Genomic DNA, 57671 nt, shown 5'->3' on the forward strand with positions numbered 1-57671 from the left:
CCAGCCGAACATCATTGTCGATCATGAATAACTGATCAGTTGCTTCAAACATCTCTTGGGCAGCAACACGTAGAACGACTGGCTTGCCATTTCTGCTGCCAGCAACTGAGGCAGTGATCGGATATGAAGACAAGTGCACAGGATTGCGTCTAAGTGGCCTGCGCCCGTCTTTGAACAGAAGACCAAGATTGTCCTGAGCCGTACCGTGGCAAAGCCATGTAGGGGGTTCGAGCGGCTGTAGGCCCAGGTCGGTGTCTATGGAATGGCCCTGCGCAGCTCTAATTTGCAGTGCATCCTTCAGAGATCGTGAAACGACGTTTGTCGTCAGTCTCCACGATGTTCTCCATTTGTTGCCGCGATATCGTCCGGCCCACGCGTTCGAGCAGGCGTCGCAAGTCCTCGATTAATATCCAGCCGCTTGCGTCGCGCCGATCTTTTCAGGGCCGTGCCCGAAGTACCATGCAAAGGAATTTGCAATCTCGACCCATCGCTAATCCGTTTTTAATAGGCGATATAGATCATGATGGTTTAAGTGATGCTGAAAATAAACGTTTTAGTTTTGCGTACGAAACTGTAGGCCAGTAATGATCGGCTATCTAATTAGCGCATTGAATACTGATACGAATATTCTAAAAAGGGGTCTGAGAATATGGCAAAGAACATTCTGATATTCTCGGACGGAACTGGTCAAGTTGGCGGCCTGCATCCAGATCAACGCTTGTCTAATATCTATAAAATGTATCGGGCAATGCGTCCTGGCCCCTCTTCTCCAATCCGTCCGGAGGAACAGGTCTGCTATTACGATCCGGGCCTTGGTGCAGGAGAAGTGGGTGGGCTGACGCTCAAGCGCATTCGGAACACTCTTTCCGCTGCCGTGGGCACAGGGATCGATGAGAATGTTATCGACTGCTACGAGAAGATCATTTCATATTACGAGCCTGGCGACCGAATACTTCTTTTCGGCTTTTCGAGAGGCGCATACACAGTGCGTGCAGTCACGAATGTGATGAACCTCTGTGGTGTTCCAACACAAATGCCGGACGGATCTGCCGTTCCGCTGCACGGACCGAGACTTCGCAAGATTGCAAGCGACGCGGTCAACTTCGTCTATAACCATGGCAACGGTTTCCCCAGGGGGCTCCAACCCTACTACGAGAGGCGCGAAGAACTCGGGCGGCGGTTTCGAAAAAAATACCGAAGCTTCGTGCCCGGGGCACAGGTAGATGTGCAAGGCAATGTCCAGCCGACATTCGTCGGTGTATTTGATACAGTGGCTGCTCTTGGAAGTGCTATCGTGGGCGTCATTACTGCAGTGGTTGTCGCGGTTCTTTTGACCGCGACCATTGTCATGATGATGCTGGACCTTCCTTGGTATGCTTGGATATGGTCTGCAATTCCGTTGGTCCCAGTTTCATATTGGTATGGCCGACTCCGCTGGTCCCAATGGAAATATTTCTCCCCCAATGAAAATAGGCCCCTCAGAATCTCTCGAATACGGGACTGGCCGGAAATTTGGAAATATGGTCATCGTGCCATGTGGAACCGCCAAAACTACGATAGATGGCTGGATTCCGATGTACAGTTTGCGCGCCATGCTCTGTCTATTGATGAACATCGCCGCGATTTTCCGCGTGTCAAATGGGCAATGCCGGCAGAGGAGAAGAAAACTGAGGGGCGAGATCCAGTTTGGTTGAAACAGGTTTGGTTTGCAGGTTGCCACAGCGATGTCGGAGGAAGTTATCTCGAGCCAGAATCGCGGCTGAGCGATATTGCCTTAGAATGGATGCTCGATGAGCTACGCGAGTGCGTCCCTGAGATTCAGGTGAACGCGGACATGCTCTACCTTTCTCCTGATCATAAGGGCATGCAGCACGAAGAGACCTTCATGTTCAAGATTGGCCCAGTAAAGGGCTTTGTTGCACAAATCGGGTGAAGGACGTTTTTCCCCTTCCCCCAGACGGACTTAGCTTACAGGCTCAGTGATGGGTATGCCAAGAGCGGTGTAGCGGTTGAGGACGGCGATACGGACTTGGATTTCCGCGACCTGCCTTTCGAAGTCCCTGGCCATTAGCGATTGGCCGAGTAGTTTTATACAATGCATCTTCGTTTCGACGCGGCTTCGGCGATGGTATCCACTCCAGCGTCGCCACAGAGTGCGACCCAAGTATCGCTGCGCACTGACCGCGTCATTTCGGGCAATAGCTCCGGCGCTCGTCGGTTTCCAGGGCTTGGCATTCTTGCGTGGCGGGATCACTGCATGGGCCTCTCTGGCGGCAATCGCCTCGTGGCATTTACGCGTGTCATACGCCCCATCTGCGGTGACGCTGCCGATGTCTTGATCGGGCGGGATTTGGTTCAGAAGTTCGGGCAGAATGGGAGCGTCTCCGACGTTGCTGCTGGTGACCTCAACCGTCCGAACCTCCAGTGTTTCCTCATCGATTCCAATATGAATCTTGCGCCAGATGCGTCGTTTGGAGACACCATGCTTACGGGCATTCCATTCGCCCTCTCCTTCGGCTTTGATACCGGTGCTGTCGATGAGCAGGTTCAGCGGTCCTTTGGACCCGCGATACGGCAAGCTCACGTTCAGTGTTTTCTGACGTCGACATAAGGTGCTGAAATCCGGCGCGGCCCAATCCAGCCCGACCAGTCGCAGCAGGCTCTGGACGAACCCAGTTGTCTGTCGAAGCGGCAGGCCAAACAGGACTTTCAGCGTCAAGCAGGTCTGAATGGCGGCGTCACTGAATTGTTGCTGCCGACCGCGCTTGCCGCTTGGCGGCGGCGTCCAAACCATCTCTGGATCAAACCAGATCGACAACGATCCACGTTGCTTCAAGCTGTCATTGTAGGATGACCAATTCGTGGTCTTATATTTGGTAGGGGTCCAACTGCTCATGCCTTCCAGTTATCACGCTGGATTCATACAGTGAATCCCATCCGAGGATTTGTGCAACAAAGCCCCGGAGCAAGCTACGCTTCTCCAAAGCGTGTTTTGATTCAATGTCCGCTTTCCATGATGCATCCAATCCACAGCGCCGCTGCAGCGGAGGTCAGCTTTCCGCCCCTCATTTCGAGGAATACGAGCGGTCCTAAAGACCCTGACCTTGACTAAGCCTACAGTCAAAGCACACCTTTAAGTTGTTTTATTTTTAAAGCTTCATGCAAGAGTGGAATATCGTGCAATAGTACTCGCTTGTAGTGCAGACTTATGGGGTGGATGCAGCATTATCCGCATCCCTACACCTATTTAAAAGTCGAGGTTTTCAACGTTCAGAGCGTTCTGTTGGATGAACTCTCGACGCGGTTCGACCACATCACCCATCAGTTTGGTAAACAGGTCATCCGCTTCGGCCATGTCCTCGACGCGGACCCGCAGCAAGGTGCGGGCATCCGGGTCGAGCGTTGTTTCCCACAGCTGGTCGGGGTTCATCTCTCCCAAACCTTTGTAGCGCTGCAATGACAGGCCTTTTTCACCTTCGGCAAGGATCGCATCAAGCAGATCCATCGGCCCGTAGATCATCTGCGACCGGTCTTTTCGGACCAGTTTTGCGGGCAGGTTATAGACGTCTTGCAGGTGCTGGGTAAATCCACCCGAACGCTTTGCCTCGCCGGAGCGGAGCAATCTGCCGTCGAGGGTTCTTACTTCCTCCACGCCGCGCAGGATACGGGCCAGGCGGACGCCGTGATCTTGGGTAATGCGGCCTTGCCAGCCGCGTTCCCATTCCAGCGCGATCAGGTTCAAGCGTTCAGCAACCTTGTCGGCCACACCTTGCAGGTCAGCATCGACCGCGCCGGGCACGAAAGCACCCGCAATCGCGGCTTGTTCCAGAATGTGGCGGGGATAATGCGTTGGAAATGCCTCGAGCACCCGACGCATTTGGCGGGCCAGATCGACAACGCGTGCCAGATCCTGACCTGTGATTTCCTCGCCATTGCCCTGCCGCAGCATCGCGCCGTCAATGCCTTGCTGGATCAGGTAATCCTCCATCGCGGCCTGGTCTTTCAGGTACACTTCGGACTTGCCGCGCGACACTTTGTAAAGGGGCGGTTGGGCAATATAAAGATGACCGTTTTCAATAAGTTGCGGCATCTGGCGATAGAAGAACGTCAGCAACAATGTCCGGATATGCGCCCCGTCGACGTCAGCATCGGTCATGATGACGATCTTATGATAGCGCAGCTTGGCAATGTTGAATTCGTCGCGGCCAATGCCTGTGCCCAGGGCCATAACAAGGTTGCCGATTTCCTGAGAGCCAAGCATCCGGTCAAACCGTGCACGTTCGACGTTCAGAATCTTACCCTTCAGCGGCAGAATCGCCTGGGTTTGACGGTCACGTCCGGTTTGCGCAGATCCACCAGCGGAATCACCCTCCACCAGGAACAATTCGGTCTTTGACGGGTCTTTCTCGGAGCAATCCTTGAGCTTGCCTGCCAAAAAATTCACGTCCATCGCGGTTTTACGGCGGGTCAGATCGCGGGCTTTGCGCGCAGCTTCGCGGGCATGGGCGGCCTCGATGATCTTGCTGACCACCATTTTCGCGACTTGGGGGTTCTCTTCGAACCACTCTGACAGTTTCTCGTTCACCAGACCTTCAACGGCGGGGCGAACTTCGGAGCTGACCAGCTTGTCTTTGGTTTGCGAACTGAATTTTGGATCGGGCACTTTGACAGACAAAACACATGTCAGCCCCTCGCGGGCATCATCGCCGGTAAAGGTGATTTTTTCCTTTTTGGCGATGCCCGAGGCTTGCGCGTAGTTGTTGATCGTGCGGGTCAACGCACCGCGGAAACCGGCCATATGCGTTCCGCCGTCGCGCTGCGGGATGTTGTTGGTAAAGGGCAGGACATTTTCGTGATAGCTGTCGTTCCACCACATGGCGACTTCAACGCCGATGTCGTCTTTCTCTCCGGTGATGAAGATCGGTTCCGGCATGACGGGCGACTTGGAGCGGTCGAGGTATTTAACGAACTCCTTAACACCACCTTCATAAAACAGTTCGCTGCGCAGGGGCTCGGCGGGGCGTTCGTCCGTCAGGATGATCCGCACACCCGAGTTCAGAAACGCCAGTTCGCGCAAGCGCTTTTCCAGCGTCTCAAAGCTGTATTCGAGGTTCGAGAATGTATTGGTCGAGGCCATGAAACGGACTTCGGTACCGGTGCGATCTGTCGGGCCGACAACCGACAGGTGTTCTTTGGTAAAGCCGCCTTCGAAGCGGGCAACGTGTTCCTTGCCTTCGCGCCAGATACGCAGTTCCAGCCAATCGGACAGGGCGTTCACAACCGAAACGCCAACGCCGTGCAGACCACCGGAAACCTTGTAAGAATTGCTGTCGAATTTACCGCCAGCGTGCAACTGGGTCATGATAACCTCGGCTGCGGAAACGCCTTCTTCCTGGTGAATCCCCACGGGAATGCCACGCCCGTTGTCGCTGACCGAAACGGAGCTGTCTTCGTGAATTGTCACGTTCACAGCGTCGGCGTGACCAGCCAAGGCTTCATCGATACCGTTATCAACCACCTCATAGACCATATGGTGCAGACCAGACCCATCATCAGTGTCGCCGATGTACATACCGGGACGCTTGCGTACAGCTTCTAACCCTTTGAGAACTTTGATAGAATCAGCGCCGTATTCCTCAGTGATCTGCTCTTTGTCGGACATTTTGGGAAACCTTCTTTTGTTACCCATTTTATAGGCGTTTTCGCCGCTACTGTCACGTCTTTGGCACAAGATTTTGTGTCAGAGGAAGGGGATCAACAGCCCCACCAGAATAAGCAGGCTTCCGGCCACGATATTGATCCGTTTTAGGGTCGCAGGATTGGTCATCAGGGTGCGCATCTTGCCCACAAAGGCCGCGATCACGAGGTTGCCAATCAGCGGGATGGCAACCGACACAAGGATGATTGCCACGACGTCCGGCCAAGTGACTGTGCGCAGGTCAAAGAAGCCGGGCAAGACGCCCATATAGAACAGAACCGCCTTTGGATTTCCCAAGATCGCCAGCAATCCGGCTGCAAACCCTGACCATGCGCCGGGTTTGGTCAGGCGGCTGTCGCGGTCAATCTTGTCACCCGCATGCCGAATCAGCAACGCGCCCATGACCAGAAACACCCCGCAGGCGATCCATCGCATGCCCAGCATGAAAACGTCAAAAACAGACAAGATCCAGCTGATGCCCAGCACGGCAACCAATGGCCAGACCATGTCGCCGACGGAAACACCCAAGGCAAGCGGCCAGGCGGATTTGAACCCGCCGGACAAGGCGCGGGCCATGATGGCAAGCCAGACCGGGCCGGGCGTCAGGAAAAGGATGACCAAGGCCCCGCAATACAGCAGCAGGTCAGGCAAAGCGATTGTCATGGCAGCATCCTTACTTCCGAAACGCCGTCTGTCTCAGTGACCTCGAGGGTTTGAGCCCGCGCGTTGAGGGTGTCAAATAATTCTGCCCCCGTTCCGGTCATCCACGCCTGTGCGCCAAGGGCCGTGATTTCATCATAAAGCGCGGCACGCCGGCTTGCATCCAGATGGGCGGCGACTTCATCCAGCAAAAGCAAAGGCGGTGCCCCGAAATCAGCGGCCAATGCCCGGGCATTGGCAAGGATCAGCGACACAAGCAGCGCCTTTTGCTCGCCTGTGGAGCAGTCCCGTGCGGCCACATCTTTGGCAGCATAGACCGCTTCGAGATCGGCGCGGTGCGGGCCGATCAATGTCCGCCCTGCCGCCAGATCGCGCATCCGGTTGTCGGCAAGTGCTGCGCGTAAATCCTGCGCAGATGCGGGCATGTCGCACACAAGCTTTAGGGTGGCTGTCGGAAATGCTGTCTCGGCCTGATCCTGTGCTTCGGTAATGGCCTCAAGTGCTGCCAGCCGGTTGGCGTGGATGGCGGCCCCGGCTTCGGCCAGTTGCTGTTCTAGGGCAATGTACCAAGACGGCTCGCGGACCATGTCCTTGAGCAAGCGATTGCGTTCGCGCATCGCTTTTTCATAGGCGAGGGACTGTTCCGCGTGATCGGGCAGAAAGCTGAGCGTCATCCGGTCAAGGAAACGTCGGCGGCCATCGGCTCCTTCGATCCACAAACGGTCCATTGACGGAATGAGCCAGAGCACGCGCGCGATACGCCCAAGCCCGGTCTGAGGGGTCGCCTTGCCGTCGATGCGGACTTGCCGTGCGGCACCGTTTTCGGACCAGGTTTCGATTTCGTGCACCTGACCGAGCGAATGCACGATTGCGGTCAGCTTCCAGCCAAGCGCCTCGGGCCGGCGCGTCATGTCCATGGCGCTGGCACGACGCAGGCCACGGCCGGGCGAAAGGAGCGAGACAGCCTCGAGGATGTTGGTTTTCCCCGCACCATTGGGGCCGTGTATCGCAACGGAGCGCGCATCAGTTTCGATCACAGCCCGCTTGTGTGACCTGAAATGCGACAGCGTCAGATTAGAGATAAAAAGCTGTGTCATCGTTCAGCGCCGTTTTCTTTCAAAGAAAACGGGCCGGAATTTTTGAAAAATTCCGGCGCGTTACACACGCATTGGCATTACGACATAGACGGCAGACATGTCATTGCCTTCCCGCATCAATGTCGGATCACCGGATGAGTTGAACAGGAACACAGCGTTTTCGCGGTCTACCTGGCTTGCGATCTCAAGCAGGTATTTTGCGTTAAAACCGATTTCCAGACGTTCATCCGCATAGGCCACAACCAGTTCTTCCTCGGCTGCACCGCTGTCGGGCGCATTCACGGAAAGAATCAAGCGGTCTTCGTCCAGTTGCAGTTTAACGGCACGGGACCGTTCAGAGCTGACGGTCGCCACACGGTCAACGGCGCGAGCAAAATCGCTGGCGTCGACTTCCATTCTGCGGGTGTTTCCTTGGGGAATCACGCGGGTGTAATCTGGGAAGGTGCCGTCGATTACTTTCGAGGTCAGGGTAATATCGGGTGTTGCAAACCGGATCTTGGTTTCGGAGACCGACACGGCGATCTCCATCTCGTCATCATCCAGCAGCTTGCGCAATTCGCCAACGGTCTTGCGCGGCACAATCACGCCTGGCATGTCAGCCGCACCATCGGGCATCGGTGCATCAATGCGGGCCAGGCGGTGGCCATCGGTGGCAACACAGCGCAAAACCTTGCTGCCGTCGCTTTCCGAAATATGCATGTAAACACCGTTCAGATAGTACCGTGTTTCTTCGGTCGAGATCGCGAATTTCGACTTATCGAACAGGCGGCGCAGCACGGGTGCGGGGGCCTTGAAGTTCGATTGATATTCAGACGTCGCCATGACGGGGAAATCTTCGCGCGGCAATGTCGCCAGCGAGAAGTTGGAGCGGCCCGCTTCGACTGTCAGTCGGCCAGCGGCGCTGTCGGATGTCAGCGTAATCAGCGCGCCATCGGGCAGTTTGCGAACGATTTCGTGCAATGTTGTGGCGGAAACGGTGGTAGCACCTGCGCGCTCTACCTGAGCGGGGGCCTTGTCCACGACTTCGATGTCCAGATCGGTGGCGCGGAACGAGGCATCGCTGCCTTCCGCTTCGATCAGCACGTTGGCAAGGATCGGAATGGTATTCCGGCGCTCGACGACTGATTGAGCCTGTGACACTGCTTTAAGCAGAGCGGCGCGTTCGATGCTGAATTTCATATCCATCTCCATTCCGGCAGTCCGGGAGGGCAAACTACCCGATACCGGTGTATTCACAAGAGTTTTATTGACTTTTCAGCGCGAAACGAAGGCCCGTCAAGGCCTTCGCACCTGTTCTGTCATAGATATGGGTATTATGCTTCCAACGCGCGGCGCAGCAATTCCAGATCTTCGGCAATCTGGCCATCACTTTGCTTGAGCTCTTCGATGCGTTTCACGCCGTGCATGACGGTTGTGTGATCACGTCCGCCAAAACGGCGACCGATTTCAGGCAGGGAACGGCTGGTCAGTTTTTTGGACAGATACATCGCCACCTGACGGGGGCGCGCATAGCTGCGCAGGCGCTTTGGGCCAACCATGTCACTGAGACGGATGTTATAATGTTCGGATACCTTGCGCTGGATCTCTTCGATGCTGATCTTGCGCTCCGAGGCACGCAGGACATCGGCCAGACAATCCTGGGTCAGGTCCATGTTGATTTCACGACCCACAAGCGACGCAAATGCGAACAGACGGGTCAACGCCCCTTCTAGTACGCGCACGTTTGTCGTGATCCGGTGCGCCAGAAATTCGAGAACGCCAGCTTCGACTTCCAGACCCGGATAGTTTTTCTGCTGGGTTTCAACCTTGCTTTGCAGGATGCCCAAACGCAATTCATAGTCGGTCGGGTGCAGGTCAACGACCAAACCACATTGCAGGCGTGATTTCACGCGGTCCTCGAGATCCTTGATCTCGCCGGGGGCGCGGTCGGCGGAAATGATGATCTGTTTGTTTTGATCGACCAGCGCGTTGAAGGTGTGAAAGAACTCTTCCTGAGTGCTGTCCTTGCCCGCAATGAACTGGACATCATCAACCATCAGCACATCAACAGACCGGAAGATTTCCTTGAAATCCATCATTTTGCGGTCCCGCAGGGCCTGAACGAAACGGTACATGAACTGTTCTGCCGACAGATACAGCACGTTCAGCTCTGGCTTGCGGATGTGCAGCTCTTGGGCGATCGCGTGCATCAGGTGGGTTTTACCAAGGCCAACGCCACCATACAGGAACAACGGGTTGAATGTGACGGGGCCACCTTCGGCCACACGGCGGGCAGCGGCATGGGCCAATTCGTTCGGCTTACCGACCACGAAATTGTCAAAGCTGAAACGCGCATCCAAAGGGGCAGTGTTCAACGGATTGCTGTTAGCAGCTTGAACGGGTGCAGGTCTGGCAGGGATTTTGGCGGCTTCGAGTGCTGCGGGCCTTTCAGCGCCGCCAACGGTGAATTTCAGGCGCGTGATTCCATCATTCTCGTTCTGCATCTCGTGCAAGATCAGATCAGCAAAATTCTGGCTGACGTAATTGCCGAAGAAATTCGTCGGAACGAACAGCGTGCTGACGCCGTCTTCGGTGGCCCCCAGCGAAAGCGGGTCGATCCATGTGGTAAAGTTATTCTGCCCGACCGTTTTCAATAAACGGTTTCTGATATTTGCCCACTGCGCCTGCATCATTTAACCAACTGTCCCCATCGTCTGCTTCAACCCGTTTCGGTTGAATACAAATGTTACTCTTGTCAGAAGGCATAAGACCATTGTTCCGGTCCCATCAGAAAACCGGTCAAACGTCCCTCGGACATATTTTATAAGGTTCATTCCGACATGGATGCTTGAGGCAGAATAAGCCTAGCATTGCTGTCGAACGCACCGTTCGAAGTATCAAAGACAGGGCAAATGTGCCGTTAGCTACATCTGCAGAATGATTGGAAACCCCTAGCAAGGTGTCCAAAATATCCCCGTCTGGATCAGAGCATTCTAGCAAATGCAAAGGTCCGTTCGGGCCCATCCCCCCAAGCGAAGTGAATCGCGCTCAACACTTCTAGCAATGTAAAAGGCGCCGTTTCAACACATCTTCAAACTTGACTCAGGGATTGGTGGAAAAGAATCTAATCTCGTAAAAAGTGTTTCCCGGAAAATAAAAAAGGCACCGCCAAGCGATGCCTTATTCTTTCAACAGCTTAGGTGAAACGTTCCCGATTCAGCCCAGTGCTTTTACGCGCGATGCAAGGCGCGACATCTTCCGGGAAGCGGTGTTTTTATGGAACACACCTTTTGTAACGCCACGCATCAGTTCTGGCTGTGCAGCGCGAAGCGCCGCAACCGAAGCTTCCTTGTCGCCAGATTCGATGGCTTCTTCAACTTTGCGCAGGAACGTGCGGATGCGCGAACGACGTGCTTTGTTGATCTGGAAACGTGCTTCGTTTTGACGGGCGCGTTTTTTTGCCTGTGGTGTATTTGCCATGAGGATCATCCTTCATCTTGGGTCTGTTCAAATTGCGAATACGCGACACAAACCCAAAGACCGGAGCCAATATCCGATAAGGTGATTCTAGCCTGAGCGGGCTGCACGCGCATGTATTGGGGTTGCCTATAGTCCAACCCGATGCGCTTTGCAAACCCGCAAAGGCGTTTTTACTTGTCGCGGAACTGTGCTTCGCGTTTTTCGAGGAAAGCAGACATGCCTTCCTTCTGATCTTCGGTCGCAAACAGCGAATGGAAGACGCGGCGTTCAAACAACAGACCTTCGCGAAGCGGTACTTCAAAGGCGCGGTTCACCGCTTCTTTGACAACCATCGTGGTGATCATGGATTTCTCGGCGATCTTGCCAGCGGCGGCCAGGGCTTCTTCCATCAGCTTTTTGACGGGCACAACGCGCGATACCAGACCTGCGCGCTCTGCTTCGGCGGCGTCCATGAAACGGCCGGTCAGGTTCATATCCATCGCTTTGGATTTACCAATCGCACGGGTCAGACGCTGGGTGCCGCCGATACCGGCAACAACGCCCAGGTTAATCTCGGGCTGGCCGAATTTCGCGGTTTCGGAACAGATGATAAAGTCACACATCATCGCCAATTCGCAGCCACCGCCAAGCGCATAGCCCGACACTGCGGCGATAATCGGTTTGCGAACACGCATGATCTGGTCTGTTTCCGGGGTGAAAAGATCGCCCGCGAACACATCAACAAAGCTTTTGTCGCGCATCATGGCAATATCGGCGCCTGCTGCGAACGCTTTTTCAGATCCTGTGATGACGATACAGCGGACTTTTTCATTGTCCTGCGCTGCTTTCATCGCATCGGCGAGCTCTTTCATCAGCTCGTCATTCAGGGCATTCAATGCATCCGGTCGGTTCAACGTAACCAGTGCTACGTGATTATCTACATCGACCGTGATTGTTTCATACGCCATCAAGAATGCTCTCGCTTGTTACACTTTGAAACATGTGAATATCACGGGCGCGTGGCGTTTCAAGTTATCTTTGGCATTGCGCACAGTAGAACGATGATCTTCCCGACTGAACGTTTCGACCGATATCTTCGCTGCATCCTTCTGTGCGGCAAGGTTCCCCCTCGCGGCCATAGACGTCAAAGCTGTGCTGGAAATAACCCAATTCGCCATCCGCTTGTTTGAAGTCGCGCAAGGTTGATCCGCCTGCGGTGATTGCCTCGTCCAACACTTGCCGGATGATCGGCACCAGCCCTGCGACTCGCGCCGCCGAAATGCGCCCGGCCTTGCGTGCGGGATGAATGCGCGCCCGGTAAAGCGTTTCACATACATAGATATTTCCAAGGCCCGCCACGATGCGTTGATCCAAAAGCGCGGATTTGATCGGCATGTTGCGCCCCTTTAGGGCCGCCACCAGATGCGCCTCGTGAAAATCATTGCCCAAGGGTTCTGGCCCGATCGAGGACAGCAATTTATGGACGCCTGCGGTTTGCGTATTCAGCAGGTCCATCGCGCCAAAACGGCGCGGATCGTTAAAGGTGACCCGCGCCCCGTTCGCCATGTGGAACACCACATGATCGTGCTTTTCAGGTGACGGATGGTCATGCACGAATTGCCCCAACGGATCACCCGAAATCAGCATCCGCCCCGACATGCCCAGATGAATCAGCAATGATTCCCCCGATGACAGATCAGCCAGAATGTATTTCGACCGCCTGCGCAGCCGTTCCACCTTTTGACCTGTCAGCCGTGCAGCCATGTCTGGTGGAAAGGGCCAGCGCAGATCGGGCCGGTTCACATCGGCGCGCGCAATGACCTGTCCCTCCATCACGGGGGATAGGCCGCGGCGCACTGTTTCGACTTCTGGCAGTTCAGGCATGTTGTTTCCCCTGTGACAAAAGGGGCGCATTGTACCCGCCCCCCTACGCCCTATAACAAAGGTGCAGATCAAAGGACCACAAGACCCCATGACAAACGATAGCGACAAAACCACCCACTTCGGATTTGAAACCGTGGCCGAAGGCGACAAAGCCGGGCGCGTGCAGGGTGTCTTTAACTCTGTCGCCAGTAAATACGACATCATGAACGATGTCATGAGCGTCGGCATCCACCGCATCTGGAAAGAAGCGATGATGGATTGGCTGGCCCCGCGCGCTGGTCAAAAGCTGCTGGATGTGGCCGGCGGCACCGGTGATGTGTCGTTCAAGTTTCTTGAACGCGCCGGATCGGGCCATGCCACAGTGCTGGATCTGACCGAACCCATGCTGGTCGAGGGGCGCAAACGTGCCGAAGCGGCGGCGATGGTCGACAGCCTTGATTGGGTCGTGGGCGACGCAATGGCGCTGCCGTTCGAGGATAACACATTCGACGTCTACACAATCAGCTTTGGCATCCGCAACGTCACCCGCCCCCAAGAGGCCCTGAACGAAGCCTACCGTGTGCTGCGCCCCGGTGGCCGTCTGATGGTGCTGGAATTCAGCCAGCTGCCGAACCCGATGATGCAAAAAGCCTATGATCTCTACAGCTTCAACGTGATTCCCCGGATGGGAAAACTGATCGCGAACGACCGTGACAGCTATCAGTACCTTGTTGAATCTATTCGAAATTTCCCCGATCAGGAAACGTTCCTTGGCATGGTCAAGGCCGCCGGTTTCGAGCAGGCTAAATACCGCAACCTGACGATGGGCGTCGCGGCACTTCATTCAGGCTGGAAAATCTAAAATGCGCGGACCACATAATATCTGGCGGCTTGTCCGCACCGGTGCCACTCTTGAACGTACAGGTGCCATGAATGTCGTGCTGGATGCATTCGACGCGACCCCGGCGCTGCGCTTCGTGGCCAAGGCGCTTGGTAAACCGTTCAAATTTCTGGGCTATGCGGGTGATCCGTCAATGCCGCCCGCGACCCGCGCATTAACCGCCCTTGGCCCGGCCTACATCAAATTCGGTCAGGTTCTGTCGACCCGCCCCGATGTGGTGGGCGATGAACTGGCCGTTCAATTGCGCGTGCTCCAAGACAAACTGCCACCATTTTCAATCGAGCAGGCCAAAGCCGAAGTCGAAAAAGAACTCGGCCTGCCGGTCGATGCGATCTTTTCCACTTTCAGCGAACCCGTGGCTGCGGCCTCGATCGCGCAGGTACACCGTGCCACCATCGCCGAAACCGGCGAAGATGTGGCCGTCAAGGTCCTGCGCCCCGGCATCGAGAAAGCATTCCGCAAGGATGTCGACGCCTTCTATCTTGCCGCGCGCATGGTTGAACTGTTTTCCCCCGGGTCACGTCGCCTGCGCCCGACCGAGGTGATTGAGCATTTCGATGGCGTCGTGCGCGGAGAACTGGACCTGCGGCTTGAATCCTCTGCCGCGTCCGAGTTTGCCGCCAACACCAAGAATGACGAAGGCTTCCAACTGCCCGCGATCAAATGGGAATTTTCTGCGCGCCGTGTGATGACCCTGGAATGGGCTGACGGTGTACCGATGGGCGACAACGCTGCGATTGATGGCGCAGGTCACGACCGCGTCGCCATCGGGGACCGTGTGTTGCAACTGTTCCTGAACCACGCGCTGCGCGACGGTTATTTCCATGCGGATATGCATCAGGGCAACCTCAAGGTAGCACCGAACGGCAACATTATCGCCTATGACTTCGGCATCATGGGCCACATCGACGAATACACCCGCCGCGTCTACGCGGAAATCCTGTTCGGGTTCATCCGCAAAGACTACAAACGCGTGGCCGAGGTGCATTTCGAAGCAGGCTATGTGCCAGCCGACAAAGATGTCGATGAATTTGCCCGTGCCCTGCGCGCTGTCGGAGAGCCGATCTTCGGCATGGATGCCACACGTATCTCAATGGCCCGACTGCTCACCTATCTGTTCGAGGTAACAGAACGCTTCGGCATGGAAACCCGCACCGAACTGATCTTGCTACAACGTACAATGGTGGTGGTCGAAGGCGTGGCGCGCTCTCTCAACCCGCATATCAACATCTGGCAAGTCTCGAGCCCGATTGTGACCGATTATATTTCCAAATCCATCGGTCCCAAAGCCGTCGTGCGCGACCTTACCAATACCGCCCGCGTTCTGGCCCGTTTCGGCCCGCGCTTGCCCGCCTTGGTCGAAGCAGCGCTTATCCGGCAACAACAAGAAGCCGAACCGCCGCGAAAAGGCTTCAAACGCTGGATCGCCCTTGCCGCACTTCTGGGCGCTCTCGGCGCGATGGCTCTTGCGGCCTTTGCCGACCGGTTCTCTTAACCGGCTTCTCTGGCTCGGAAATATCCTGCGGGGGTCCGGGGGTGCAAAACCCCCGGCGCTTTGCAAAAAACACAGCCATTGACAGGGGGGATGCCCGACGTGCAGTTATCCACTATGACGGATAACCCTGACGCTATTCTTACCCAATTGCCCTCGCGCCTCAAATCGGCCCGTACTGCACAAGGCCTCAGCCTTGATGCCGTGGCCAAGCTTTCGGGCGTGTCCCGGTCGATGGTCAGCCAGATTGAGCGTGGCGAAAGCAGCCCGACAATCGCAACATTGTGGAACCTGACACGGGCCTTGCAGGTCGATTTTGCGGGACTTCTGGACAGCACTCAAACTCCGGCCCAGATCGAAATCTTGCGCGCCGCCGAAGTGCCCACGATCCATAATCTGGGAACGGGATGCCACATCCGCATCCTTTCTCCGCCCGAAGAGGCCGGTAAGCACGAAGTTTACGAACTTTTGATCGATGCGGGCGGGAAACTGGACAGCCAGCCCCATACCCGCGGTGCCCGCGAACATCTGACAGTTATCCAGGGCACAGCAGGCCTGCAAAGCGGCGACGCCGAAAGCACGATCAACACTGGCGACACGGCGCGGTATCCTGCCGACGTTCCCCATGCGATTACGGCAATAGGCGGGGCCGTTCGGGCATTTCTGGTCGTTCAGAATGCTTGATTCCAAAATACAGGAATAAATCCGTCATATAGGATTTCCCCTGTTCCGGAAAATAATCCGCTATGATAGAAGTTCTGAAAAGGAGCTTCATCATGACCCAGACTTATCTCGACCACGTCACAGCCACACTTGCGCAAATCGAGGCGGAAGGCATGATGAAGCGCGAGCGCATGATCACCTCGCCCCAGTCGGGCATTATTGATGTCGCCGGGCGGCATGTCATCAACCTTTGTGCCAATAATTACCTAGGGTTGGCCGATCACCCCGACCTGATCAAAGCAGCCCAGGATGCCATGGGCCCCCGAGGGTTCGGCATGGCGTCGGTCCGGTTCATCTGTGGCACCCAGGATATCCACCGCGAACTTGAACAGAAGCTGGCCAAGTTTCTGGGCAAGGATGATTCGATCCTGTTCGCGGCGTGTTTCGATGCCAATGGCGGCTTGTTCGAACCGCTTTTCGGGCCCGAAGACGCAATCGTCTCGGATAGTTTGAACCACGCGTCGATCATTGACGGCATCCGCCTGTGCAAGGCCAAGCGCTATCGCTATGCCAATTCCGACATGAACGACCTTGAGGGACAGCTAAAGCTTGCCCGTGAAGAAGGGGCGCGGTTCATCATGATTGCGACGGATGGCGTGTTCAGCATGGACGGCTATCTGGCTAATCTGCCGGACATTACCCGCCTCGCAGAAAAATACGAAGCCCTCGTTATGGTCGACGACTGCCATTCCACCGGCTTTATGGGGCTGAAAGGGGCAGGGACGCCGGCACATTTCGGTGTGGATGTGGATATTCTGACGGGGACGCTGGGCAAGGCGCTTGGCGGTGCGATCGGTGGCTATATCGCGGGGCCGCAGCCTGTGATTGATCTGCTGCGCCAGCGCGCGCGCCCCTATCTGTTTTCGAACTCCCTGCCGCCGTCTATCGTGATGGCAGGTATCAAGGCGCTTGAGCTGGTCGAGAAGGGCGATGATCTGCGCGCGAGATTGTTTGAGAACGCTGCCTATTGGCGCAAGGGGTTGACCGATCTGGGCTTTGATCTGTTGCCTGGTGAACATCCCATCATCCCGGTGATGTTGGGCGAGGCCCAATTGGCGCAGGATATGGCGACCAAACTGTTCGAGGAAGGCGTCTATGTCAGCGGGTTCTTCTTTCCGGTTGTCCCGCGGGGTCAGGCGCGGATCAGAACGCAGATGAACGCTGCGTTGACGAAGGATGAACTGGACCGCGCGCTTGTCGCCTTCGAGGTCGCGGGCAAGGCCTGCGGGGTTTTGTCATGAGCAACCAGATGAAAGCGCTGTGTAAATCGGAGCCGCGCGAAGGTTTGTGGATGACCCGCGCACCGGTTCCCGAAATCGGGCCGGATGATGTGCTGATCAAGGTCAACAAGACCGGTATTTGTGGCACCGACATTCACATTTGGAACTGGGATGAATGGGCGCAGAAAACCGTGCCTGTGCCGTTGATCACAGGCCATGAATTCGCCGGAGAGATTGTGGAGTTGGGGCGCAATGTCACTGATCTGACCATTGGGCAAAGATGTTCCGGCGAGGGGCATTTGATTGGCAAGACATCCCGCCAGTCACGGTCGGGGAAGTTTCATCTTGATCCGGCAACGCGGGGCATTGGCGTGAACGAACAGGGTGCCTTTGCGCAATACCTGCGTCTGCCCGCGTTCAATGTGGTGCCGCTGCCGGACGAGATTTCCGATGACATCGGGGCGATCCTTGATCCGCTTGGCAATGCTGTTCACACAGCGCTTAGTTTTGATCTGGTGGGCGAGGACGTGTTGATTACCGGTGCAGGGCCGATCGGTATCATGGCCGCAGCGGTCGCGCGGCATGTCGGTGCGCGCCATGTTGCGATCACGGATGTTAATCCTGCGCGTCTGGAACTGGCAGCGCAGGTTGCGGATGTGACGCCAGTCAACGTCGCCAAAGAAGATCTGAATGATGTGATCGCAAAGCTGAAGATGAAGCAGGGCTTTGACGTCGGCATGGAAATGTCAGGCAACCAGATGGCGCTGGACCAAATGGTCGAAGCGATGACCATGGGGGGCCGCATTGCCATGCTGGGGATTCCCCCCGGCAAGTCGCCGGTGGATTGGAGCCGGATCGTGTTCAAGGCGATCACCATTAAAGGCGTCTATGGCCGCGAGATTTTCGAGACATGGTACAAGATGATTGCCATGCTCGAAAACGGGTTGGATGTTTCCAAGATCATCACCCACCGCTTTGGTGCGGATGAGTTCGAGGCCGGGTTTGCAGCGATGAAATCGGGCTTGTCCGGCAAGGTGGTTCTGGACTGGACCGGGGTTTAGGGGGCCAGCCCCCGTCCCGGCGATGCCGCGACTCCCCCGGGATTAAGTCCATTTGGAATTAGCTTGCGGGGCGGAGCGGCACCCTGCCTTTTTCGGATATCACATGGACGTCCTGACCTTCGAAAACTGCCGCTTGGAGCGGCTTGAAATAGCCCGCGCCAGCGTCAAGGTTGATGCGGTATCCGTGGTGTTCGGGATAGTCGACGGCGGTATGCCCGTGCACGACGGGGCGGCCGAAATCGTGATATTCGGTCAGCCAGTCGCCGCGGATCCAGATCAGATCGTCTTCGACTTGATCCTGGATCGGAATGCCGTAGCGCAGGCCTGCGTGGGCGAAAATCAGGTGATCGGTGATGTGAATATTCGGCAGGTTATCCAGAAAATCGCGGTGTGATTGCGGCACCGCCTGTAGCGCTGCTTGATGGATTGGGTCGACGGGCGCGTAATCTTCGCCGACAACGCCATATGAAATCAGGGTTTTATCCCCGCCCAAGCGTGGGTTCATCCAGAACAGATCTGCGCGGGTGGCTGGATCGAAGACGGTTTGGTCGTCCAGAAAACGGGTGAAATACCGGTCATGATTGCCGCGGATGGCGGTCCAGTTACGGCCTTGGGTGATCCCTGTCATCAGCAGATCAACGACGCCTTTGCTGTCGGGGCCGCGATCGACGTAATCCCCCAGAAACACGATTTCGGCGTCTTTGCCACCGTCTGCTTCGATCAACTCCAGCACGCGGTGCAGGTCGTCGAGTTGGCCGTGAATATCACCGACGGCATAGATGGGCGTGGACATGAACATATTTCCTTGTTGCTTGGTCTTATGATGCCTGATCTGCGGGAAAAGGGGAAGCCGGGCTGGCGTTGGTGCTGTCTGATTTGACGGCTGCGGTTTGGAGGCTGTCGGGCCGAACGAAAAAAGCGCCCCTTGAAGGGGGCGCTTTGGAGAAATCATGCTGGAGGCGTTTAGGAAACGTCGAACTCAAGCTCTTTGACCTGGGTGAACAGGCCTGTGTCTTGCAATTGCTTGATCACGGCTGGAGATACAGCGTCATCGATGTAGAGCAGCGCAATCGCCTCGCCTTTGGCAGCCGAGCGGCCCAAGGTAAAGTTCGCGATGTTCACACCGTTGGCACCCAGGGTCTGGCCCAATGTGCCGATGATGCCGGGGACATCTTCGTTGGTGGTGTACAGCATGTGCGCGCCGATTTCGGCGTCGATGTTGATGCCTTTGATCTGGATGAAACGTGGCTTCCCGTCCGAGAACACGGTGCCCGCGATGGAGCGTTCGCGCTTTTCGGTCACGACCGTCACCTTGACATAGCCGTCGAACACGCCGGATTTGTCCTGGTTTGTGGTGCTGATCTGGATGCCTTTTTCACGGGCAACCACAGGTGCGCTGACCATGTTCACATCGGGGTTCGCGCGTTTCATGATGCCTGCAACAACCGCGCAGTTCAGCGCGTTCAGGTTCATTTCAGATACCTGACCGTCGTACAGGATGTTGATCGCCTTGATCGGCTCGTCCGTCATCTGGCCGATAAACGCGCCAAGGTGGCCGGACAAAGTGATCCATGGGCCCATGACTTTGGCTTCTTCAGCTGTAACCGATGGCATGTTCAAGGCGTTGGAAACAGCGCCTGTCAGTAGGTAATCGGACATCTGTTCGGCGACTTGCAGGGCCACGTTTTCCTGAGCTTCGGTCGTGGCGGCACCAAGGTGTGGGGTGCAGACCACGTTTGGCAGACCGAACAAAACGTTTTCGGTTGCGGGTTCTACTTTGAACACGTCAAAGGCAGCACCAGCGACATGGCCGGATTTCAACGCTTCGGCCAGGGCTTCTTCGTCTACCAGACCACCGCGGGCACAGTTGATGATGCGCACGCCTTTTTTGGTCTTGGCCAGGGCTTCCTTGGACAGGATGTTGGCGGTTTGATCGGTATAGGGGACGTGCAGCGTGATGAAATCAGCGCGGGCCAGCAATTCGTCAAGCTCGACCTTTTCGACGCCCATTTTCTTGGCTTTTTCTTCGCCAAGGAAGGGATCATAGGCGACGACTTTCATCTTCAGCCCGCGCGCACGGTCGCACACGATGCCACCGATGTTGCCCGCACCAATGACGCCAAGGGTTTTGCCTGTCAGCTCGACGCCCATGAACTTGGACTTTTCCCATTTACCGGCGTGGGTCGATGCAGAGGCTTCGGGGATTTGACGGGCCACGGCGAACATCATCGCGATGGCGTGTTCGGCGGTGGTGATCATGTTGCCGAAAGGCGTGTTCATGACGATCACACCTTTTTTCGATGCGGCGTCTTTGTCGATGTTGTCTGTACCGATACCGGCGCGGGCGATAACCTTGAGGTTCTTCGCATTTGCAAGGATCGCTTCGGTCACTTTGGTCGCCGAGCGGATGGCAAGGCCATCGTAGTCGCCGATGATGGCGGCCAGTTTTTCTTTGTCCTTGCCCAGATCAGGCTGGAAATCGACCTCGATGCCACGGTCTTTGAAGATTTGAACGGCGGCTTCGGACAGGCTGTCGGAAATGAGAACTTTGGGGGCCATGTTTGGCGCTCCTTTTTTAAATAGAAGGGGGGTGTGGGTTGGCACCCACCCTACGCGCGGCGCAGGGCGGGGAACCCGGAATTATGCGTTGATTTCGGACTCAAACGCCCAAGCAAGCCACGGCAGCATTGCCTCGATATCCGAGGTTTCAACCGTGCCGCCGCACCAGATGCGCAGGCCCGGAGGGGCATCGCGGTAGGCACCAACGTCCAGTGCTACATCTTCGTCGGCCAGGCGTTTTGCAACGGCTTTGGCGAAGGCAGCGCCATCAGCGATACGGTCATCTGTGAACTTGAGGCAGACAGATGTGTTGGACCGTGTCGCGGGATCGGTGGCAAGGAAATCGATCCAGTCGTGGTCTTGCACAAACTCGGCAATCGCGGCGGTGTTGGCATCGGCGCGACCGATAAGGCCTTGCAGGCCGCCAACAGATTTCGCCCAGTCCAGCGCCAGCAAGTAATCTTCGACACACAGCATGGAAGGCGTGTTGATGGTTTCACCCTTGAAAATGCCGTCGATCAGCTTGCCACCTTTGGTGAGGCGGAAAATCTTGGGCAGGGGCCATGCAGGCGTGTAGTTTTCGAGCCGTTCAACCGCGCGCGGGCTGAGGATCAGCATGCCATGCGCCGCTTCGCCGCCGAGCACTTTTTGCCAGCTGAAGGTGGTCACATCCAGCTTGTCCCAGGGCAGGTCCATCGCGAAGGCGGCAGAGGTCGCGTCGCACAGGGTCAGGCCCTTGCGATCGGCGGGGATCACATCACCGGTCGGAACGCGCACACCGGATGTGGTGCCGTTCCAGGTAAAGCATACGTCGTTGTCATAGTTGAGCGACGCCATATCCACGATCTGGCCGTAGTCGGCAGTGTGGACGGCATGTTCGATTTTCAGCTGTTTGACGGCATCAGTGACCCAGCCAGCGCCGAATGATTCCCAGGCGACCATTTCAGCGGGGCGTTCGCCCAGCATGGTCCACATGGCCATCTCGTAAGCGCCGGTATCGGAGGCGGGCACGATGCCGATTTTGTAATCCGCAGGCACGCCGAGAATCTCGCGCGTTGTCTCGATCGCGGCAAGCAGCTTGGCTTTGCCCGGTGCAGCACGGTGGCTGCGGCCCAATGGCGCGCTTGCAAGCTTGGTCAGATCATATGCGGGGGGTTTGGCGCAGGGGCCGGAGGAAAAACGCGGATTCGTTGGTCGCGTGGTAGGTACTGTAATAGCCATTTAGCTACCCTTTCAGATAAGCGCCCTTCGTTGGGGAAGGGTGTCCCATCGCTGCATCTAGAGGTGCGGACGGTCTGGCACAAGCCGGAAAATATCGCTAGAACGCCGCTTGATTGGCTTTTTACGACAGCTCTGACGCGGATCGGAAACTCGACGATGCATAGTGTGACTTTGTTAACCTCTCCTCAAAGACCAAAGCTGGAGGCTGCGTTGGTCGATAGCCTGCGCAATGCCTGGGGCGGCGGGGACGCGATCTGGCTGGCCCCCGACGAGGCCGCGACATTCAATATGATGCGAATGCCGGGGAACCGCTGGGATATCTGGGCCGAATGTCAGGGTATGGGTGTTGATTTGATCATTGTGCCAGCGAGTGGGCGGCGCAAAAAAATGCTGTTGGCCGATATGGACAGCACGATGATCCAGCAGGAATGTATCGACGAATTGGCAGATGAGGCGGGCGTGGGCGCGCGGGTCAAGGATATCACAGCGCGTGCCATGAACGGCGAGCTGGATTTCGAGGGGGCATTGCGTGAGCGGGTTGGCCTGCTTGCCGGTCTGGAAGAAGCCGTGATCGGCCGCGTTCTGGAGCAGCGGATCACTTATATGCCGGGCGGGCGGGCCCTTTTGGCGACGATGAAGGCGAACGGCGCTTATGCGGCGCTTGTTTCGGGCGGTTTCACGGCGTTCACGTCATCGGTGGCCAAGGCGTTGGGGTTTGACGAGAACCGGGCGAATACGCTGCTGGTCAGTGAAGGCAAACTGACGGGTGAGGTTGCTGAGCCAATTCTGGGCAAGCAAGCCAAGGTCGACGCGTTGGACGACATCACGAAACGGCTTGGCCTGGCAGAAGCGGATGTGCTGGCTGTTGGCGATGGTGCCAATGATCTGGGCATGTTGCACCGCGCGGGTATGGGTGTTGCGTTGCATGCCAAACCGGTGGTGGCCGCGGAATGTGATGTCCGGGTCAACTTTGGTGACCTGACGGCGCTGCTGTATGTGCAGGGCTATGCCAAGAACGAGTTTGTCGTTTAGGCGGAGAGGTGCATGGGGCGCTGCCCCATACCCCGGGATTCTTAACCATTTGGAAATGGGGCACCGCGTGTTTTAAGCGAAGGTTGCGGCGGGTTTAATGCTGCCAGTAATAATGCCGCGGCGGTTTTCGATTGGTGCATTGCGGTATTTCAGCGCCTCTGGGTGGTTGGGGTCGAGGGCCCCAAGTTTCACCAGAATTGAGGCGATGGCGCAGTTCGAGGCCCGCACAGTGCCGCAGGACGCTTTGAGGGCAACGCCAAGTTTTTGTTCGGGCAGGATCGCGATGAAGAACCCTTCTGCGCCTGTTTTTATTGCCACTTTGCCGTTCATCGCCCGCATGAGATCTGTGCAAGCGCGGGTTTCACCGGCGACGAGTTCGGGGTGCAAGCGCATCGCCTGATGCAGTCTTGCCTCGGCCGAGCCATCGGGGGCTGCTGCGAAATGCGCCATCGCGCGGGCCATGCCGTGCAATGTGGTCGCGAAATTCGGCACGGAGCAACCGTCGATCCCGTATCCGAAGGAGGTCAGGTCTGTGACACCTTCGAATGCCTCGAGGCAGGCCTTTTGTACGGGGTGGTCGGGTTTTTCATAATCCGCATCGCCGCCGAGATGTTTGTTCAACGTCAGGAAGCCTGCATGTTTGCCCGAGCATTCATGATGAATTTGGCAGGGCTTTTCATCGGCGCGGATCAGGGCGTCGCGTGCATCCATGTCGCCTGGAACGGCGGAGCCGCAACGAAAATCGCTGTCGCCAAGGCCCATGGTATCAAGCCATTTCCCGATGATCCCCGTGTGAAGGCTGGCGGCCTGATGTGAGGCGCAAGCAAGCGCAAGATGTTGGGGCCCCAGGCCCATCGCATCCGCAGCGCCAGAGCGCACCAGAGGCAGAGCCTGTATCATTTTGGCGGATGACCGCGGGAGGATGACGGCCTCGGGATTTCCCCAGGCGTGGACGATCTGGCCCTTTTCATCGCACACAACCGCATGGCCCGAATGCACGCTTTCAAGGAAGGTGCCGCGCCAGATTTCTGCAAAGGGGGCCGGTTGTGTCATCTTTCATCCTTTTGTTGGGCGAATTCCTGCCAATCAGGGTTTCGCAGGTCGCCTGTTTGGCGTTAATATGCTTGTTGTCGAGAGAAATACAGTTCCTTTAAAGAGCGCCTCCCGAAAGGCTGCCGGTGGAGTTGATGGAAATGTTGAGGATAATGGCGGCTGGAGGCCTAGGTAGATGATGAAGTTAAGAACAATTGGTTTGGCCGCAGCCCTTGCGGGGTTCGCTGCGGGTGGCGCGATGGCGCAATCGCAAAGCACTAATCGTGTTGCTGCGGAAACCGATTGGAGCGTTTTCGTCGAAGACAATCCGACCGAATGCTGGGGTGTTTCAACGCCCAAGGAAATGGTGAATTCGCGGGACGGGCGCGTTGTTGCTGTGAACCGTGGCCAGACATTGCTGATGGTTTTTTACCGCCCCAGTGCGGGGGCCAAGGGTCAGGTTGCATTCACAGGCGGTTATCCCTTTGCATCTGGATCGACCGTAAACATGGATATCAGCGGCACCACGTTTGAATTGTTCACCGAAGGTGAATGGGCGTGGCCTGCAACCCCCGAGGATGACAACAAGATCATCACTGCGATGAAGCGGGGGGCGAGCGCCATCATGACGGCCCGTTCCGGTCGCGGCACACAGACCAAAGACACATTTTCATTGCTGGGCTTTACCGCAGCTGTTGAAGACGCGGCAAAGCGCTGCGGCGGCTAGGCTTTGGGCGATATCTTAGAGGGCCTCGCCAGTGGCGGGGCTTTTTTCATTTAGATCTGGGCGCGAATGCCTATATAGACCGCTGAAACACCCACATCCCGGAGAATCCCAATGTCTGCGACCGCGCCGATCACTCAAGATGTCATGACCATTCCGCGCAAATTGCCGGAGGGGCCGATCAACCTTGTCGGTTTGACGCGTGACGCGATGCGGGATGTCTTGATCGCCCATGGCACGCCGGAAAAGCAGGCCAAGATGCGGGTCGGCCAGATTTGGCAGTGGATTTATCAATGGGGCACGCGTGATTTTGCGGATATGACCAACCTGTCCAAGACATTTCGCGCGGAACTGGCTGAGAAATTCGTGATTGCCGTGCCTGAGGTTGTGACCAAGCAGGTGTCAGAAGACGGCACACGCAAATATCTGGTGCGCATTGCTGGCGGTCACGAGGTCGAGGTGGTGTACATCCCTGAAGAAGGGCGCGGGACATTGTGCGTGAGTTCTCAGGTCGGGTGCACGTTGACCTGTTCGTTCTGTCACACGGGCACGCAGAAACTGGTGCGCAATCTGACCGCAGCCGAGATTATCGGTCAGGTTATGGTCGCGCGGGATGATCTGGGAGAATGGCCGGTTCCCGGTACGATCACCGAGGCACCGCGCCTGTTGTCGAACATCGTTTTGATGGGCATGGGCGAGCCGCTCTATAACTTTGAGAACGTGCGCGACGCGATGAAAATTGCGATGGACCCCGAAGGGATCCAGCTATCACGCCGCCGCATTACCTTGTCCACGTCTGGCGTTGTGCCGGAAATTGCGCGTACGGCGCAGGAAATCGGTTGCCAGCTGGCCATATCATTTCATGCCACAACAGACGAAGTGCGCGACAAGCTGGTGCCGATCAACAAACGCTGGAATATTGCCGAACTGGTCGAGGCGCTGCGGGCCTATCCAAAGGTCAGCAATTCAGAGCGGATCACCTTTGAATATGTGATGCTGGACGGGGTGAATGACAGCGATGCGGACGCCTATCGGCTGATCGAGCTGATCCGGGGCATCCCGGCCAAGATCAACCTGATCCCGTTCAATGAATGGCCCGGCGCGCCTTACAAGCGGTCGTCGAACAATCGCATTCGTGCATTTTCAGAGATTGTTTACAAAGCGGGCTATGCATCCCCGGTGCGCAAACCACGCGGCGAGGATATCATGGCGGCTTGCGGGCAGCTGAAATCAGCGACCGAACGCGCGCGCAAATCGCGCAAGCAGATCGAAGCAGACGCAGGCCTTTAAGGACCCGCGCCCCCTTAAACACGGGTTTAAATCCACTCTGGCGCTGGGATGTCGCGCCAGAGAAGCACCGTGGTTGGCGAAAATTGTTTAAATTCAGGGGGTGGCAAATTAAGGCAAAGACGTCCTGAAATGACCTTTGGCCTGCCACAGTTCGGCGGAACTTAAGACATCATCCCCCAAGATATTGTTTCCATCGACAACACAATTAGGAGCAATATCCAATGTCTGTTATCATTAAGAGCGACGCCTTCCTGACTGCCGAGGTTATGACCCTGGTCACCAATGAACGTGAACGCGCCTTGTCTGTTCGCGAATGGAAGCACCGTCTGGCCGGTTATGGCTACAGCGTGCGTGATACGGAAAACGGTCACGTGCTTGAGACCCTTCCGCATCACGTCGAAGTATGTACGTTGCCCGCCGAGCTGTGCGCCTGAACGATACCGCTTGGTCTTGTGAAATCACCTGCCGGGCAAAGAATCCCGTGCCGGTGCCGTTTCCCAGTTATCAATCACGTGCATCGCTTCGTCAGCGGACTCAACAAACCTAAACAGGTCAAGATCTTCGACTGAGATGGTACCGGCATCTGCCAGCGCTTCCCAGTTTATGATTTTTTCCCAGAAGGCACGCCCAAACAGCAAAAACGGCACCCGCGACATGCGGCCGGTTTGAATGAGGGTCAATGCTTCGAATGTTTCATCCATGGTGCCAAAGCCCCCTGGAAACACACAAATTGCACGCGCCCGCATCAGGAAATGCATTTTGCGGATCGCGAAATAGTGGAAGTTGAAACACAGCTCTGGCGTGACATATGCGTTCGGGGCCTGTTCAAACGGAAGCACGATGTTCAATCCGATGGAACGCCCGCCCGCGTCCACGGCACCGTGGTTACCGGCCTCCATCACGCCGGGGCCGCCGCCGGTCACGATGACGTTTTCGCGGCCGCCTGTTTCTACCGATTTCAACGTCATCAGGCGCGCAAATTCACGCGCTTCTTCATAGAAATGCGACAGCTCGGCCAATGTCTTGGTCCGCGCCTTGTCTTTATCTGCCGGTTTGGGGATGCGTGCGCCGCCAAACAGCACGATCGTTGATGTGATGCCATGCGCATCCAGCCCCATTTCTGGCTTGAGCAGTTCCAACTGCAACCGGACCGGACGCAAGGCATCGTGGCCCATAAATTCCTGGTCGGTAAACGCCAGCCGATAGGCCGGCGCGCGGGTTTGTGGTGTGTCCGGGACTTCCCTGGCCTTGGCGCTGTCAGCAACGGCATCGCGCAGGGGGTGGCGTGTCTGTTCGGTCATCAAATTCTCCGGTTTGATCCTTGTCGCTAACATGCCCGCGTTCTACGCAAATGACCACGCCAGCCGTTATGATTGCGCGCACAACCTGACGAGGGTATAGCCATGCGCAACACCTGACCCCATATTCCGGAGCCAACCATATGTCTAATGCACAACTTGAAACCGCAATCGAAGCTGCGTGGGATGCCCGCGACACGATCACTTCTGCCACCAAAGGTGAACAGCGTGACGCCATCGAGGCCACATTGGCCGCATTGGACAGCGGCAAACTGCGGGTTGCTGAAAAGCGCGAAAATGGCGATTGGCATGTAAACCAATGGGCCAAAAAGGCGGTTCTGCTGGGTTTCCGCATTAAAGACATGGAACATCAGACTGGCGGCCCGCAGGGTGCCGGCTGGTGGGACAAGGTCGATAGCAAGTTCAAAGGCTGGGGCGACGACGAATGGAAAACAGCCGGTTTCCGCGCTGTGCCCAACTGCGTTGTGCGCAAATCGGCCTATATCGCGCCGGGCGTCGTGTTGATGCCATCCTTTGTGAACATCGGTGCCTATGTCGACAGCGGTACAATGGTTGATACATGGGCGACAGTCGGGTCCTGCGCGCAGATCGGCAAGAACGTTCACCTGTCCGGCGGTGTGGGTATCGGTGGCGTGCTGGAACCCATGCAGGCGGGCCCGACAATCATCGAGGACAACTGCTTTATCGGGGCGCGGTCCGAGGTGGTCGAGGGGTGTATCGTACGCGAAGGGTCCGTGCTGGGCATGGGCGTTTTCATCGGCCAGTCGACCAAGATTCTTGATCGTGACACCGGCGAAGTCATGTATGGCGAAGTTCCTGCCGGTTCGGTTGTTGTTGCAGGGTCGATGCCATCAAAGAATGGCGTGAACCTGTACTGTGCCGTGATCGTCAAGCGCGTGGATGAACGGACCCGTTCGAAAACGTCGATCAACGAACTGTTGCGCGACTAACGCGGAACAAAATGGTGCCTTTGGCGGTTAGACTGCCAAAGCGCATATAAAGGAAAGCACTTATGGGACTGGGATTGATCGGATCGATTTTCGTCGGTGGTCTTGCGGGCTGGATTGCCAGCATGATCATGAAGGCGAATACCGGAATATTTTCGAACATCGGTTTGGGGATCATCGGTGCTGTGGTGCTGAACTTCATTCTTGGGCTGCTCGACATCTATGCCGCTGACGCTTGGTTGACCCAACTTTTTGTGGGTTTGGTCGGCGCATGTCTGGTGATCTGGGTCTGGCGCGCGCTGCGCGGCCGCAGCTGACCCTTTTCAGACGCTTCAGAACACGATAGGGCTGCCGCATCTCATTGCGGTGGCCCTTTTTATGTCTGACCAGAAGAAACCCAAAAAACCCTCACGCCAGCAGGTCTATACCTTGCTGGTCGAAATCGGGCGCAAAGAAGGTGACGGATTGCCGGACAAGGCGACGGGTGCCGCGCTGATGTGCTTTGCCTCTGGCATAGACGAGGCCGAAGCCGTGCGTGAAACCGTCGCGATCCTGAAACAGGCCGATACAAACCCGCTGGATGTGACCGGCTATGGCACATTGGCTGAACGCGAGGCCGAGGGCCACGAGATCGACGAAGAAGAACGCGCCTTGATGGCACGGGCTTTGGACGAGAACTCGGTCATTATTGCGCAGATGACGCCGTTTTTCGACTGATCAGGCGGCGCGGCGGCTGGCGAGTGTGATTGCCTCGAACCACTTTAGGACAGGATGCGCCGGCTGACCGTGTTCGGGCAGCAGGTTGCGGTCGAAACCGGCCAGAACGCTGCTGGCCATGTGCACAGGCTGGCGGCGCAGGCGACCGATATAGAGGCTTTCCGCAGGGGCACCTGCCGCGAGCATCGTTTCATGGGCGGGCAGCAACAGTTGCGAATAGGTGATCGTGGGCCCGCAGGTTTCTTGCAAGGCAGCAAACCCGTTGACCAGATGGCGTGCGGGGATCAGCACAGCCTCTTTGGCGAAAAGATACTCGACCTCTGGCCCATCGATAACAAGCCGCTGGTCGGGGGCAACGACGATATCCTGTTGCAAGCCGAAATAGGGCGCGCGTAACCGGATAGGGGCATAGCTGCCGCGCGCCGGGACCGTTCTGGAAACGGTTTCCAGCACAGGCACTACGCCTGAATCCTGCGTCATCACGGTGTCACCGCGTTTGAGCTGCGACAGCGGCTTGAACCCCCAAGGCGTCGCAAGCGGCGTTGATGGCAAAAGCGATGGCATCGGGCCGATCGGTTCGACCCTGCTGGAAAGTGCTGCAAAGATCACATCGGATGAAAACGTCTGATCGCCACGGCCCAGCATCATATTGCGCAGGTCTTCGATCGAGATCGGTTTAGGGTTGCAAACAGGCACCGTTACGACGCGATTGCTTTCGGGGTGTTCCATGGCAAGGCGGCCCCATTTCGCGGTGCTGTCCCACGAATAGGTAATGCGCAGCACTTCATTCCGGCCACTGTCTTTGTGCTGGATTGCGGCATGGGTGATATCGTTGCCCTGCACCTGCACCAAGGCGACACCACCGCCCGGAATCGCCTGAAATGTCAGGCTGCGAAGCCATGGGAATGTCGACTTGTACCCCAGCAAAAGCTGCGGCCTGCCATCGGGGGCCTGCCGCGTTTCGAACATGATACTGCCGCTGGTCAGCAGGTCGTCATCTTGGGTGCCGCACACTGGGGCATCCCGTTTGTCGTGGCCGATCCCGAAGCAGGAAAACCGGCGGTCGTCTTTATCTGCCAATGCGATCCAGGTCATCGGTCAGGCCACCATGCCGGAACAAAGAATGCCGGCCTCGAACCGTTTCAACGTCCTGCGCGCCGCCTGAGAATATCCCTGCCCCGTTTTAGGGTCGATTTCGGGGAAGATCGCACAGATTTCCGCAATTGTTTCGGCCTCAAAGCTTTCACAGGTTTGCGGGCCGGGCAAATAGCTTTCGGTTTCCAGACCCTCTGAAAAGACCACCTGATGACGGTCAAACATCAGATGTACGTATTCGACCTGCCCTCCTTCGCGGCGTGTGACGGTGGCGTCATTGACCAGATCTCGGGCGGCGACCAGCACTTCGGCCTCGCCAAACAGTATTTCGGCCAGATTATCCCGGATCAAAACCCGGTGCAGCGGCGATACCAGCAGATCACGATGTTCACCAAAAGTATTGGCATGAATATGGATCGGCGCGAATTTCCCCGTGGCGGCAACTGTGCGCGTCCCGATCCAGCGCAAGGGTTGCGGGCCGTCATCCTGGGTCAATACCAGATCGCCAGGCATCAAGTCTTCGGCTGGACGTTCGCCATCGGGTGTCGCAATCAACGTGCCCGCCACAAAGCAGGGAATGGAACTGGCATTGACCATGCCAATATCTGTTTCGACGCCATCTGTGACCGTATAGGTAAAGTTGAAATCTTCGGTGTCACCGTCCCCGTCAACGGTCAAGGTTCCATCGCTGTTAAGGGTAACAGACTGGCCCGTGGGCAGCAGGATTTGCGCGCCGACAGCCGCGACCTGCCCGTTGATATGGGTGATCGTCAGCAAGCTGTTGTTGGCGCTGACATCATTGCCAAGCACATCAACGACTCTGGTTCCGTTCGGGTACACCGCGAAGCTGTCCGTCAGGGCGACCAGATCCGTCTGGACCGAATTGGCCGCGATCATCAGGTTTGAATCATATCCCGAGTCGCTGACATCGGCGATGGCGATCCGGATGGAGTTGGTCTCGTTGGGGATGACATTCATGGTCAGCGTCATCGTGATGGTAAAGCCGTCCATCTCGGTGTTGTAGGCATCGTTGGTGTTATCAACATACATGTTGATGTTGTTGGCAGTGTTAATGTTTCCGGGGTCCATGTCGCCGTCACCGACGGCCAGTTGAACTTCTTGGCCATTGATCCACACGCCAAAGAAATCCTGATAGATCGAGTTTTGGAATTCCGGATACTCTTCGGACGAGAAAACAAATTGCATCGTCATCAGGCTGCTGGTGGGTATGAAATCAACATCCAGGATCGCGGCATCGTAGGTGTTGGCACCTGCTGCGGCATTCAGCTGTGCGTTATCGTTGATGCCCGATGTATTGGTAGAGGTGCTGTTGCTTTGGTTCGAAGAGCCGAAAAAATTGGTGAAATCCTGGGCGTCGCCCGTCGACAAGATGATTCCGCTGTCGCTCGGGGCCACGCCGGGTGCGATTGTATCTGCATTTGAATAGGTGCCCGCGCTGTCGATATCGCCGGAATAGCTTGCGCTGATAACGGTGACGCCGCTGCCAAAGATGGTCTGCGCAAGATCAAGGGCGGTCGTGCCCTCGCGCATTGTCTCAATCGGAAGTTCAGATGCTGCTACCATTGCCTGTTACCCCAAAGCGTAAACGAGACAGCGCAGTTCAGCATGATCCATCACGGATTGATCCCGTGTTTGGTCAGTTTTTATTTTTGATGGATGACCCGGTTTTCCGGTGCCATGCCTGCTGATGCCCTGCCTCGGGTATATTTATTGCTCTAATGATAGCACGGAAATTTACTGAGTGTTAATCTTTTCCTTGCCATCCCCCTTGGCACCGCGCTTTTTTCGCCACAAGTGTAGGGAAATGAACAGAAAACATGTGTAGAGGATCCGAGAATGCCCAAGATTGACCCTGTCGAGTTGACTGCAAAGCTGGTGAAATGCCCTTCGGTGACACCTGCTGACGCGGGGGCGTTGGACATTCTTCACGATTTGCTAAGCGGTGCTGGCTTTGACTGTGCTTGGGCGGATCGCGGCGGCATCCGGAATCTGTTCGCGCGGTGGGGCAACAAGGGCAATACGCGCAGTTTCGGGTTTAACGGCCACACCGATGTGGTGCCCGTCGGCAACGAGGCGGATTGGAAATACCCCCCCTTTGGTGCCGAGATCAAAGACGGCATCATGTACGGGCGCGGCACAACGGATATGAAATCAGGTGTCGCGGCGTTTGCTGCGGCTGCGGTTGATTTCGTGCGTGACACGCCGCCGGACGGGTCGATCGTGCTGACCATCACCGGCGATGAAGAGGCCGAAGGCGTCGACGGGACGCTGGCGCTGCTGGATTATATGGAACAAGCGGGCGAGCGGATGGATGTCTGTCTGGTTGGCGAACCCACATGTCCCAACAAAATGGGCGAGATGATCAAGATCGGCCGCCGTGGATCACTGAACGCGCATTTCCGCATTATCGGCAAGCAAGGCCATGCTGCCTATCCGCACCGTGCCAACAATCCGCTGCCCGCGATGATGCGCCTGATGGACCAGTTGGCGTCGCACAATCTTGATAATGGGACCGACCATTTTGACCCCTCCACGCTGGCGGTGGTCACGGTTGATACCGGAAACCCTGCCACCAATGTCATTCCGGCCGAATGCCGTGGCACGGTCAATATCCGCTTTAACGATACCCATTCCGGTGCCAGCCTGACCGAATGGCTGGAAACGCAGGCTGCTGCCATTCGCGATGCGTTCGGCGTTGTTGTCGAACTAACGGTGAAAATCTCGGGGGAAAGTTTTATCACGCCTCCGGGTGCGCTGTCTGATCTGGTGTCCAGGGCGGTTGCCGCCGAAACAGGCGTGACCCCTGAACTGTCCACGACCGGGGGCACATCTGACGCGCGGTTCGTGAAAAACCACTGTCCGGTCGTCGAATTCGGCCTTGTCGGGCAATCCATGCACGCGGTCGATGAAAACGTGGAAGTCGCGCAAATTCACCAGCTCAAGGGGATTTATTCGCGGATTCTAAAGGATTATTTCGCATGAGCTTGGACATTGCCGTGACCCAGGACCTTGCCAGTTGCCATCTGTTGCGCCGGATTGTGTTCATCGAGGAACAGGGCGTTTCCGAATCCGAAGAACTGGATGATCTTGACGGGTCGTCGATCCATCTTCTTGCGACGGAACATGACCTGCCCATCGGAACGGCCCGCATGCAGATCAAGGGCGATATCGCCAAGATCGGTCGGGTTTGCGTGCTAAAGGCGCACCGTGGGACGGGGCTCGGCGCGGCGCTGATCCGCGCTGCGATTGATGTGGCACGCCAGCACTCCGGTGTCACAACCGCCAAGCTGGGCGCGCAGGTTCACGCATTGGGGTTCTATGAGAAACTGGGTTTCGTCGCGCAGGGGCCGATCTTTGACGATGCGGGCATAGATCACCGCGAAATGGTGCTGCCCCTTTGAAGGGGACGCTGGTTGTCATGGTGAAAGAGCCACGGCCGGGACGGGTGAAAACCCGTTTGGGCCGTGATCTGGGCATGACGGCTGCGGCATGGTGGTTTCGCCACCAAACCCGCCGCTTGATCCGCAACATTCAAGACCCGCGCTGGAACGTGATGCTTGCCGTTGCCCCTGATCGCGCGGGCCTTGCCAGTCGTGTCTGGCCCGCGCATCTGGCGCGCGTGCCGCAGGGCCGTGGCGATTTGGGCGACCGTATGGGGCGCATGTTGCGGGGGATGCCACCGGGGCCTGTCTGTGTGATCGGGGCGGATATCCCCGGTATCAATCGCGCGGAAATCGCGAAAGCCTTTCGTGCCTTGGGCGGTCATGATGCTGTTTTCGGGCCTGCGCCGGATGGTGGCTATTGGCTGGTTGGGTTGAAACGTATGCGCCCTGTTCCGCCCAAGCTGTTCACGGGTGTGCGTTGGTCGACGCAGCATGCGCTGGCTGATACGATCGCCACATTGCCGGATCATCGCATCACCCAAATCGCGACTTTGCAAGACGTTGATACAATCGACGATTTGCCCATGACGAAGCGGGGTGCGCGTGCTACCTCGTAATGCATGAGCAAAATACCATCCAAGCCCGAAATTCTTGATTGGATCGCCGCCAATCCGACCCTGACCGCCAAGCGTGACATCGCAAAGGCCTTCGGGATCAAAGGTGCTGCGCGTATCGATCTTAAGCGTGTGTTGAAAGAGCTGGAAGCAGACGGCCATCTGGAAAAGCGCAAACGCAGCTATAACAACCCTGACCGTTTGCCGCCTGTGTCTGTTTTGCAGATCACCGGGCCTGACAAGGACGGCGATCTGTTCGCCAAACCGATGGAATGGGCAGGCGAAGGGGTTGAACCCATTGTGCTGGTTATTCCGCGTGCCTCTGACCCGGCTTTGGGGGCAGGGGACCGCATTCTGGCCCGCCTGACGTTGGTCACGGGCGAGGATTACCATTACGAGGCACGGCTGATCCGCCGCATTGGTGCAAACCCGCAAAGGGTGCTGGGTATTTTCCGCAAGGCGACCGAAGGCGGTCGTATAATTCCCATCGACAAGGGCAGCGACAAGGAATGGACCGTCGCCGTGGATGCGACCTATGGCGCAAAAGACGGGGAATTGGTCGAGGCAGAGCAGGCGGGCCCCAAGGGCCGTATGGGCCTGCCCCGCGCGCGTATCGTGGACCGGCTTGGCGACCCGTCCGCGCCCAAAGCGGTGTCGCTGATTGCCATTCACCAGCATGGTATCCCTGATGCATTTCCCGATGATGTGATGGCGCAGGCTGACGAAGCCACGCCCGTTGGCCTGAAAGGCCGCGAGGATTTACGTGACCTTCCGTTGATCACCATCGATCCGTCGGATGCGCGTGACCATGATGATGCCTGTTACGCCCATGCCGACGAAGACCCGAAAAACGAGGGTGGTCATGTGGTCTGGGTCGCGATTGCGGACGTGGCTGCTTATGTCACGCCCGGATCTGCGCTGGACCGCGAGGCGCGCAAGCGGGGGAATTCGACCTATTTCCCCGACCGTGTTGTGCCGATGTTGCCGGATCGTTTGTCGGGTGACTTGTGTTCCTTGCACGAAGGCGTGCCACGCGCCTGTATCGCTGTGCGGATGGTGCTGGATGCCCAAGGCAAAAAGCTCGGTCACAGTTTTCATCGTGGTCTGATGCGGTCCCCCGCATCGCTGCATTACGAAGAAGTCCAGGACGCGATCGAGGGACGCCCGAATGATCGTACAGGCCCTTTGTTAGAGCCTGTACTAGAGCCTATTTATGCAGCCTACGCCGCGCTCAAGGCGGCCCGCACCGACCGTCAGCCGCTTGACCTTGATCTGCCGGAGCGGCGGATCGAGCTGGACCCTGACGGGACAGTGAAGTCGGTGAATTTCAAGGAACGGCTGGACGCACATCGGCTGATCGAAGAATTCATGGTGCTGGCAAATGTCGCCGCTGCCGAAACCCTGCTGGAGAAAAAGACCCCGCTGCTGTTTCGCATCCACGAGGAACCATCGGTCGCCAAGCTGGACGCCTTGCGCGAAACGGCACAAGCGGCGGGATACACCTTGGGCAAGGGCCAGGTGCTGCACACACGCCATCTGAACAAGCTGCTGAACGATGCGGCTGGCACGGATGATGCGGAGCTGATCAACATTTCGACCCTGCGGTCGATGACCCAAGCCTATTACGGGCCGGCACATATCGGGCATTTTGGTCTGGCACTTCGGTCTTACGCGCATTTCACGTCACCGATCCGGCGCTATGCTGATCTGCTGGTGCACCGTGCGCTGATCACCGCGCATGGCTGGGGCAAGGATGGCCTGTCACCTCAGGATATCGACGAGATCGAACAAACTGGCGCGCATATTTCGGACACCGAACGCCGGTCGATGACAGCGGAACGGGACACGACGGACCGCTATCTTGCGGCCTATCTGTCCGAACGTGTGGGCAACGAATTCTCGGGCCGGATCAGCGGTATCGCCCGGTTCGGGGCCTTTGTGAAACTGGATGAAACCGGTGCCGATGGCCTGCTGCCGATGCGGGCCTTGGGGCGGGAGTATTTCCACTTCGACGCTGAGGCGAACACGTTGATGGGGTCGGATACCGGGCTGTTGATCGGCATTGGCCAGCGCGTGACCGTGCGCCTGACTGAGGCGGTTCCCGTCACGGGCGGCATCGCGCTTGAGCTGCTGACGCTGGAAGGCAAGGCACTGCCGCAAGGCGGGCGGGGCGGTCGTGGACCTGCCGGGCGGACAAATCCGAAACGCAAAGGCGTCAAAGCCAAACGCAAGGCGGATAAGGTCAAACGCAAGGTAAAGCGGACTCGGCAGTAGCTTGCCCATGCCGCTGAAGGGACTTTCTGCTGCGCCTGCTTGCCGGTAGGATTCGGGCGACAGGTGGAGGGTTGGCTGGATGACATATGCAAGGGTTTGGGTGTTGGCCGCTGCGTTTGCCTTGGGGGCAGGCGCGGATGCCGTTGTGGCGCAGACAACACCCGATCAGGTCGAGGCGGGCAGCGATGCGGGGTTAGACCTGTGGATCGCTGAGTTTCGCGCACGGGCGCTGGAGGCGGGTATCAAGGCTGATGTGTTCGATGCCGCGTTCGCTGGCGTATCTTACGATGAAAATGTCATTCGCAGAGATCGCAACCAGTCGGAGTTCACCAAGACGATTTGGGAATATCTGGAGACAGCGGCTTCGGATTTGCGGATCGCCAACGGTAAAAAGGCGCTTGAGAGCCAGCGGGCGGCGCTGGAAAAGATCGAAGCGCAATACGGGGTCGATAAAGAAGTCATTGTGGCGATCTGGGGGCTGGAAAGCGCTTATGGCACGTTTCGCGGCAGGGATAGCGCGATCAGATCACTCGCGTCGCTGGCCTATGACGGGCGGCGGCAGGCGTTTTTCGAGGCAGAACTGATGGACGCGCTACGGATTTTGCAGGCGGGCGATACCAGCCCTGCGCAAATGACCGGCAGTTGGGCGGGGGCCATGGGGCATACCCAGTTTATGCCGTCATCTTTTCAGCTTTATGCGGTTGATTTTACGGGCGACAGCAGGCGCGACATCTGGGGGGATGACCCGCGTGATGCGCTGGCATCCACCGCGGCCTATCTCAAGCACTTTGGCTGGACGCTGGGGCAGCCCTGGGGTGTCGAGGTGACGCTGCCGGACGGGTTCGACTATTTGTTGGCCAATCGCGAGATACTGAAAGCCCCCGAGGAATGGGCGGCGCTTGGGGTCGTGGGGGTTTCGGGCAAGGCGGTGCCAAACCATGGACCTGCGTCGATCTTGTTGCCGGGCGGTGCCGAGGGTGCTGCCTTTATGATCTTTTCGAATTTTGAGGTTATCGAGCGGTACAACACGGCAGATGCCTATGTGATCGGCGTCGGCCATTTAAGTGACCGGATTGCAGGCAGTAAGCCGATCGCACAGGGCTGGCCGGTGCAAGACAGGGCGCTGACCTTTGATGAGCGGATCGAGTTGCAAACACGTCTGACGGCGCTTGGGTTTGATACGGTAAAGATCGACGCCAAGATTGGCCCGCTGACGATCAATGCTGTTCGGGATTTTCAGGTCGCGCAGGGGCTTTTGCCTGACGGGTATGCGTCCCCCCGGTTTCTGGACAGCGTGCGCGCGGCGCGGTAGCAAAAGAAAACCCAAGACCCTGAGGGGTCTTGGGTATGCCTTCGGCGAGGATTTTAGTCCATTTGGAAGGGGCTGTTAGCCGGGTGACATGCCGCGCAGGCGTTCTGATCTGCGACGTAGCAATTCAACCACCGTCAGCAAGCAGATCGAGATGCCCACAAGGATCGTGGCGACCGCAAGGATCGTCGGGCTGATCTGTTCGCGCAGGCCTGTGAACATCTGCCAGGGCAGGGTTTTCTGACCGGCGGAGCCGACAAAGAGCACCACGACGACTTCGTCAAACGAGGTGATGAAGGCGAAGAGGCCGCCGGAGATAACGCCTGGCAAGATCAGCGGCATCTGGACGCGGAAGAAGGTCGTGACCGGGTTTGCGCCCATGTTCGCCGCAGCGCGGGTCAGCGAGCGGTCAAAGCCCACAAGTGTTGCGGTCACGGTGATGATCACAAAGGGAATGCCAAGGGCGGCATGGGCCAGAATGACCCCCAAGGTGGTGCCTTGCAGGCCGACGCGGCTGTAGAAGAAGTACATGCCAGCCGCCGAAATGATCAGCGGTACGATCATCGGAGAGATCAGGACTGCCATGATTGCGCGGCGGAACGGGACGTGGGGTTGGCTGAGGCCGATGGCTGCCAATGTCCCGAAGCTGACCGATAGCAAGGTCGCGGCGGGTGCGATCTTGAGAGAGTTCCAAACGGCACCCTGCCAGTCAGAGCTGTTAAAGAAGTCTTTGTAGTGTTTCAGGGAGTAGCCCGCAGGATCGAAGCGCAGCATTTCCGGGGTGAAGGTAAAGAAGTTTTCGGCGTTGAAGCTGAGGGGCATCACGACGAGGATAGGTGTAATCAGGAATACGAAGATTGCGCCGCAGATCACCCGGAAGGTGAAGTGCCACAGGACCTGACCAGGGGTGAGGTAGGGTGCGACTTTGGCGCGGTAGCGGCCTTCGTAGAGCCAGAACACGAACCAGCCGAAGAACCAGCCGAATGCCGCGCCGATCAACATGGCCGGAATGCCGCCCATGAAATAGCCGACGACCGCCAGCCCGACAAGGGTGGCCCAACGGCCGATCGTTTCGTTTCTGACGACCGTTGTCAGCACGAACGCAAGGGCGGCCATGACAACGGCCCCTATGACAACGCCTAGAAGGCCACTGCCGTTGGCCGTCCCTACGAAAAGCCCTGCGACAGCACCGGCTGCGCCTGTGACGGGTACATAGAAGGAAACGGGTTTGCGGGAGATTGGTGTGAGTGCGACCATTGCTTTAGCCCCCCAGTTTCACGTTATCGATGCCGACAATCTTGTCGTATGCATAGTATAGGCCCAACACCACAGCGAGGAGGATTGCGCCAAGTGCGGCGGCAAGACCCCAGTTCAGTGAGCTGGAGATGTGATAGGCGATCCGGTTGGAAATAAACGTACCGGTTGTCCCGCCCACGATCTCGGGGGTGATGTAGTAGCCAATGGACAGGATGAACACGAGGATGGACCCCGCACCGATCCCAGGCACTGACTGGGGAAAGTAAACACGCCAGAAGGCTGTCCAGTTGGTGGCCCCCAGTGATTTCGCGGCACGCAGATAGCTGGGCGGCACTGTTTTCATCACGGAATACAAGGGCAGGATCATGAAGGGCAGCAGGATATGTGTCATGGCAATGATCGTACCGGTTTGGTTGTTGATCAGGGCCAGACGGCTGTCATCGGCCACAACGCCAAGCCAGACCAGCGTATCATTCACCACACCTTGTTGCTGAAGCATCACCTTCCAGGCGGATGTCCGTACAAGGAGCGATGTCCAAAACGGCAAGAGCACAAGGATCATGAGCAGATTGGCGGAGCGTGCGGGCAGGTTGGCCAAGATCCAGCCGACCGGATACCCCAGCAGGATACAGCTGAGCGTGATGCAGACCGACATGAACAGGGTGCGCAGAAAGAGCGTGCCGTAGATGCGTTCGTTTTCGGGACGGAGTTGCGGGCCATCTGCCGATTTTTGCATGTCTACCGCGTTGAGAAAGTAGCCGCTGGTGAATTTCGGGCTGTAGGCGCGGATCGTTCCCCAGATCGGGCTTGCGCCCCAGTCTTTGTCGATTTTGACGAAAGCGGCTTTGTAATCAACGGTTTCAAAACCGGGTGCGGCTGCTGCGGCTTCGGCAATCTCGGTTGCGCCGGGGCCAGAGTAGCTGGCAATCGCGGCTGCGGTATCACCGGCCATGTCGTCATAGAAAGCCGAATAGATCAGCGGCCATGGGTCTTCTTTGTAGAGGTTGTCTTCGTCTACGGTTTGAACGAAATCGGCGAAAATCAGATAGTAGCTGGCTGTTTGCGGAAAGATACCGGCGATACCGTCGCGCATTTCAAACACGGGCTGCGGTGTGCCGGAGGCCTTCTTCCAGTCTTTGATCTGGGCCAGCCAGGCGTCGGAGCCAAATATCTCGTTCCAGTTTTCGCCTTTCTTCCAGAACGCGTTCAGATCTTCGAACTGGTCTTGGTAGACCTCGCCGATGTCATCCACGCCGCGGCCGGATTTGCGAAACAAAGACGACGCGCCGGTCAGTTCATAATTCAGACGAGACCCCAGACGCGTGTGCAGTTTGCGTTCCTGAGCGACGTAAATGTCCTGATAAAGCGCTTTGTAAACGGGGGCGTCGGGGGTTGTGCCGTCTTCGCCGCTCCATTGGTCCAGTGCTTTGGTGGTGCGTGGCAACGTGTTCTGCACGATTTCGTTTTCGACAGACCGGAACAGCATGTCGGCGATGGGGGCGATGAATGTCACCAGTACGAAAATCAAAAGCGGCGCAATCAGCAGCAATGCGCGCATCTTTTGGCGACGTAAGGCGCGGTTCAAGCTGCGCTTTAGCGGTGTGCCATCGGCCGCCAGCATCGGGCCTGAGTATTCTTTTTCGGCACGCTCGGCATCAAGTGCTGTGGTCGCAGTGTTTACATCGCTCATATCGGCCCCACGGGGTTGGATCTGTGTGAAAATCGGAAAAGGGAATAACAAATGAGGTGGGAGGGGCCGAAATGGCCCCTCCCGATAGGTCTAAGCGCTTATTGCGCCAACCATGCCTGGAACTTCGCGTCGATGTCGTCGCGGTAGTCAGCCCAGAACTCGTAGTTATACAAGAACGTGTTTTCGGCGTTCTTGGGATCGGTTGGCATGTGTGGTGCCATGTCGATGCCCAGATCTGCGTGCTTGCCAACCATAGGAGCGGAGGACAAACGTGCAGGACCGTAGCTGATGTACTGTGACTGATCGGCCAGACGCTGTGTGTCTGTCGCGAATTTAACAAAGTCCATCACGCGGGCCAGACGATCTGCTGGCAGGCCTGCTGGGATGATCCAACCGTCAAGGTCAAACACCTGAGCGTCCCAAAGCATTGCAACAGGTTGCTTTTGCTCTTCGATGACGCTGAACAAGCGACCGTTGTAGGTCGAACCCATGACGATTTCGCCATCAGCCAACAGCTGTGGTGTGTCAGCACCGGCGGACCACCAGATTACGCTGTCTTTGATGGTGCCCAGTTTGGCCAAAGCTTTTTCCTGGCCTTCTGGTGTTGCCAGAACGTCGTATACGTCTGCTTTTTCAACGCCGTCACACAGCAGAGCCCATTCCATGTTGTTGATTGGACGCTTTTCCAAGGCGCGCTTGCCTGGGTATGCTTCCAGATCGAACACGTCACAGATTTTGGTCGGAGGCGTGTCGCCAACCATGTCTGTGCGGTAGCCGAATGTGGTCGAATAAACGATCTGTGGGATAAAGCAGTCGCTTACCAGCAGGTCGCCAAAGTCTTCGGATGCAGGTGTGCCATCGGGTGCTGCTGCCAGCACTTCGTCGGCGTCGATTTCCATCGCCAAGCCTTCGTCACACAGACGGATTGCGTCGGCTGCTACGACGTCGACCAGATCCCAGGTTACGTTGCCGGCTTCGTTCATGGCGCGCAGTTTGGCGACGGCTTCAGCCGAGCTTTCGTCCCATACGGCCGAAACGTCGGAGTTCATGCCCAGGTAAGGCTGAACATATGCTTTGTCTTGGCTGGACTGGTATGCACCACCCCAGGAAACAAGTGTCATCTCTTTTGCCATGTTGCCGTGTGCATCGGCGAACGCCAATGTACCAGCGCCAACAATCGCAGAGGAAGCGAGTAGCGTTGTCGTGAATTTCATTCAGTAGTCTCCCAACTATTGCCCGTTTGGTTTTTGAGGGTGTGATATCGGGCCTAACCACAGCCTCTTTGACGCGCCGCCCGACATTGGGGCGGCGCACTACCGTTAAGCGCTATGCGTCAAGCGCGCGGCAATCTTCTGCAAGCCAGCCGATTTCGATCTGCTGGCCAGGCTTCAAGCGTACCTGATCCGGTGCGTTGCGTGTCTTGATGATGAAGTTGTCCGTTCCGGCGACGCGCAGGCGCGTGCGGAAAATGTCACCCATATAAACGAACTCAAGCACTTCCGCTTTCAACGTGTGGGCACCCTCGGGCATCCGGTCTTTGTTGAATTCAACGCGCTCGGGGCGGATCGACACGCGAGTGCGTTCGCCTGCCTGGGTCACATTGATCGGCTTTGCCTCGATCAGGCCGCCACCGTCCAGCTGCACCAGACAGGTACCGCCTTTGATCTCTTTTACCACGCCTTCCAGCGTGTTGTTTTCACCGATAAACTGCGCAACAAAGCTGTTTTCGGGTTCTTCATACAGCAAATCTGGCGGGGCCAGTTGTTGAATGCGGCCATTTTCAAACACGGCAACGCGGTCTGACATTGTCAGGGCTTCGGTTTGGTCGTGGGTCACATAAACAACGGTAATGCCCAGTTCGTGGGCAAGATGCGTGATTTCGAACTGCAAGGTTTCGCGCAGCTGTTTGTCCAAGGCACCCAAAGGTTCATCCATCAAAACCAGTTCGGGTTCGAACACCAAGGCGCGGGCCAAGGCGACGCGCTGTTGCTGACCGCCGGACAATTGCGCAGGACGCCGGCCACCAAAGGCCCCCATCTGCACACGATCCAGCGCGATCTTCACTTTTTCCTCGCGGTCGGACTTGCCCATTTTGCGGACTTCCAGAGGGAAGGCCAGGTTTTCGGCAACCGTCATATGCGGGAACAAGGCATAGTTTTGGAACACCATGCCGATGCCGCGCTTGTGTGGCGGGATGTTATTGATTGATTTACCATCAAGGCGGATGTCGCCGTGGGTGGCGGTTTCAAACCCTGCCAGCATCATCAGGCAAGTTGTCTTGCCTGAACCCGATGGCCCGAGCATCGTCAAGAATTCGCCCTTTGGCATGGATAGGTTCAGGTCTTTGACGACAAGATTTTCGCCGTCATAGCTTTTCTGCACGCGTTCAAATTCGACAAACGCATTTGTTGCTGAAGTATCTGCCAAAAGCTGGCTCCCCGGTTATTCTGACGTTCATGCGCCATTGTTGACAGGAAGTTAAAGCTATCTGATCTATAGTTTGCAACCAATTATCAGCTATTTTAGGCGAATCCGGGAAATTACAGGAAGAAATCCTGCAATAACGACAGATTCAGTTGATATGACTGCGAAACGGGCAGCGATTTACTTTTTATTTCATTGCCGGGAGGGGAAAGCTGGCTAAAGCTAGGGCCATCGCAGTTTGAAGGATACCTAGAATGCCCGCAATTGATTTGCCGTTTTCCCCCGCAGAATACAGCCGCCGCCTTGAGCTGGTGCGCGCCGAAATGGCGAAGCGGGGGTTGGATGCGTTGTTTGTGACTGACCCAAGCAACCAAGCCTGGCTAACGGGTTACGACGGATGGTCATTCTATGTGCATCAGGGTGTGATTGTCTTGCCCGATGCCGATCCGGTCTGGTGGGGCCGCAATCAAGACACCAACGGCGCGCTGCGAACTGTCTGGATGGGCCCCGAAAATGTGCGCGGGTATGCTGACGGGTTCGTGCAATCGACGGAACGCCACCCGATGCAGGATCTTGCCAAGCATCTTGCGGCTGCCGGTGTCGAGGCCGGGCGCATCGGTGTCGAGATGGACAATTACTACTATTCTGCCAAGGCACATGCGTCGCTGTGCGAAAGCCTTCCGAAGGCGCGGATCGTTGATGCGACTGCATTGGTGAACTGGAAGCGGACGGTGAAATCGGAACCCGAACTTGCCTTCATGCGCAAAGCGGCGTTGATTTCGGAAAAGATCGTTGATGGCTTGCTAGAGCGGGTCGAACCTGGCGTGCCCAAGAACGAGATCGTCGCGGAAATTTACCGCGATGCGATCCGCGGCGTGGATGGCGCATGGGGTGATTATCCGGCGATTGTGCCTTTGCTGCCCTCAGGATCGGATGCCGCAGCGCCGCATCTGACGTGGGATGGCCGGCCCTTCGCAACTGGCGAAGCGACGTTTTTCGAGATTTCAGGCTGCTATCGCCGCTATCACGCACCGTTTTGCCGGACGCTGTTTTTGGGCACGCCGCCCGACTTTCTGAAGCGCGCGGAGGCTGCTTTGGTCGAAGGGTTGGAGGCTGGCCTGGAGAAAGCCCGTGCTGGCAACCGCGCTTGCGACGTTGCAAACGCGCTGGCTGCACCTCTGGAAAAGGCGGGAATCGAACGCGGTGCGCGCTGTGGTTACCCCATCGGGATCAGCTATCCGCCCGACTGGGGCGAACGCACGATATCGCTGCGCGCCGAGGATGAGACCGTGCTTGAGCCGAACATGACCTTCCATTTCATGCCCGGCCTGTGGATGAAGGATTGGGGCATCGAGATCACCGAAAGCATCCGCATCCGGGAAGATGGCGCTGCGGAAACATTCTGTAACCGTCCGAGGAAGATGTTCGTTAAATGACGTTGCAAGCCACTGTCGACCTGCTGGACCGACTGATCGCCTATCCGACCGTTTCGACCGATAGCAATCTTGAGATGATTGTTGACCTGTCCGGCAGGTTGCAGTCGCTTGGTGCGCGCACGCATATCTTTGGCGATGAAACGGGCACCAAGGCGACCCTGTTCGGGACGTTGGGGCCGGACGTGGCGGGGGGTATTTTGCTGTCGGGGCATTCCGACGTTGTGCCCGTCACGGACCAGGACTGGTCAAGCGATCCATTCAAGATGCGGCAGGCTGACGGGCTGCTTTACGGGCGCGGTACCTGCGACATGAAAGGGTTCATCGCGGCAAGTGTCGTGATGGCCGAACGCTATGCCGCGCTGCCGTTAAAGCGCCCTGTGCATTTCGCATTTACCTATGATGAGGAAACCGGATGTTTGGGGGGGCAGGCGCTGGTTCCTGAACTGAACCGCCTTGGCATCAAACCCGACATCGCCATCATCGGCGAGCCGACAGAGATGCGGGTGATCGAGGGCCACAAGGGCTGCTGCGAATATACCACGCGATTCGAGGGGCTTGAGGGGCACGGGTCGTCACCCGATCTGGGCGTGAATGCTGCGGAATATGCAGTGCGCTATGTCACGCGGTTAATGGCGCTGCGCGAGGATTTGCGGGCGAGGGTGCCAGTGGGCAGCCGGTTCGAGCCGCCCTTTACGACGATCAACATTGGCCGCATTCAAGGCGGTCATGCGCATAACGTGATTGTTGGCAAAGCCGAGGTGGATTGGGAATTCCGGCCTGTGCAAACCAGCGATTTGCGGTTTGTCAAAGACGCGATGGAAGCGTTTGTGGAACAGGATCTTTTGCCACAAATGCGCGCTGTCTATCCGCAGGCCTATATCTCGACCGAGACATTGGGCGAGGTCGTGGGCCTTGAGCCGATGACCGAAAACGCAGCGCGGGATCTGGTCGCGGGTCTGCTGGGGGCAAACAGCGCTGGCGTTGTTCCCTTCGGGACCGAAGCAGGGATTTTCCAGCAGATGGGTATGGATGTGATCGTGTGCGGACCGGGGTCAATTGCACAGGCGCATAAGCCCGATGAATTCGTCAGCCTTGATCAGCTTGAAGTCTGTCTGGGTATGTTGGAACGGCTTGGGCAGAAGTTGGTGTAGGGGCGCGTTTGCGTCGCGCCCCTGACCGTTATTAGCCCAATGGTGAATCTGCATCGTGGATGTGGTCTTCGGCGGCTTTCAACAGGCCGTCATCCTTGAGTGCGGTATAGGTTTCGTCCAACGCTTTCGTGGCGCGGGTCATGAAGATGTCGATTTCTTCGGGTGTGATGACCAGCGGCGGGGAAATGATCATCCGGTCGCCGACATGGCGCATCACCAGATTGTTGGCAAAGCACCGTTCGCGGCACATGTAGCCGACGGTGCCGGTATCGGTGGCAAATTTCGACCGGGTTTCCTTGCGCGGTGACAGCGGCAGGGATGCCATCAACCCGGACAGGTTCACGCCGCCGACAAGCGGGTGTTCGGACAGTTTATCCAGCCCCGCCTTGAGCGCCGGACCAGCGACATTGTTCACGTGATCCAAGACCTTCTCATCCTGCAAGATGCGCAGGTTTTCCAGCGCAACGGCCGAACAGACAGGGTGACCGGAATAGGTGTAGCCGTGGTTGAATTCGCCCGAATTGATGACTTCGGCGATTTCATCACACACAATCGACCCGCCGATGGGCTGGTAGCCAGAGCTGAGCCCCTTGGCGATGGTCATGATATGCGGCTTGATCCCCATGGTTTGTGAGCCGAACCAGTTGCCGGTGCGACCAAAGCCACAGATAACTTCATCTGCGATGACCAGAACATTGTATTTGTCGCAAATGCGCTGGATTTCGGGCCAGTAGGTGCTGGGCGGCACGATAACGCCGCCAGCGCCTTGGATAGGTTCACCAATAAAGGCAGCAACATTGTCGGCACCAAGCTCCAGGATCTTCGCCTCAAGTTCCTGTGCGCGGGCAAGGCCGAATGCTTCGGGCGTCTGATCGCCGCCTTCGGCCCACCAGTCGGGCTGGTTGATGTGGTGAATGCCGGGGATCGGCATGCCACCTTGTTCGTGCATATAGGACATGCCGCCCAATGATCCCGACCCCATCGACGACCCGTGATAGGCGTTCTTGCGGCTGATAAAGTGGGATTTTTCAGGTTTCCCCTTCATTGCCCAATAGGTGCGGACCATGCGGATGTTGGTATCGTTCGCCTCGGACCCCGATCCGGCAAAGAACACATGATTCAGGTCGCCGGGGGCAAGGGTGGCAATTTCCTTGGCCAGCGCGATTGCGGGCACGTGCGAGGTCATGAAGAACGTGTTGTAATAGTTCAGTTCCAGCATCTGGCGCGAAGCTACATCGGCCATTTCCTGACGGCCATAGCCGATGTTTACACACCAAAGGCCAGCCATCGCATCCAGGATTTCGTTACCTTCGCTGTCGGTCAGGTACACGCCTTTGGCCTTGGTGATGATCCGCGCGCCTTTTGCGGCCAATTCGTCATTCGTGGTGAAAGGGTGCATATGATGCGCGGCATCCAGTGCCTGTAGTTCAGCGGTGGGCAAGTGATTTGTGATGTGGGACATTTGGATACCTCAAGGCATGAGAAAAAGCGTTGCTTCGGACAATATGATCAAATTGTGCCGAGTCAATCGAATCGCAGTCGTTGTTTTGAAATTTAAAGAGACGCTTTGATCTGAAGCATACCTTGGGCAACATCTTCGGCCATGGCATGGGCGGCAGAATCAGCATCCCGGTTTGAAAATGCTGCCAGCAGTTCGGCGTGTTTGTCGGGCAGGTTCGACGTGCCGAAGCGCCCGCAGACCACGCGCAGCGACGGCCCGAAACGCAGCCAAAGCCGGTCAACGGTTTCACTGATAATCGGCGCATCAGCGCAGGCGTAAATCTGGAAATGGAACTGGTAGTTTTGGGTCAGGTATTCCCCAATATCACCCCGTTCAATGGCCGAATTCAGCAAGGCATCTATCTGCGTCAGACGCTCCAGCACCTCGGGTGTCATGCGCGATGTGGCGCGGCGGGCCAGTTCAGGTTCCAGTGTTTCCCTAACAAATCCAAGCTCTTGGATGTTGGCGGCGGATAAGGTGGGCACAACAACACGCCTGTTGCCTTGATGGATCAATGCACCTTCAGCGATCAGGCGGCGCAACGCCTCGCGGACGGGGGTCATCCCGGCATTCAGCAGGCTGGTCAGACCCTGAATTGTGACCGCCTGACCGGGTGCCAGATCGCCAAACAAGATCAGCGTGCGCAGGTGTGAATAGACCAGTTGATGCGCCGGAATTTTGGATGCATTTTCCGGTGTTTGATCTGGTGTAATCATGATGTCTGCTATGGTCATCTTGTTTGCTCAAAATATAGTCAAAAGGGAATGCTTAAGAAGGATTGCCTTGTGGGGAGAAAAAAATCAACTTGTCGCAAGACGTAAAACTTGATCAAATTGGCGAAAGGCCGGGAAAAACCCAGCCTAACCAACGGGAGTAATCGAATGAAATACGGTATACTAAGCGGCGTGGCCGCAACAGCCATGATCGCAACATCGGCTTTTGCCGAAGAAGTACGTGTTTACAACTGGTCCGATTATATTGACGAATCCTTGCTGCAAAAGTTTGAGGATGAAACCGGGATCGACCTGATTTATGACGTGTTCGACAGCAACGAAGTGCTTGAGACCAAGATGCTTGCGGGCGGGTCCGGCTATGACGTTGTGGTACCATCGGGCACATTCTTGCAGCGTCAGATTTCTGCGGGCGCGTTCCAGAAGCTGGATAAATCCAAGCTGCCAAATATCGCCAACATGTGGGACGTGATCGACAACCGTGTGTCGAAATATGACCCCGGCAACGAATATGCGATCAACTATATGTGGGGCACGACCGGTCTGGGCGTGAACATTAACAAGGTCAAAGAGGTTCTGGGCGAAGACGCACCGGTGGATTCGCTGGCATTGGTATTGGACCCTGCAAACATGGAAAAGCTGGCCGCTTGCGGTGTCCAGTTCCTGGATGCGCCAGCCGAGATGATCCCGGCAGCGCTGAAATATATCGGTGAAGACCCCGATGCGCAGGACCCCGAAACCATCGCTAAAGCAGAGCCGGTGCTCGCCGCAATTGCACCGTTCGTTCAGAAATTCCACAGCTCGGAATATATCAACGCATTGGCCAACGGCGACATCTGTGTGGCTTTCGGCTGGTCCGGTGATATTTTGCAAGCACGCGACCGTGCAGCAGAAGCCGATAATGGTGTCGAGATTGAGTACTACGCCCCAAAAGAGGGTGCGTTGATGTGGTTCGACAACATGGCGATTCCAGTGGACGCGCCAAACCCGGACGCTGCGCATAAATTCCTGAACTTTATCATGGACGCGCAGAACATGGCCGCTGCGTCGAACTATGTTTATTATGCGAACGGCAACAAGGCGAGCCAGGAGTTTCTGGTCGAGGACGTGATCGGCGATACTGCGATCTATCCTGATGCGGCGACGCTGGATAACCTTTATACCACGTCGCCTTATGCGCCCAAAGTTCAGCGTGTTGTGACGCGTCTTTGGACCAAGGTTAAATCCGGCACCTAAGCTGGTTTTGAGGGGGCAAGGTCAATCGACCTTGCCCCATTTTTCCGCCCCCGCCCGGATGTCGGGCTGTGAAAAGGAATACCCTAAGTGAGCCAGAAAATATTTGCCCCTTGGGATGACCCGAACGAAAAGCCTTTGATTCGATTTGAAAATGTCACCAAGAAATTTGGTGACTTTACTGCGATCGATGATCTGACGCTGAACATTTACGAAAAAGAATTCTTTGCTCTGCTCGGCCCATCAGGCTGTGGCAAGACCACGATGATGCGCATGCTTGCGGGTTTTGAAAATCCGACCTCGGGCAAAATGGAATTGGCCGGAAAGAACATCGCCGGCACCCCGCCCAACAAGCGGGCGGTGAATATGATGTTCCAGTCCTATGCCTTGTTTCCGCATCTAAGTGTTTGGGAAAACATCGCATTCGGGCTCAAGCGCGGGAGTATGGACAAGCGCGCCATTGCTGCCCGTGTCGAAGAAATGCTGAAACTGACCCGATTGACCAAATTCGCGGGTCGCAAACCGCATCAGATTTCAGGTGGCCAACGGCAACGGGTCGCCCTTGCGCGGTCATTGGCAAAGGCACCAAAGCTGTTGTTGCTGGATGAACCGCTTGGCGCTTTGGACAAGAAGCTGCGGCAAGATACCCAGTTCGAACTCATGGATATCCAGGAAAGCACGGGAACGACTTTTGTAATTGTGACCCACGACCAAGAAGAAGCGATGACCGTGGCAAGTCGGGTCGCCGTGATGGACGAAGGGCGGATTATTCAGGTTGCGACCCCGGACGGCATCTATGAGGCACCGAATTCTGTTTATGTGGCTGATTTTATCGGTGACGTGAATATTATTGAAGGGACAGCCAAACCCGCAGGTGATGGGGTGTATTTTCTGGATTGGACAGAGAATGAACCGCCGTTCCTGGCAACGTCTGATGTGCCTTTCAGCGACGGTCAGAAAGCACATCTTGCGATCCGACCAGAGAAAATTTCGATCACGACCGAGAAACCGGATGATGCAAAAAATACGGTGCAAGGCACTGTTCTGGATATCGCGTATCTGGGCAACCTAAGTACCTATTATGTCCAGCTTGCTGACGGCAGGATCATCAAGGCACAGACGGCGAATACCCGACGTCTTTCACGGCGCAGCATTACTTGGGAAGACAAGGTTTGGGTCTCGTGGAACGCCACCGCCGGCGTGTTGCTAGAGCAATGAATATGCGGCGCTTTTTCCTCATCGCAGTCCCATATGTCTGGTTGTTGGCGCTGTTCCTGATCCCGTTTTTTATCGTGTTCAAGATTTCGCTGTCTGATCTGGCGCTGTCCATTCCGCCCTATACGCCGACGATGAAAGACGGCATCGGGCAGATGATCAAAGCCTTTGATTTTGAAAACTTTGTCTTTCTGACAACCGATGATCTGTATTGGAAGGCCTATCTGAGCAGTCTGAAAATCGCTTTGTTTTCAACGGTTCTGGCGCTTTTGGTCGGATATCCGATGGCCTATGGCATGGCGCGTGCGCCCGAGGAATGGCGACCCACCTTGATGATGCTGGTGATCCTTCCGTTCTGGACCAGCTTTTTGATCCGCGTTTATGCCTGGGTCGGAATCCTGAGCAACGAAGGGTTCTTGAACCAGTTTTTGTTGTGGACAGGGGTGATTAGCACACCGCTTGCAATCATGAATACGACGACTGCGGTCTATATCGGGATCGTCTATACCTATCTGCCCTTCATGATCCTGCCGATTTACGCGGCGCTTGACCGGCTTGATGAATCCCTGATCGAAGCGGCCCAGGATCTGGGGTGTTCGCGCACCAAAGCGTTTTGGCTGGTGACCGTTCCGCTTTCGCGTAGCGGCATCATTGCCGGCTGCTTTCTGGTCTTCATTCCCGCGCTCGGTGAATTTGTCATTCCGTCGCTGTTGGGCGGGTCCGGTACGCTGATGATCGGCAAGGTGCTGTTTGAAGAATTCTTTAACAACCGCGACTGGCCGGTGGCCAGCGCTGTCGCCGTGATCTTGTTGCTGATCCTGATCGTGCCCATCATTCTGTTCCAGCGCAACCAGCAGCGCCAAGCGGAGGCAGAAACATGAGGCGTGCAAGCTGGTTTAACGTCACCGCGCTGACCTTGGGGTTCGCGTTTCTGTATCTGCCGATGGTTTTACTGGTGATCTACAGCTTCAACAGCTCAAAACTGGTGACGGTATGGGCCGGGTTTTCCACCAAATGGTATGGCGAATTGCTCCAGAACGAGGCGTTTTTGGATGCGGCGGTGATCACCCTCAAGGTTGCTGTGGCGTCTTCGACACTGGCAACGATTTTGGGGACGATGGCCGCCTATGTGTTGGTGCGCGGCGGGCGGTTCTTGGGCCGGACCCTGTTTTCCGGCATGATCTATGCACCGCTGGTGATGCCCGAAGTGATAACGGGTCTGTCGCTCTTGCTGCTGTTCATCGGAATAGGGTTGGACCGCGGCGTGCTGACAATCGTCTTGGCGCATACGACATTCTCGATGTGTTATGTTTCGGTCGTCGTGTCGTCGCGGCTGGTGTCATTTGACCGCTCTCTCGAGGAAGCTGCGCTTGATTTGGGGTGTTCGCCCTTTGATGCGTTTCGTCTGGTCACCCTGCCGATCATCGCACCGGCTGTTATTTCCGGCTGGTTGCTTGCCTTCACCTTGTCACTGGATGATTTGGTTATCGCCTCGTTTACCACGGGCCCGTCATCAACCACCCTCCCGATCAAGATCTGGAGCGCGGTGCGGCTGGGTGTCTCGCCAGAGATTAACGCCTTGTCGACGATCATGATTGGTATCGTGACGGTTGGTGTTATCAGCGCTTCGTTGGTGTCCAAGCGCAACGCGGTCAAGGCACAGCAGGACATGCAAGCGGCGGAACGTGGCGCAACGTGAAACGTGTTTATGACGGCTTTGCCTATAGCGATGCACCGCGCGCCAACTGTTGGTGGGATCAAACCTGTGCGACGGTTGACCGCCCTGCGCTAGAGGGTGACCAGAGCTGCGACGTTGCGATCATAGGCGGCGGATTCACCGGGCTTTCTGCGGCGCTGCACCTTGCCCAGGCGGGGGTAAATGTCACCGTCTTGGAAAGCCGGTATGTTGGATGGGGTGCTTCGGGCCGCAACGGAGGGTTTTGCTGTCTTGGCGGAGGCAGGCTGAGCGATCAAACGCTGGATAAGAAGTTCGGGCGTGCGGACCGACTGGCCTTTCGTCAGGCAGAACTGGCCGCCATCAATCTGGTGGATACCTTGACCACGCAGCATAACATCCAGATCGACCGCCATTCAGAGGGCGAAACCGAACTCGCCCACCGGCCCAAAGATATGGATGATCTGCGGGGGCGGGTACAGGATATCAAAGAAAACTATGGTCTTGCGGCGACCCTGATCGAGAAAAACGCCCTTGCGGATCATGGGCTAAGTGGCCCGTTTCACGGCGCGCTGACCATTCCCGCCGGATTTGCGTTGAACCCCCGGAAATATGTTACGGGGCTGGCGCAAGCGGCAGAACAGGCCGGGGCGCGAATTCACCATGGCACAGCGGCGCAAAAGATCACCAAAACACCGGGCGGCTATCAAATTGAGACGGATAACTGCACGCTTAGCGCCGGGAAACTGCTGATTGCGACGAACGGGTACAGTTCGGAAGACGTCCCAAGCTGGCTTGCGGGTCGCTATATGCCCGCGCAATCAAGCGTGATTGTGACCCGCCCGTTGACTGATGCCGAACTGGACGCCGCTGGCTGGTTCAGCAACCAGATGGTCTATGACACCCGGCATCTGCTGCATTATTTCAGGTTGATGCCTGACCGCCGGATGTTGTTCGGTATGCGCGGCGGGCTGTTGACGGGGCCAACTGCTGAAAAACGCGCAATTTCAAATGTCAGACGGGATTTTGAAGCGGTTTTTCCTGCGTGGAAAAATGTTGAGACACCTTTTGGCTGGTCGGGGATGGTGTGCATTGCGCGCAACCAGATGCCGTTTGTAGGGCAGGTGCCAGATAACAACGGCATGTTTGCAAGCCTATGTTATCACGGAAACGGTGTGGCAATGGGCACGTATTGCGGCGCGCTGGCGGCCAATGCCATTCTTGGAAATCCTGACGGGCGTCCCTATCCGAACGCCATGAAAACGCCGTTGTCGCGGTTTGAATTGGGTGGTTTCAGGCGGGCGCTTTTACCGCTCGCCTATCTGGGCTATGCTCTCGCGGATCGATAGAATACATTGGCAGAAAGTGGCCTTTGGCCCGGTTTATACGAGATATTAAGGAGTTAGGCCGATGAAAATTGCGATGATTGGGACCGGCTATGTCGGGTTGGTATCTGGTGTTTGTTTTTCGGACTTCGGCCATGATGTGATCTGTGTTGACAAGGACCCTCGCAAGATTGCGCAGTTGGAGCAGGGCATTGTGCCGATTTACGAGCCGGGTCTGGACGATCTGATGGCCAAGAATGTCAACGCCGGACGTCTTTCGTTTACAGTCGACCTGCACGCCGCAGTTGACGGTGCCGATGCAATTTTTATCGCGGTCGGGACACCCACGCGCCGTGGCGATGGCCATGCGGATTTGACCTATGTGATGGCCGCCGCCGCCGAGATTGCTGATGCAATGACGGGCTATGCGGTGATCGTGACCAAATCGACTGTTCCAGTCGGGACGAACCGGCAAGTGAAGCAGGCCATTTCAAAGGCCAACCCAAAAGCCGATTTTGATGTCGCATCGAACCCTGAGTTTCTGCGTGAAGGGGCGGCAATCGACGATTTCATGCGGCCGGACCGTGTCGTTGTTGGTGTGCAAAACGAGCGTGCGGCAGAGGTAATGGCAGCCATCTACCGACCGCTTTCGCTGCGCGAGTTTCCGATCATGTCCACCGATCTGGAAAGCGCCGAAATGATCAAATATGCGGCCAACGCGTTTCTGGCGATGAAAATCACCTTTATCAACGAGATCGCGGCCCTGTGCGAACGCACTGGTGCAGACGTCAAGATGGTTTCAAAGGGGATGGGCCTTGATAACCGGATCGGGTCCAAATTTTTGCACGCGGGCCCCGGTTATGGCGGGAGCTGCTTTCCAAAGGATACGCAAGCCCTGGCGCGCATGGGGCAGGATCATTCCAGTCCGATGCAATTAACCGAAACCGTGATCAAGGTGAACGACGAGGTGAAACGCAGGATGGTCGATAAAGTTGTCGACATTTGCGGTGGATCCGTGAACGGCAAGACTATTGCCGTTCTTGGTGTCACGTTCAAACCGAATACGGATGACATGCGCGATTCACCCAGCCTGACAATTATTCCGTCACTTGTTGGCAACGGGGCGAAAGTTCGGGTTGTCGACCCGCAAGGCAAGCGTGAAGGAGAGGCGTTGTTGCCCGGGGTTTCATGGTTTGATGACGCCTATAAAGCGGCACAAAATGCGGATGCTGTGGTGATCCTGACGGAATGGAACGAATTCAGGGCATTGGATTTGAAGCGGATGGCCAAACGAATGGCAAAGCCCGCGATGGCGGATTTGCGCAATATCTATACGCCAAAAGATGCCAAGCGGGCTGGTTTTGAAGCCTATGTGTCCATCGGCCGGGAGGGTTTCGGGGCTTAATCGGCGGCACGCAGCGCCGTGACTTCCGCTGCTGTGGTCTTGCTCCCGCCAGCAAGGATAAGGTGCGTCGCGCCGTTTTCGATCCGCGCTTCGGTGATACGGGAATAGGTGGCAGCGGCGGCAATATCTATACGTTCGCCAGCCTTAAAGCTTTCTACCTTGAAGCTGTAATTGCCATATGGAAAAGCCCCCCCATCCGAGGATACGCCAGCCCATTGAACAGGCTCTTCGGACAGCGGAACAAGGTTTCGTTGTACTTCGTGACCCCGCGCGTCGTAGATAACCAGTTCGGCCTTGTCCGCCGCATTGGAAGGGGTTGGCAGGACGGTGGTCTTGTCACGGTTACGTTCCGGTCTCTCAACTCATTTATGCGGCCTTTCGTTCGAATGCCAAGGGGCTTTTCCCGCCGAGCGATGAGTGACGTCGGCGTGGATTATAGAAGCCATTGATATACTGGAATATCGCGCCTTCTGCCTGGCGGCGTGTGTCCCAACGATTGCGCCAGATCAGCTCTGCCTTGATGGATTTGAAGAATGTCTCAACCATCGCATTGTCGTAACAATTGCCCTTGCCGCTCATCGAGACCTTGAAGCCGTGCTTTGACAGGCGGCGCTGATACTCGTTGGAACAGTATTGCGACCCGCGATCCGTATGGTGAATGCAGCCTTCGGGCGGTTGCCGTAGCGCCACAGCCATGTCCAACGCCCGGATCGCCAAATCCCGTTTCATGCGGTTGCTGACAGCCCAGCCGATGACGCGGCGAGAGTAGAGGTCGAGGATGACAGCCAGATATAGCCAGCCTTCGCTGGTCCAGATGTAACTTATATCACCGGCCCATTTCTGGTTCGGGCCATCCGCAGTGAAGTCCTGATCCAGCAGGTTGGGCGCGATGTTGAACGTGTGATCGCTATCTGTTGTGACCTTATATTTTTGGGTCCTGACGACCTTGATGCCGTTCTCGCGCATCAAACGGCCCACACGCCCGTGGCCGACGCTCAGCCCCAGTTCTTGCAGTTCTTCAGTCATCCGTGGGCGTCCGTAGCTTTGCAGGCTAAGCCGATGCTGCTCACGGATGTGGGCGAGAAGTACCATATCATCTCGCTGCCGTTGGCTCATTGGGCGTATCCGCCACGCACGAAACCCACGAGACGTGACCTGCATGATACGGCAGAGAAATTCTACGGGCCAAGCTTCCTTCCAGGCGTCGATGAAGGCGAACCTCACCGGCTTTCGCCTGCAAAGAAGATTGCCGCCTTTTTTAGCACTTCCCTCTCCTCGCGCAGTAGCCGGACTTCTTTGCGAAGGCGGATGTTTTCCTTCTCAACATCCTCATGCGGCCCAGACATCAGATCGTCGTGCTGATGTTGCTGAACCCACTTGTTCAGCGTGGAGACGCCAACCCCTAAATCCGATGAAAGCTGCGGGCGCGTTAAGCCGCTGGTCGTCGCCATTCGCACAGCATCACGCCGAAACTCGTCTGTGTATCGCTTTGCCATTCCTTATCTCCTTCATAGCAAACATTGCTCGAAAGAGACCGGAACTAAAACGGGGCAAGACCAAACTGAGCAAGCTGCGCAGAGTATTGTGACGAATCGATAGGTTCTAGTGGATCTTGATAGCGGGCCTGTGTGGTCAACATTTTCAAGAACGTTTCAAAATCCGACGAGATCACGCTCTCGGCTTTTCTGATTGCTGCTGTTGTCTTGGGGGTTGAGGTGGTTAACCCCGTCGCGGTGAGTGTCATAAGAAGGTTCCCTACAGGCGGATGTCGACGCCAGATTGAATTTTCGGATCAAGATTGCGGTCAGCCGTGGACGGGATGCGGGAAGCGCTTGCGTGTTCTTCAATTGGTGGAGGGCTCGTGATGGTTTTGTCCGGCGCTCTATCGGGCTCGCCGCCCTCGCTGCTGAATGAGAAACCCGGTTCTGCATATCCAAGCAGTTGCAATTCCTTGTCCAATTGCTCGATGTTCCGACGCAACATCTCGAGCGTTTCGGGCCGTTCCGCCTGGATGTTTACCAACAGGCCACTCTCGGCTTGCGTGATCGACAGCCTGACCCGGCCAAGCTCCTCTGGGCTTAGTGTGACGTCCACGGATTTGCTGCCGCTCGTATGGATCACTTCCGCCAATTGTTTTGGAATATGGTGCGGAACACCTGTCTTGATCGCAGTGAGTTGGGGGGATGCAGACGTGCCCCGAGATTGCTCAACCATCTGAACCGAGGTCAGCTCCTGATCCGGGCTTTCGTCGCTCAACCCCGTTCGTTGATCGTTGCTGATCGGCTCATCGAATAGTTGATCCGCACGGGGGGATTGCAGTGTCGGTAAAGTAATGGGTTTTGCTCGTTGGAGTTGGCTTTGGATTGAAGTCGTCGCCCCATGCGCATCATCTTGCGCAGGTGCGCTAAATTCTTTCCTTTCAAGGCTCTTACTCAGGTCCGGAGCGGGCGAAATTGCTTTGGCCCGCGCAACAAAAGCCCCTATTTCTGGAGGATCACTTCGATTTGGCAGAAGCGGTGCTTGTCCCTCGGTCAGATCATATCGAGCCATGGGGTGTTGTCCAGTTCGCGCGGGGTGGTTGTCTGCTCTGCCCTCAATGCTGTTCCAAGCTTTGGGAACTGATTGACCGAGCTTGCTTTTTTCCACATCGGAAAGAGGTGTATTGGTCGGAAAAGAAGGACGAGGTGAAAGCGCGTCGCGCATTTGGTTCATGGTTGAGGTCAGAGAAGCATGAGGCCCCGAATGACCCGTCCCGATAGGTGAGTCCGAGACAGCGAGTTGAAGCGCCGATGGGTATGTCGTTTTGGACGGCTGTTTGACGCCGTCCTGCGGGAGAATAGAAGGGGAAGCCGAAATTGCGCGGTCCTTCTCGCCTGGTTCATTTGGTGGGGACAGTGATTTTTGCGTTTCTGTTGGATTTGAGGTGCTTACTGTTTCG

53 protein-coding genes (2 of these 53 cut by a window edge) are annotated in these 57671 nt (G+C 56.6%); 26 read left to right on the top strand and 27 right to left on the bottom strand.

Translation table 11 applies throughout. From position 1 onward, the window contains the following. Positions 1–328: the 5' portion of an RNA 2'-phosphotransferase gene (locus tag ACSQ13_RS17080; RefSeq protein WP_176251362.1), read on the bottom strand. 56 nt of this gene lie to the left of the window's left edge; 328 of the gene's 384 nt are visible here — the first part of the coding sequence; it begins with the start codon at positions 326–328; its stop codon lies beyond the left edge, outside the window. Between the two features lie 321 nt (positions 329–649). On the opposite strand from ACSQ13_RS17080, the gene ACSQ13_RS17085 reads away from it, so the two are divergent. Next, entirely contained in the window at positions 650–1933 is a 1284-nt protein-coding gene (locus tag ACSQ13_RS17085; RefSeq protein WP_295511930.1) for a T6SS phospholipase effector Tle1-like catalytic domain-containing protein, read from the top strand. Between the two features lie 30 nt (positions 1934–1963). Here the strand turns inward: ACSQ13_RS17085 and ACSQ13_RS17090 are convergent, their stop codons facing one another. The 9 genes from ACSQ13_RS17090 to mutM all read right to left on the bottom strand — a co-directional run bounded on the left by ACSQ13_RS17090 (position 1964) and on the right by mutM (position 12777). After that, positions 1964–2896: an IS5 family transposase gene (locus ACSQ13_RS17090; RefSeq protein WP_435988115.1), complete on the bottom strand. Its 933-nt coding sequence runs from the start codon at positions 2894–2896 to the stop codon at positions 1964–1966. Between the two features lie 351 nt (positions 2897–3247). Then, positions 3248–5662 (bottom strand): DNA topoisomerase (ATP-hydrolyzing) subunit B, encoded by a 2415-nt coding sequence (gene gyrB, locus ACSQ13_RS17095; RefSeq protein ID WP_176248801.1) that lies wholly within the window; start codon positions 5660–5662, stop codon positions 3248–3250. Between the two features lie 78 nt (positions 5663–5740). Continuing rightward, a complete protein-coding gene (locus ACSQ13_RS17100; RefSeq protein ID WP_295513161.1) occupies positions 5741–6361 on the bottom strand; it encodes a LysE family translocator in 621 nt (206 codons plus the stop codon). Next, positions 6358–7455, bottom strand: coding sequence for a DNA replication/repair protein RecF (gene recF, locus ACSQ13_RS17105; protein WP_295513159.1), 1098 nt, complete (start codon positions 7453–7455; stop codon positions 6358–6360). The genes ACSQ13_RS17100 and recF overlap by 4 nt, the downstream gene beginning before the upstream one ends. Before the next feature lie 60 nt (positions 7456–7515). Beyond that, positions 7516–8634 (bottom strand): DNA polymerase III subunit beta, encoded by a 1119-nt coding sequence (gene dnaN / locus ACSQ13_RS17110; protein WP_176248804.1) that lies wholly within the window; start codon positions 8632–8634, stop codon positions 7516–7518. A 134-nt stretch (positions 8635–8768) separates the two neighbouring features. Then, positions 8769–10127: a chromosomal replication initiator protein DnaA gene (gene dnaA, locus ACSQ13_RS17115; RefSeq protein WP_295513158.1), complete on the bottom strand. Its 1359-nt coding sequence runs from the start codon at positions 10125–10127 to the stop codon at positions 8769–8771. A gap of 523 nt (positions 10128–10650) precedes the next feature. After that, positions 10651–10914, bottom strand: coding sequence for a 30S ribosomal protein S20 (rpsT, locus tag ACSQ13_RS17120; protein WP_093916616.1), 264 nt, complete (start codon positions 10912–10914; stop codon positions 10651–10653). A 170-nt stretch (positions 10915–11084) separates the two neighbouring features. Then, entirely contained in the window at positions 11085–11861 is a 777-nt protein-coding gene (locus ACSQ13_RS17125; protein WP_176248806.1) for an enoyl-CoA hydratase, read from the bottom strand. Between the two features lie 64 nt (positions 11862–11925). Further along, positions 11926–12777, bottom strand: coding sequence for a bifunctional DNA-formamidopyrimidine glycosylase/DNA-(apurinic or apyrimidinic site) lyase (gene mutM / locus ACSQ13_RS17130; protein WP_295513157.1), 852 nt, complete (start codon positions 12775–12777; stop codon positions 11926–11928). A gap of 88 nt (positions 12778–12865) precedes the next feature. On the opposite strand from mutM, the gene ubiE reads away from it, so the two are divergent. The 5 genes from ubiE to tdh all read left to right on the top strand — a co-directional run bounded on the left by ubiE (position 12866) and on the right by tdh (position 18153). After that, positions 12866–13618, top strand: coding sequence for a bifunctional demethylmenaquinone methyltransferase/2-methoxy-6-polyprenyl-1,4-benzoquinol methylase UbiE (ubiE, locus tag ACSQ13_RS17135; protein ID WP_176248808.1), 753 nt, complete (start codon positions 12866–12868; stop codon positions 13616–13618). Between the two features lies 1 nt (position 13619). Next, a complete protein-coding gene (gene ubiB, locus ACSQ13_RS17140) occupies positions 13620–15152 on the top strand; it encodes a 2-polyprenylphenol 6-hydroxylase (RefSeq protein WP_295513156.1) in 1533 nt (510 codons plus the stop codon). 114 nt (positions 15153–15266) lie between these two features. Further along, on the top strand, positions 15267–15833 hold the full coding sequence (locus ACSQ13_RS17145; RefSeq protein ID WP_176249052.1) for a helix-turn-helix domain-containing protein: 567 nt from the start codon (positions 15267–15269) through the stop codon (positions 15831–15833). A 92-nt stretch (positions 15834–15925) separates the two neighbouring features. Continuing rightward, on the top strand, positions 15926–17113 hold the full coding sequence (locus ACSQ13_RS17150) for a glycine C-acetyltransferase (RefSeq protein WP_295513154.1): 1188 nt from the start codon (positions 15926–15928) through the stop codon (positions 17111–17113). Next, complete coding sequence (tdh, locus tag ACSQ13_RS17155; RefSeq protein WP_176248811.1) at positions 17110–18153, top strand: L-threonine 3-dehydrogenase; 1044 nt, start codon at positions 17110–17112, stop codon at positions 18151–18153. The genes ACSQ13_RS17150 and tdh overlap by 4 nt, the downstream gene beginning before the upstream one ends. 58 nt (positions 18154–18211) lie before the next feature. Here the strand turns inward: tdh and ACSQ13_RS17160 are convergent, their stop codons facing one another. From ACSQ13_RS17160 to ACSQ13_RS17170, 3 genes are all read right to left on the bottom strand, one after another. Then, positions 18212–18946 (bottom strand): metallophosphoesterase family protein, encoded by a 735-nt coding sequence (locus tag ACSQ13_RS17160; protein ID WP_295513152.1) that lies wholly within the window; start codon positions 18944–18946, stop codon positions 18212–18214. A gap of 170 nt (positions 18947–19116) precedes the next feature. Continuing rightward, positions 19117–20712 carry a phosphoglycerate dehydrogenase gene (gene serA, locus ACSQ13_RS17165; RefSeq protein WP_295513150.1) on the bottom strand — a complete coding sequence of 532 codons (1596 nt, stop codon included), beginning with the start codon at positions 20710–20712 and terminating at the stop codon, positions 19117–19119. Positions 20713–20793: 81 nt separating this feature from the next. Beyond that, complete coding sequence (locus ACSQ13_RS17170; RefSeq protein WP_295513149.1) at positions 20794–21933, bottom strand: phosphoserine transaminase; 1140 nt, start codon at positions 21931–21933, stop codon at positions 20794–20796. Between the two features lie 156 nt (positions 21934–22089). On the opposite strand from ACSQ13_RS17170, the gene serB reads away from it, so the two are divergent. After that, the gene (serB, locus tag ACSQ13_RS17175; protein ID WP_176248815.1) at positions 22090–22965 is read left to right on the top strand and encodes a phosphoserine phosphatase SerB; all 876 of its coding nucleotides are present in this window, start codon (positions 22090–22092) and stop codon (positions 22963–22965) included. Positions 22966–23037: 72 nt separating this feature from the next. Here serB and ACSQ13_RS17180 read toward each other — a convergent pair whose 3' ends face one another. Beyond that, positions 23038–24018 (bottom strand): asparaginase, encoded by a 981-nt coding sequence (locus ACSQ13_RS17180; RefSeq protein WP_295513147.1) that lies wholly within the window; start codon positions 24016–24018, stop codon positions 23038–23040. A gap of 175 nt (positions 24019–24193) precedes the next feature. Here ACSQ13_RS17180 and ACSQ13_RS17185 point away from each other — a divergent pair, with 175 nt between their 5' ends. From ACSQ13_RS17185 to ACSQ13_RS17195, 3 genes are all read left to right on the top strand, one after another. Next, a complete protein-coding gene (locus ACSQ13_RS17185; RefSeq protein WP_176248817.1) occupies positions 24194–24724 on the top strand; it encodes an invasion associated locus B family protein in 531 nt (176 codons plus the stop codon). Between the two features lie 111 nt (positions 24725–24835). Further along, complete coding sequence (gene rlmN, locus ACSQ13_RS17190) at positions 24836–26011, top strand: 23S rRNA (adenine(2503)-C(2))-methyltransferase RlmN (protein ID WP_176248818.1); 1176 nt, start codon at positions 24836–24838, stop codon at positions 26009–26011. Between the two features lie 221 nt (positions 26012–26232). Then, positions 26233–26445 carry a hypothetical protein gene (locus ACSQ13_RS17195; protein WP_176248819.1) on the top strand — a complete coding sequence of 71 codons (213 nt, stop codon included), beginning with the start codon at positions 26233–26235 and terminating at the stop codon, positions 26443–26445. A gap of 24 nt (positions 26446–26469) precedes the next feature. Here the strand turns inward: ACSQ13_RS17195 and ACSQ13_RS17200 are convergent, their stop codons facing one another. After that, on the bottom strand, positions 26470–27312 hold the full coding sequence (locus tag ACSQ13_RS17200) for an LOG family protein (RefSeq protein WP_176248820.1): 843 nt from the start codon (positions 27310–27312) through the stop codon (positions 26470–26472). A 140-nt stretch (positions 27313–27452) separates the two neighbouring features. Here ACSQ13_RS17200 and dapD point away from each other — a divergent pair, with 140 nt between their 5' ends. The 3 genes from dapD to ACSQ13_RS17215 all read left to right on the top strand — a co-directional run bounded on the left by dapD (position 27453) and on the right by ACSQ13_RS17215 (position 28994). Then, entirely contained in the window at positions 27453–28280 is an 828-nt protein-coding gene (dapD, locus tag ACSQ13_RS17205) for a 2,3,4,5-tetrahydropyridine-2,6-dicarboxylate N-succinyltransferase (RefSeq protein ID WP_176248821.1), read from the top strand. Between the two features lie 62 nt (positions 28281–28342). Continuing rightward, on the top strand, positions 28343–28594 hold the full coding sequence (locus ACSQ13_RS17210) for a GlsB/YeaQ/YmgE family stress response membrane protein (protein ID WP_176248822.1): 252 nt from the start codon (positions 28343–28345) through the stop codon (positions 28592–28594). A gap of 61 nt (positions 28595–28655) precedes the next feature. Next, positions 28656–28994, top strand: coding sequence for a hypothetical protein (locus tag ACSQ13_RS17215; RefSeq protein ID WP_176248823.1), 339 nt, complete (start codon positions 28656–28658; stop codon positions 28992–28994). Here the strand turns inward: ACSQ13_RS17215 and ACSQ13_RS17220 are convergent, their stop codons facing one another. Together ACSQ13_RS17220 and ACSQ13_RS17225 are read right to left on the bottom strand one after the other, a co-directional pair. After that, positions 28995–30089, bottom strand: coding sequence for a Hint domain-containing protein (locus tag ACSQ13_RS17220; protein WP_176248824.1), 1095 nt, complete (start codon positions 30087–30089; stop codon positions 28995–28997). A gap of 3 nt (positions 30090–30092) precedes the next feature. Further along, positions 30093–31673 (bottom strand): Hint domain-containing protein, encoded by a 1581-nt coding sequence (locus ACSQ13_RS17225; protein ID WP_295513144.1) that lies wholly within the window; start codon positions 31671–31673, stop codon positions 30093–30095. 273 nt (positions 31674–31946) lie between these two features. On the opposite strand from ACSQ13_RS17225, the gene dapE reads away from it, so the two are divergent. From dapE to ACSQ13_RS17250, 5 genes are all read left to right on the top strand, one after another. Next, the gene (dapE, locus tag ACSQ13_RS17230) at positions 31947–33092 is read left to right on the top strand and encodes a succinyl-diaminopimelate desuccinylase (protein ID WP_176248826.1); all 1146 of its coding nucleotides are present in this window, start codon (positions 31947–31949) and stop codon (positions 33090–33092) included. Continuing rightward, complete coding sequence (locus tag ACSQ13_RS17235; protein ID WP_295513142.1) at positions 33089–33511, top strand: GNAT family N-acetyltransferase; 423 nt, start codon at positions 33089–33091, stop codon at positions 33509–33511. The genes dapE and ACSQ13_RS17235 overlap by 4 nt, the downstream gene beginning before the upstream one ends. Further along, on the top strand, positions 33508–34110 hold the full coding sequence (locus tag ACSQ13_RS17240) for a TIGR04282 family arsenosugar biosynthesis glycosyltransferase (protein ID WP_176248828.1): 603 nt from the start codon (positions 33508–33510) through the stop codon (positions 34108–34110). Before ACSQ13_RS17235 ends, ACSQ13_RS17240 begins: the two co-directional genes overlap by 4 nt. 3 nt (positions 34111–34113) lie before the next feature. Then, positions 34114–36381, top strand: coding sequence for a ribonuclease R (gene rnr / locus ACSQ13_RS17245; RefSeq protein ID WP_295513140.1), 2268 nt, complete (start codon positions 34114–34116; stop codon positions 36379–36381). Between the two features lie 79 nt (positions 36382–36460). Then, the gene (locus ACSQ13_RS17250) at positions 36461–37693 is read left to right on the top strand and encodes a lytic murein transglycosylase (protein WP_295513139.1); all 1233 of its coding nucleotides are present in this window, start codon (positions 36461–36463) and stop codon (positions 37691–37693) included. 75 nt (positions 37694–37768) lie between these two features. On the opposite strand, the gene ACSQ13_RS17255 is transcribed toward ACSQ13_RS17250, so the two are convergent. The 4 genes from ACSQ13_RS17255 to ACSQ13_RS17270 all read right to left on the bottom strand — a co-directional run bounded on the left by ACSQ13_RS17255 (position 37769) and on the right by ACSQ13_RS17270 (position 43064). Next, on the bottom strand, positions 37769–38947 hold the full coding sequence (locus tag ACSQ13_RS17255; protein ID WP_295513138.1) for an ABC transporter permease: 1179 nt from the start codon (positions 38945–38947) through the stop codon (positions 37769–37771). Between the two features lie 4 nt (positions 38948–38951). Continuing rightward, positions 38952–40637, bottom strand: coding sequence for an ABC transporter permease (locus ACSQ13_RS17260; protein WP_295513137.1), 1686 nt, complete (start codon positions 40635–40637; stop codon positions 38952–38954). 98 nt (positions 40638–40735) lie between these two features. Next, complete coding sequence (locus ACSQ13_RS17265) at positions 40736–41851, bottom strand: extracellular solute-binding protein (RefSeq protein ID WP_176248833.1); 1116 nt, start codon at positions 41849–41851, stop codon at positions 40736–40738. Between the two features lie 112 nt (positions 41852–41963). Further along, entirely contained in the window at positions 41964–43064 is a 1101-nt protein-coding gene (locus ACSQ13_RS17270) for an ABC transporter ATP-binding protein (protein WP_295513136.1), read from the bottom strand. Positions 43065–43315: 251 nt separating this feature from the next. Here ACSQ13_RS17270 and ACSQ13_RS17275 point away from each other — a divergent pair, with 251 nt between their 5' ends. After that, complete coding sequence (locus ACSQ13_RS17275; RefSeq protein ID WP_176248835.1) at positions 43316–44497, top strand: M24 family metallopeptidase; 1182 nt, start codon at positions 43316–43318, stop codon at positions 44495–44497. Continuing rightward, complete coding sequence (argE, locus tag ACSQ13_RS17280; RefSeq protein ID WP_295513134.1) at positions 44494–45648, top strand: acetylornithine deacetylase; 1155 nt, start codon at positions 44494–44496, stop codon at positions 45646–45648. Before ACSQ13_RS17275 ends, argE begins: the two co-directional genes overlap by 4 nt. 31 nt (positions 45649–45679) lie before the next feature. Here the strand turns inward: argE and ACSQ13_RS17285 are convergent, their stop codons facing one another. Further along, positions 45680–47110, bottom strand: a complete 1431-nt coding sequence (locus ACSQ13_RS17285; RefSeq protein WP_295513133.1) for an aspartate aminotransferase family protein — start codon at positions 47108–47110, stop codon at positions 45680–45682. A gap of 92 nt (positions 47111–47202) precedes the next feature. Beyond that, the gene (locus ACSQ13_RS17290; protein WP_176248838.1) at positions 47203–47883 is read right to left on the bottom strand and encodes a GntR family transcriptional regulator; all 681 of its coding nucleotides are present in this window, start codon (positions 47881–47883) and stop codon (positions 47203–47205) included. Positions 47884–48030: 147 nt separating this feature from the next. On the opposite strand from ACSQ13_RS17290, the gene ACSQ13_RS17295 reads away from it, so the two are divergent. From ACSQ13_RS17295 to ACSQ13_RS17320, 6 genes are all read left to right on the top strand, one after another. Next, on the top strand, positions 48031–49116 hold the full coding sequence (locus tag ACSQ13_RS17295; RefSeq protein ID WP_176248839.1) for a polyamine ABC transporter substrate-binding protein: 1086 nt from the start codon (positions 48031–48033) through the stop codon (positions 49114–49116). An 87-nt stretch (positions 49117–49203) separates the two neighbouring features. Beyond that, the gene (locus ACSQ13_RS17300; protein ID WP_176248840.1) at positions 49204–50331 is read left to right on the top strand and encodes an ABC transporter ATP-binding protein; all 1128 of its coding nucleotides are present in this window, start codon (positions 49204–49206) and stop codon (positions 50329–50331) included. Between the two features lie 2 nt (positions 50332–50333). After that, a complete protein-coding gene (locus ACSQ13_RS17305; protein WP_176248841.1) occupies positions 50334–51209 on the top strand; it encodes an ABC transporter permease subunit in 876 nt (291 codons plus the stop codon). Beyond that, positions 51206–52027, top strand: coding sequence for an ABC transporter permease (locus tag ACSQ13_RS17310; protein ID WP_176248842.1), 822 nt, complete (start codon positions 51206–51208; stop codon positions 52025–52027). Before ACSQ13_RS17305 ends, ACSQ13_RS17310 begins: the two co-directional genes overlap by 4 nt. Further along, positions 52024–53352, top strand: coding sequence for an NAD(P)/FAD-dependent oxidoreductase (locus ACSQ13_RS17315; protein ID WP_295513131.1), 1329 nt, complete (start codon positions 52024–52026; stop codon positions 53350–53352). The genes ACSQ13_RS17310 and ACSQ13_RS17315 overlap by 4 nt, the downstream gene beginning before the upstream one ends. A 61-nt stretch (positions 53353–53413) precedes the next feature. After that, positions 53414–54733 carry a UDP-glucose dehydrogenase family protein gene (locus ACSQ13_RS17320; RefSeq protein ID WP_176248844.1) on the top strand — a complete coding sequence of 440 codons (1320 nt, stop codon included), beginning with the start codon at positions 53414–53416 and terminating at the stop codon, positions 54731–54733. Here ACSQ13_RS17320 and ACSQ13_RS17325 read toward each other — a convergent pair. The 4 genes from ACSQ13_RS17325 to ACSQ13_RS17340 all read right to left on the bottom strand — a co-directional run. Beyond that, positions 54730–55056, bottom strand: a complete 327-nt coding sequence (locus tag ACSQ13_RS17325; protein ID WP_435988257.1) for a FlgD immunoglobulin-like domain containing protein — start codon at positions 55054–55056, stop codon at positions 54730–54732. The genes ACSQ13_RS17320 and ACSQ13_RS17325 overlap by 4 nt on opposite strands. Positions 55057–55099: 43 nt before the next feature. Then, positions 55100–56229, bottom strand: a protein-coding gene (locus ACSQ13_RS17330; protein ID WP_295513100.1) for an IS3 family transposase whose coding sequence is annotated in 2 segments (ribosomal slippage) — positions 55100–55983 and positions 55983–56229 — 1131 coding nt in all. Because the reading frame shifts where the segments join, the coding sequence is not laid out codon by codon here. A gap of 44 nt (positions 56230–56273) precedes the next feature. Then, positions 56274–56477 carry a flagellar hook capping FlgD N-terminal domain-containing protein gene (locus tag ACSQ13_RS17335; RefSeq protein ID WP_435988127.1) on the bottom strand — a complete coding sequence of 68 codons (204 nt, stop codon included), beginning with the start codon at positions 56475–56477 and terminating at the stop codon, positions 56274–56276. An 11-nt stretch (positions 56478–56488) separates the two neighbouring features. Continuing rightward, a protein-coding gene (locus tag ACSQ13_RS17340; protein WP_295512074.1) for a flagellar hook-length control protein FliK crosses the window boundary here: on the bottom strand, positions 56489–57671 show its 3' portion. Its footprint extends 875 nt past the window's final position; the window shows 1183 of its 2058 coding nt (coding positions 876–2058); the start codon falls outside the window, past its right edge — the gene reads right to left on this strand; it ends in the stop codon at positions 56489–56491.

The organism is Sulfitobacter sp. SH22 (assembly GCF_965641905.1).
Lineage (GTDB): Bacteria > Pseudomonadota > Alphaproteobacteria > Rhodobacterales > Rhodobacteraceae > Sulfitobacter.

What these genes read in the sequence shown, in the direction of transcription:
- ACSQ13_RS17085 (WP_295511930.1), top strand. Translation starts at nt 650, where the DNA reads ATGGCAAAGAACATTCTGATATTCTCGGACGGAACTGGTCAAGTTGGC.
- ACSQ13_RS17090 (WP_435988115.1), bottom strand. Translation starts at nt 2,896, where the DNA reads ATGAGCAGTTGGACCCCTACCAAATATAAGACCACGAATTGGTCATCC.
- gyrB (WP_176248801.1), bottom strand. Translation starts at nt 5,662, where the DNA reads ATGTCCGACAAAGAGCAGATCACTGAGGAATACGGCGCTGATTCTATC.
- ACSQ13_RS17100 (WP_295513161.1), bottom strand. Translation starts at nt 6,361, where the DNA reads ATGACAATCGCTTTGCCTGACCTGCTGCTGTATTGCGGGGCCTTGGTC.
- recF (WP_295513159.1), bottom strand. Translation starts at nt 7,455, where the DNA reads ATGACACAGCTTTTTATCTCTAATCTGACGCTGTCGCATTTCAGGTCA.
- dnaN (WP_176248804.1), bottom strand. Translation starts at nt 8,634, where the DNA reads ATGAAATTCAGCATCGAACGCGCCGCTCTGCTTAAAGCAGTGTCACAG.
- dnaA (WP_295513158.1), bottom strand. Translation starts at nt 10,127, where the DNA reads ATGATGCAGGCGCAGTGGGCAAATATCAGAAACCGTTTATTGAAAACG.
- rpsT (WP_093916616.1), bottom strand. Translation starts at nt 10,914, where the DNA reads ATGGCAAATACACCACAGGCAAAAAAACGCGCCCGTCAAAACGAAGCA.
- ACSQ13_RS17125 (WP_176248806.1), bottom strand. Translation starts at nt 11,861, where the DNA reads ATGGCGTATGAAACAATCACGGTCGATGTAGATAATCACGTAGCACTG.
- mutM (WP_295513157.1), bottom strand. Translation starts at nt 12,777, where the DNA reads ATGCCTGAACTGCCAGAAGTCGAAACAGTGCGCCGCGGCCTATCCCCC.
- ubiE (WP_176248808.1), top strand. Translation starts at nt 12,866, where the DNA reads ATGACAAACGATAGCGACAAAACCACCCACTTCGGATTTGAAACCGTG.
- ubiB (WP_295513156.1), top strand. Translation starts at nt 13,620, where the DNA reads ATGCGCGGACCACATAATATCTGGCGGCTTGTCCGCACCGGTGCCACT.
- ACSQ13_RS17145 (WP_176249052.1), top strand. Translation starts at nt 15,267, where the DNA reads ATGACGGATAACCCTGACGCTATTCTTACCCAATTGCCCTCGCGCCTC.
- ACSQ13_RS17150 (WP_295513154.1), top strand. Translation starts at nt 15,926, where the DNA reads ATGACCCAGACTTATCTCGACCACGTCACAGCCACACTTGCGCAAATC.
- tdh (WP_176248811.1), top strand. Translation starts at nt 17,110, where the DNA reads ATGAGCAACCAGATGAAAGCGCTGTGTAAATCGGAGCCGCGCGAAGGT.
- ACSQ13_RS17160 (WP_295513152.1), bottom strand. Translation starts at nt 18,946, where the DNA reads ATGTCCACGCCCATCTATGCCGTCGGTGATATTCACGGCCAACTCGAC.
- serA (WP_295513150.1), bottom strand. Translation starts at nt 20,712, where the DNA reads ATGGCCCCCAAAGTTCTCATTTCCGACAGCCTGTCCGAAGCCGCCGTT.
- ACSQ13_RS17170 (WP_295513149.1), bottom strand. Translation starts at nt 21,933, where the DNA reads ATGGCTATTACAGTACCTACCACGCGACCAACGAATCCGCGTTTTTCC.
- serB (WP_176248815.1), top strand. Translation starts at nt 22,090, where the DNA reads ATGCATAGTGTGACTTTGTTAACCTCTCCTCAAAGACCAAAGCTGGAG.
- ACSQ13_RS17180 (WP_295513147.1), bottom strand. Translation starts at nt 24,018, where the DNA reads ATGACACAACCGGCCCCCTTTGCAGAAATCTGGCGCGGCACCTTCCTT.
- ACSQ13_RS17185 (WP_176248817.1), top strand. Translation starts at nt 24,194, where the DNA reads ATGATGAAGTTAAGAACAATTGGTTTGGCCGCAGCCCTTGCGGGGTTC.
- rlmN (WP_176248818.1), top strand. Translation starts at nt 24,836, where the DNA reads ATGTCTGCGACCGCGCCGATCACTCAAGATGTCATGACCATTCCGCGC.
- ACSQ13_RS17195 (WP_176248819.1), top strand. Translation starts at nt 26,233, where the DNA reads ATGTCTGTTATCATTAAGAGCGACGCCTTCCTGACTGCCGAGGTTATG.
- ACSQ13_RS17200 (WP_176248820.1), bottom strand. Translation starts at nt 27,312, where the DNA reads ATGACCGAACAGACACGCCACCCCCTGCGCGATGCCGTTGCTGACAGC.
- dapD (WP_176248821.1), top strand. Translation starts at nt 27,453, where the DNA reads ATGTCTAATGCACAACTTGAAACCGCAATCGAAGCTGCGTGGGATGCC.
- ACSQ13_RS17210 (WP_176248822.1), top strand. Translation starts at nt 28,343, where the DNA reads ATGGGACTGGGATTGATCGGATCGATTTTCGTCGGTGGTCTTGCGGGC.
- ACSQ13_RS17215 (WP_176248823.1), top strand. Translation starts at nt 28,656, where the DNA reads ATGTCTGACCAGAAGAAACCCAAAAAACCCTCACGCCAGCAGGTCTAT.
- ACSQ13_RS17220 (WP_176248824.1), bottom strand. Translation starts at nt 30,089, where the DNA reads ATGACCTGGATCGCATTGGCAGATAAAGACGACCGCCGGTTTTCCTGC.
- ACSQ13_RS17225 (WP_295513144.1), bottom strand. Translation starts at nt 31,673, where the DNA reads ATGGTAGCAGCATCTGAACTTCCGATTGAGACAATGCGCGAGGGCACG.
- dapE (WP_176248826.1), top strand. Translation starts at nt 31,947, where the DNA reads ATGCCCAAGATTGACCCTGTCGAGTTGACTGCAAAGCTGGTGAAATGC.
- ACSQ13_RS17235 (WP_295513142.1), top strand. Translation starts at nt 33,089, where the DNA reads ATGAGCTTGGACATTGCCGTGACCCAGGACCTTGCCAGTTGCCATCTG.
- rnr (WP_295513140.1), top strand. Translation starts at nt 34,114, where the DNA reads ATGAGCAAAATACCATCCAAGCCCGAAATTCTTGATTGGATCGCCGCC.
- ACSQ13_RS17250 (WP_295513139.1), top strand. Translation starts at nt 36,461, where the DNA reads ATGACATATGCAAGGGTTTGGGTGTTGGCCGCTGCGTTTGCCTTGGGG.
- ACSQ13_RS17255 (WP_295513138.1), bottom strand. Translation starts at nt 38,947, where the DNA reads ATGGTCGCACTCACACCAATCTCCCGCAAACCCGTTTCCTTCTATGTA.
- ACSQ13_RS17260 (WP_295513137.1), bottom strand. Translation starts at nt 40,637, where the DNA reads ATGAGCGATGTAAACACTGCGACCACAGCACTTGATGCCGAGCGTGCC.
- ACSQ13_RS17265 (WP_176248833.1), bottom strand. Translation starts at nt 41,851, where the DNA reads ATGAAATTCACGACAACGCTACTCGCTTCCTCTGCGATTGTTGGCGCT.
- ACSQ13_RS17275 (WP_176248835.1), top strand. Translation starts at nt 43,316, where the DNA reads ATGCCCGCAATTGATTTGCCGTTTTCCCCCGCAGAATACAGCCGCCGC.
- argE (WP_295513134.1), top strand. Translation starts at nt 44,494, where the DNA reads ATGACGTTGCAAGCCACTGTCGACCTGCTGGACCGACTGATCGCCTAT.
- ACSQ13_RS17285 (WP_295513133.1), bottom strand. Translation starts at nt 47,110, where the DNA reads ATGTCCCACATCACAAATCACTTGCCCACCGCTGAACTACAGGCACTG.
- ACSQ13_RS17290 (WP_176248838.1), bottom strand. Translation starts at nt 47,883, where the DNA reads ATGACCATAGCAGACATCATGATTACACCAGATCAAACACCGGAAAAT.
- ACSQ13_RS17295 (WP_176248839.1), top strand. Translation starts at nt 48,031, where the DNA reads ATGAAATACGGTATACTAAGCGGCGTGGCCGCAACAGCCATGATCGCA.
- ACSQ13_RS17305 (WP_176248841.1), top strand. Translation starts at nt 50,334, where the DNA reads ATGCGGCGCTTTTTCCTCATCGCAGTCCCATATGTCTGGTTGTTGGCG.
- ACSQ13_RS17310 (WP_176248842.1), top strand. Translation starts at nt 51,206, where the DNA reads ATGAGGCGTGCAAGCTGGTTTAACGTCACCGCGCTGACCTTGGGGTTC.
- ACSQ13_RS17320 (WP_176248844.1), top strand. Translation starts at nt 53,414, where the DNA reads ATGAAAATTGCGATGATTGGGACCGGCTATGTCGGGTTGGTATCTGGT.
- ACSQ13_RS17335 (WP_435988127.1), bottom strand. Translation starts at nt 56,477, where the DNA reads ATGACACTCACCGCGACGGGGTTAACCACCTCAACCCCCAAGACAACA.